Source organism: Bacteroides sp. Ga6A2 (genome assembly GCF_000702225.1).
Classification (GTDB): Bacteria; Bacteroidota; Bacteroidia; order Bacteroidales; family Bacteroidaceae; genus Ga6A1.
The window spans coordinates 878-58,548 of sequence record NZ_KL370876.1; the positions used below are offsets into that span (position 1 = coordinate 878).

A 57,671-nucleotide genomic window follows, 5' to 3' on the forward strand; every position below is an offset into this window, starting at 1 on the left:
TTCGGGGTGTAGCGCAGTCCGGTTAGCGCATCTGTTTTGGGAACAGAGGGTCCCAGGTTCGAATCCTGGTACCCCGACACAAAAGGAAGGTTAAAACATCATGTTTTAATCTTTTTTTGTTTTTGTACATATCCGTTCTTTCTACTCGATTTTAAAGCGAAATATTTCTTCAATTACAATTATTGAGTTATATTTGTGCCATTCAACTATAATCATAACCATTTAATGAAACAAACCAACTATCATTTGTTCGATTTTCTTGACTTCGACATAAATTTAAAGCAAGACGAATCGTTGTGGAAGGCTTATGCGCCTTCGGATATAAAAGAAAACAACGGAGATGTTTGGATAACAATTCCTTTTCAGAAACAGGTGCTTGCAAACGATATGCAGGCAGACGAATCGGCAGCACAGGAAAATTATGTGCTGAAAATAAGAGTGTACAGCAACAGCTCTGTGCGATTGTTCTCATCGTTCAACGACGAAGAGTGCAGCGACAACGACGATATGCTGTGCTGGCATCCGTCGGTTAAGAAGATTCCGCTTCGCGTAGAGAAAGACGGCGATGTGTTCAGCATTGTGGGCGAGGGCGGACGGTATGCACAGATTGATTGTCGCAAGCCCGTGCTCGAACACTGGAGCGATTTGCTTCCAGAGCCGCAGAGCACGGTAGACATCACTATATATCCCGAGGGCGACAGAACTCCGCAGGGCAAGAGCGTGAGACTGAGTGCCTACGACCATTTCTCTCCGCCGCGATACGATGCCCTTCCGCTGGCGTTGGTAAAGCGCGAGGGCAAGAACGATGCCGTAACGCTCTCGTTCGAGTGCCAGCCCGACGAGTGCTTCTGCGGAACAGGCGAGCGATTCACAAAGATGGATTTGAGCGGCCGCACCTTCCAGCTGAAGAATCAGGACGGACAGGGCGTGAACAACCGCCGTTGCTACAAGAATATTCCGTTCTATATCAGCAGCCGAATGTACGGCGTTTTCTATCACACTTGCGCCCATTGCAAGTTGTCGCTTGCCGACCATTCAACGCGTTCGGTCCAGTTCCTTAACGAATATCCGCAGATAGATGCCTTCATCATCGGCGGCGACAATCCCGAACGAATCTTGTACAATTACCGATGCATAACAGGCTTCCCGCCGATGCTTCCGCTGTGGAGCTTCGGCATCTGGATGAGCCGAATGACATATTTCAGCGCAGACGAGGTGAACAGCATCTGCAATCGTCTGCGCGCCGAGCATTATCCGTGCGACGTAATCCACCTCGATACAGGTTGGTTCAAGACCGACTGGCTTTGCGAGTGGAAGTTCAACGACGAGCGATTCCCAGACCCTAAGAAATTCATGGGCGACTTGAAGAAGCAAGGCTTCCGCGTATCGCTGTGGCAGCTTCCGTACGTTGCCGAGAATGCCGAGCAGATAGACGAGGCGAGGGAGAACAACTATATCGGTCCGCTCACCAAGAAGCAGGACAGCGAGGGCAGTAACTTCTCTGCGCTCGACTATGCCGGAACCATCGACTTTACTTACCCAAAGGCTGTTGAGTGGTACAAAGGTCTGCTGAAGAACCTGCTGGAGATGGGAGCGGCGTGCATAAAGACCGATTTTGGCGAGAACATACACATGGATGCCAAGTATCATGGCATGAAGCCCGAATTGCTGAATAATATCTACGCGCTGCTCTATCACAAGGCGGCTTACGAGATTACGAAAGATGTTACGGGCGACGGCATTGTGTGGGCGCGTAGTGCGTGGGCTGGATGCCAGAGATATCCGCTGCACTGGGGCGGCGACTCGGCTCATTCGTGGGACGGTATGGCAGGCTCGCTGAAGGGCGGTCTGCACTTTGGACTCAGCGGATTTGCCTTCTGGAGTCACGATGTGCCGGGCTTCCACAGTCTGCCAAACTTCATGAACTCGCCGCTCGACGAGCAGATTTACGTTCGCTGGACTCAGTTCGGCGTGTTCTCATCGCACATGCGCTATCACGGCACATGCAAGCGTGAGCCTTGGGAGTATCCTAACATCGCGCCAATCGTAAAGAAATGGTGGAAGTTGCGCTATCAGCTTATGCCTTACATCGTGGAGCAGGCTCGCAAGACAACCGAGACGGGATATCCTATGCTTCGCGCGCTCATCTTCAGCAACCCTGACGATTTTATTTGCTGGCATATCGACGACGAATATATGTTTGGCGACGACTTCCTTGTTGCTCCGGTGATGAACAGCGACAACCGTCGAGATATCTATCTGCCTGAGGGCGAATGGGTTGATTTCTTCAGTCGCGAGACCGTCAGCGGTGGACGATGGTTGAAAAATGTTGATGTTCCGCTCGATGAAATGCCGGTTTTCGTGCGTAAGGGCGCGCAGATTCCGATGTACATGGACGATGTTGAGTGTACCGACGAGATGGACTTGAGCAAGGCGGTAATAGAGCAATTCTGATGGTTTCATCGTAAAAATCCGAACTTATGACGACTTGGAAGGAAAATTTAGAAGAAACAAAGCAACATTATATTGACTGGTGGAATCACAAGGGCATCGTGCTGAACATGTGGGAGCATTTTCAGCAGGGCGTGAAGCCTCATGCCGACATTCCGATGCCGCACGAGCCTAAGGACTTGAATCAGAAGTGGTTCGATGCCGACTGGCGTGCCGATTATCTCGACTGGTACGTCTCGCATAGCTGCCTGAAAGCCGACATTCTGCCGGTGGCAAACACTCAGCTCGGCCCGGGCTCTATGGCGGCAATCCTTGGCGCGGTGTTCGAGGGCGGCGAAGATACAATCTGGATTCATCCCGACCCAAATTTCCGCGATGATTTCCAGTTTGACCCTAACCATCCTAATTTCTTGCTGCACAAAGAGTTGCTGAAGAAGGTAAAGGCCAAGGCAAAAGGCAACTATTACGTCGGAATGCCCGATTTGATGGAGGGACTCGACGTCTTGGCGGCGATGAAGGGAACGGACTCCGTACTTCTCGACACAATTACTCAGCCCGACATCCTTCTTGACCAGATTCAGCGCATAAACGACGCTTATTTCAAGGTTTTCGACGAACTTTACGACATAATCCGCGAGGGCGACGAAATGGCATTCTGCTACTTCTCGTCGTGGGCTCCGGGCAAGATGAGCAAACTTCAGAGCGACATCTCAACCATGCTCAGCGAGGAAGATTATCGCAAGTTTGTGCAGCCTTTCATCCGCGAACAATGTCAGAAAATAGACTATACGCTCTATCATCTCGACGGAGTGGGAGCGATGCGCCATGTTCCGGCGTTGCTCGAAATCGAGGAGCTGAACGCCATCCAATGGACTCCGGGCGTGGGCGAACCGCAGGGTGGCTCGCCAAAGTGGTACGACCTTTACAACACCATTCTGAAGGGTGGAAAGAGTATCTTGGCATGCTGGGTTACGCTTGACGAACTGAAGCCGTTGCTCGACAACGTGGGCACAGACGGCGTTCACATCGAGATGGATTTCCACAACGAAGACGAGGTTGAGCAGGCTCTGAAGATTGTGGAGGAGTATCGCGCAAAGCCTGTCGCAGCCAAGTGGAAGCGCGACACGATTCATGTAAAAGGCTGTACTTGTGAGGTTTGTGCAACCCAATTCAAGAGCATCGTTCCCGGATTGGACGATAGCCTAAGCATAGAAGAAAGTCTGAAACGATGTATAAACATTGGTGACAATTTCAAGATAAAGAAAGCCGGAAACATCGCGTCTGAAGCCGTACTTCCTGCGCCAGCGACGAAGGGCTTCAGAGACCTTTTCAAGGAGCGTATTCTGATTCTCGACGGCGGAATGGGCACGATGATTCAGCCTTACGGTCTTTCGGAAGAGGATTTCAGAGGCAAACTCTTTGCCGACAACAGCGGCAGTCTGAAGGGCTGCAACGACCTTCTCTGCATTACAAAACCCGATGTAATCGCCGATATTCACCGAAAATATCTGCTTGCCGGGGCTGACATCATCGAGACGAATACGTTTAGCGCGCAAGCCGTTTCGATGGGCGACTGGGGGCTTGCCGACTATGTGCGCGACATCAACCTTGCAGCATGTAGGATTGCCCGTCAATTGGCAGATGCCTTCACGCTTGCAAATCCGCAGAAGCCGAGGTTCGTGGCAGGTTCTGTCGGTCCGACAACCAAGACATGCTCAATAGATGGCGACATCAAGTACTATGCCCTTGTGGCGGCTTATCGCGAGCAAATAGATGCTCTTATCGACGGCGGAGTTGATGCTCTTCTCTTCGAGACAATCTTCGACCTTCAGAACTCGAAGGCGGCGATGGATGCCGCGGTTTCATCGATGAAGGAGAAGGGGGTGGACGTGCCTATCATGCTCAGTTTCACGCAAGTAAATGCCGATGGAAACAACCTTTTGGGACAGAATATCTATTCGTTCCTCGACGAGGTGAAGGATTATCCTATCTTCTCCGTTGGAATGAACTGCTCAACGGGTGCAGACCAGATGTATCCGCTTATCCGCGAGTTGTCAGAAAGGGTTGATTACTACATCACGGCTCACCCTAATGCCGGACTGCCCGATGAAAACGGACAATATTTGCAGTCGCCCGAGATAATGCAGAAGCAAATATGGCCATATATCGACGGTCATCTTGTAAACGTAATCGGTGGCTGTTGCGGAACGAACAACGAGCACATAGGCAAATATGCGCCGCTTGTCGAGCCTGCTCCGGGATGCTTTGTAACGCCCCATCAGCCGGGACAGAAAACCGTTGCGGCAAAGACAGAGAAGAAGCCGTTGAAATCGGCAGAAAAGACTGTTTCTCAAGAGAATACAGCCGAGAAAGGCGCGCTTTTCAACGCCATCATCGCCGGCAAGACCGAAGATGCAAAGAAAGCCACTCAGCAGCTTATTGACGAGGGCAAGAAGCCTCAGGAGATAATAAACGAGCAGATGATTGTGGCGATGAGCGAGATTGGTCAGCGATTCCAGAACGGAAAGGCTTTCGTGCCGCAGCTTCTGATGGCAGGAAGAGCGATGAAATCGGGACTTGAACTGTTAAAGCCTCTCATGGCGGGAAGTGCCTCAATCTCAGCCGGAAAGGTCGTGATAGGAACGGTCAAGGGCGATTTGCACGACATCGGCAAGAATCTTGTGGCGAGTATGCTCGAAGGCTGCGGCTTTGAGGTTATAAACGTGGGAATTGACGTGCCGAGCGAGAAATTCGTCGAGGCTCTGAAGGAGACGAATGCCGATATCTTGTGCATGAGTGCGCTTCTTACGACCACGATGACGTACATGAAGGACGTTATCGAGGCTATAAAGGCTGCCGGACTGCGCGACAAGGTTAAGATTATGGTTGGTGGCGCGCCTGTGAGCCAGAATTTCGCCGATGAAATCGGGGCAGATGGCTACAGCGATAATGCAAATTCGGCTGTTGCGCTTGCCAAGAGACTTATGCAACCATCTTAAAATGCTGATTCTGTTATGGGTAATTTATCTTTTGGAACTCTCGACTGGTTTATTCTTTTGACATATTTTGTGGTGCTTGTTGGCATTGGAATTTGGGCGAGTGCAAGACGCAAGGAGGGCGGAAAGGCCTTCCTTGCCGACCGCTCGCTCGACTGGTATCACATTGGCTTTTCGATGTGGGGAACGAATGTCGGTCCGTCTATGCTTATTGCGTCGGCAAGTGCCGGCTTCACCACCGGAATAGTATCGGGCAATTACGCTTGGTACGCCTTCGTCTTCATCGCGCTGCTTGCCTTTGTCTTTGCTCCGCGATATTTGGGCGAGCACATCACCACGCTGCCCGAGTTTATGGGCAAGCGATTCGGGCAGAGCACGCGTAATATGCTGGCGTGGTACACCATAGTAACGATTCTTATTTCGTGGCTCGCCCTCACGTTGTTTGCCGGCGGAACGCTTGTCCGTCAGGTGTTTGGCATTCCGATGTGGGTTTCAGCCTTGATTTTGCTGCTTGTGTCGGCATTCTTTACCGTCATGGGCGGACTGAAGGCGGTGGCTTATACTAATGTCTATCAGATGGTTCTGCTCATTCTTGTGAGTGCGACGCTTACGGTCATGGGCATCTATCGCCTTGGCGGAGACTCGTTCTTCGGAGGCATCAGCACGCTTGCCAATCCTGATGTCGTTCCGTCGAGCTACTGGAAACTCTTTCAGCCTATCGACGACCCTTCGTATCCGTGGCTGCCTATTCTGCTTGGCTATCCGGTGATGGGCGTGTGGTTCTGGTGTACCGACCAGAGCATGGTTCAGCCCGTTTTGGCGGCAAAGAATCTGAAGGAGGGGCAGAAGGGTGCGAATTTTACAGGCTGGCTCAAGATTCTCGACGTGGTGCTTTACATTCTGCCTGGCGTGATTTGTTTTGCCCTTGTCAAGACTGGTTTCTTCGGAACGATGCAGGTTGAACCCGACAACGCCTACATGACGCTTGTAGACAGCCTTTTCCCCGTCGGAATGGTGGGACTTGTGATGGCTGTCCTCACGGCATCGCTGGTGAGCACCATCGGCTCGGCGTTGAATGCCCTCAGCACGGTGTTCACGATGGATATTTACGTCAAGAGCGTTAATCCAGATGCGAGCGATGCCGAAATCACTCGCACGGGACACATCGTCACGGTCTTCGGCGCGCTTGTCTCAATCGTTCTGACCGTTGCCATAGACAATATAAAGGGCTTGGATTTGTTCAACGTGTTCCAGAGCGTTCTTGGCTTTATTGCGCCTCCAATGGCGGCTGTATTCCTTCTTGGCGTGTTCTGGAAGCGATGCACAACACTCGCTGCCAATCTCACGCTCACGTTCGGAACGTTCTTCAGTATTGGCATCGGTATTCTTTATCTGTGGACTAATCTTGGCATCGAATGGCCTCATTTCATGCTTCTGTCGTTCTATATCTTCGCGGCTCTGTGCCTTGGCATGGTGTGCATCAGTCTGTTCGACAAAACCGAGGAAGAACGCCATTCTATGCGCGTTATAGAAGAAAAGACGTCGCTCTCTGCCATTACCGCGTGGGTAGTGCTGGCGGCGGTCATGGTGTTCCTATACATCTACTTTAACTGATTTTATGTTGGTTTAAACTGAAAAGTTCACTTCAAAAAAGCGTGACTGCTTGTTTTGAAGTGAACTTTTTTCATTTTCCGTATTTCTTGCTGCATTTCGGACAAAGTCCCTTTATTACGTACTCCGATTCGTGAATCTCGTATCCTTCGGGTATTGGAACCGATGGAATCGGTACTTCCTCCATGCAGATGGTGTGATGGCACATTACGCACGTTATGTGAACGTGGCCGATACAATGCTCATGGTCGGCGCATCGGCAAAGACAGTATTTCTGCATTCCTGAGCCGTCGTCGATAGGGTGCAGAAGGTTCTTCTCGGCAAACAGCGTCAATGCCCTGAAAACGCTCGAATTGTCGGCGTTGTGAAGCACGTCTACAACGTCGTGAAGCGAGAATGCGCCTTTTATCTGCGTGTAGATGGCTTTCAGCACGAGCAAGCGGACGGCGGTCACTCTTATTCCGGCTTCTTCGAGGATGTGTTCAAAATCTATGTTTTCTTGTTGCTGCATATTTGTGTGTCGGTTTTGTTGATTTGCAAAGTTGCGCAAAGTTTTTCAAATATGCAAGTGAAAGGGGAGATATAATAAAAAAATGAAACCGACAATCAGAAATCGTCGGTTTCATCGAGGTGCCTGGCGGATTCGAACCGCCGTGGCTGGTTTTGCAGACCAGAGACTAAGCCACTCATCCAAGGCACCATTGTTTAGTGTCGCAACCAGTGTTTTGCTGAATTGCGATGCAAAGATACTGCTTTTTTGTAAACCTGCAAACTTTTCAGAGTAAAAAAACGTAAAAATGTAAAATTTTGGCTTTTTCTTGGATTTTACCTTATTTATATAATGTTTTTCGATTGGGATTATATTGCTTTATTTGAATGGTTTCCCTTTTATTACTGCTTGTTTCTTCGTTTTTATCTGAATTTTGCTTATATTTGCCATGTCTTTACGACTATCCGGGTAAGTTTCCCGCGAGGAGTACGGTATAAAAGCTAAGGCTCGGAAGGGGAGTTCGCTCCCCTTTTTTGTGTTCTGTTGAATATGGAATTTGTTCGGGTTTCGTTCGGGATGCCTTCGGGTTTTGACTTGGTTTGATGATACTGCCGATTTAGTCTTAGGTTCTGCCGAATTTCCGAATTTTGCAGCATCAACAAACGCGAGTTTGTAAATACTTCCGATTCTAAAAATCGGCATAATAATCAGATTTTCTTCTGCTTATTTCTTGCGAATGAGATAATTTTGTATCTTTGCGACATCTCATAGGTGGAGAAATCTGCTTTGGAGATGCCAGGGCTGCGAATTATCGCAGTCCTCTTTTTATTCCTTGATAACCAGCGAAGTGACTTTTTCGAGTCGTGCGCGTAGTTGCGGCATTATCTCCTTGCGGATGCGCAGAGTCATAACGCAATCCATGTCGAACTGCTGGCTTATGATTTCGGGCTCCAAATCCTTTATCACCTTCATCACATCGTTCATAAAAGGATATTCGAACGTAAATTCGATGTCGAGGTCTACGGTCTTGACTATGATGTTGGCTTTCTCTATGGCCGCAGCCGCAGCCGTGCGGTAGGCTACAATCAGACCGCTTGTGCCGAGTTTTACTCCGCCGAAGTAGCGAACCACGACGATTAGGATGTCGGTCAGTTCATTTGAGTTAATCTGTCCCAGAATCGGCTTTCCTGCCGTGCCCGAAGGCTCTCCGTTGTCATTCGCCCTAAAATCGCTGTATTCAGGCCCAAGCATGTACGAGTAGCAGACGTGCCGCGCATCGTAATACTTCTTCTGGAAAGCCTCGACGTGAGCCTTTATCTCGTCCTTTGTGCGCACGGGAATGGCAAAGGCGAGGAACTTGCTTCTCTTCTCGGTGTAGATAGCCTCTGTAGGGGCTTCGATGGTCTTATATTCGTCTTCTTTCATTTTCTTATTGTTTGTCCTTTAGCATGTCTTCAAGCCGTATCAGTTCGTCTCGGTATTGTGCGGCAACCATGAAGTCGAGTTTCTTTGCAGCCTCCTTCATCAGCTTGCGAGTGTTCTCGATGCTCTTTTCGAGTTGTGGCTTAGACATGTAGCCCACGATTGGGTCGGCGGCGTATGTGTGCTCCTCCTCAATGTAGACTTTCTTCTTTCTGATGTCTGCGCGCTGCTCGTCCACCTTCTCGCCGCTTCCGATGAGATCGGCCATTTTTCGCTCTTTCGTAATCTGCTTAGGCGTGATGCCATGCTCTTGATTGTAAGCAAGTTGCTTCTCGCGACGGCGGTTAGTCTCGTCAATGGTTTTCTGCATGCTTTCCGTAATGTTGTCGGCATACATTATCACCATTCCGTTTACGTTTCGTGCGGCGCGTCCGGCTGTCTGTGTTAGTGCACGATGCGAGCGCAGGAATCCTTCCTTGTCGGCGTCGAGGATTGCCACGAGCGATACCTCGGGAAGGTCGAGACCTTCTCTCAGCAGGTTTACGCCCACCAGAACGTCGTATGCTCCGGCGCGCAGGTCGTCCATTATCTTCACGCGGTCGAGCGTGTCAACATCGCTGTGGATGTAGTTTGTGCGTATGTCGTGGTTCAGCAGATATTCGGTCAGCTCTTCAGCCATTCGCTTGGTCAGGGTGGTTACGAGAACGCGCTCGTCTTTCTCCTTTCGGAGTTCGATTTCTTCCAGAAGATCGTCAATCTGGTTCATGCTCGGGCGGACTTCGATAATAGGGTCAAGGAGTCCGGTAGGGCGGATAAGCTGCTCAACCACAACGCCTTCGCTCTTCTGCAACTCGTAATCCGCCGGCGTTGCGCTGACGTATATCACTTGGTTTGTTATCGCCTCGAACTCCTCGAACTTCAGCGGACGGTTGTCGAGTGCCGCCGGCAGTCTGAATCCGTATTCAACCAGATTAGTCTTTCGGGCGCGGTCGCCGCCGTACATCGCCGATATTTGTGGAACGCTTACATGGCTCTCGTCAATCACCATCAGAAAATCCTTCGGGAAGAAGTCGAGCAGACAGTATGGTCGTTCGCCGGCTTTTCTTCCGTCGAAGTATCTCGAATAGTTCTCTATTCCGCTGCAATGCCCAAGTTCGCGAATCATCTCGATATCGTACGTTACGCGCTCGTGCAGACGCTTTGCCTCAAGCATCTTGCCCATGCCTTCGAGTTCCTGAACGCGCAGAGTCATGTCGTCCTCAATCATGCGGATGGCAGCCTGCGTGCTGTCCTGCGATGTCATGAAGAGGTTGGCTGGGTAGATTTTGTATGCGTCGTAAGACATCTGCTTGTGCCCTGTAATCGGGTCGATTTCATCGATTGAGTCGATTTCATCGTCCCAGAAGATGATGCGCAGAATGTTGTCGGCGTATGCCAGATAGATATCTACCGTGTCGCCCTTTACCCTGAAACATCCGCGTTTCAACTCGATGTCGTTTCTCACATAAAGACTGTCTACCAGTCGGCGTAGAAACACGTTGCGGTCTATAATCTTGCCCTTGTGAACCTCTATTACGTTGTTGTAGAAGTCGTTAGGATTTCCCATGCCGTAGATGCACGAAACCGAGCTGACCACTATCACGTCGTTTCGGCCCGAGAGCAGCGACGATGTGGCGGCAAGCCTCAAACGGTCGATTTCATCGTTTATGGCAAGGTCTTTCTCTATGTAAAGGTCGGTGGCAGGCAGATAAGCCTCCGGCTGATAATAGTCGTAGTACGATACATAGTACTCCACGGCGTTGTTCGGGAAGAAACTCTTCATCTCGCCATAAAGTTGGGCGGCAAGCGTCTTGTTGTGGCTCAGGATGAGCGTGGGCTTGTTGATGTTCTTTATTACGTTTGCAATAGTAAACGTCTTTCCCGAACCTGTAACGCCCAGCAGAGTCTGCGCCGGCATTCCGCTCAGAACGCCCTCTGTCAGCTGCCTTATGGCTTCGGGCTGGTCGCCTGTGGGCTGATAGTTTGAAACGATTTCAAAATCCATGCTGTACTATTTTGTAATATATGGGGTGCGAATATACAAAGAATCTTCTGTTGAAGCCGTAAATTTTGTTTAAAATGATGCAATAAATACTTATTTTGAAAGTTATATATTGGTTAATTCAATGTTTTTTATTAATTTTGCCCGCTGAAACGTATATAATTATTATAAACTTTCGGAGTGGACAACCGTTCCTTAACTGAATAATGAGAAAAGTTTTTTTGAATATCTGCGCAGTTGCACTCTTGTTCACCAGTTGTGGTGGCATGACAAAGCTTGCAAAATGCTCGGATTACGATTACAAGTACGAAGCTGCCAAGGCATACTATGCCGACGGAATGTATGGCAGCGCCGCAACCTTACTGGAAGAATCTATAGCCATCATGAAGGGTACAGACAAGGCGGAAGAATCGCTCTATCTGCTTGCAATGTGCAATATGAAGATGGGCGACTACGATTCGGCTGCCAAGTTCTTTACTACTTATTACAACTCTTACCCTAAAGGCAAATATACAGCCTTGGCAAGATTCAACTGCGGAAAGGCTCTATATAGCGATACGCCGAACCCACGTCTCGACCAGACATCTACGATTAAGGCTATCAGCGAGTTGCAGAACTTCATAGACTATTTCCCAGAGTCACATCTGAAGGACAGAGCCGAGAAGATGCAGTTCGAACTTCAGGATAAGCTTGTTGAGAAGGATTTCCTTGCTGCGAAGTTGTACTTCGACCTTGGCGGATACTTCGGCAACTGCACAAGCGGCGGAAACAACTATCAGGCGTGCATCATCACGGCACAGAACGCCCTGAAGGATTATCCTTACTCAGAGTACAGAGAAGATTTGTACTATCTTATTCTGAAGAGCAAGTACAACCTCGCCGCACAGAGTGTTGAGTCTAAGCAGGACGAGCGTTACCGCGATGCCATTGACGAGTATTACGGCTTCAAGAATGAGTTTCCTGAGAGCAAGTACACAAAGGAAGTAGACAAAATCTTCAAGGAGAGTAGCAAACGAGTTAAAAATTAAAAACATTATACAGGATTATGGATTACAAGAAGACCAATGCGCCTACCAATACCACTACGCGCAATCTTATGGATTTCTGTAAAGGTACAGACAACATCTACGAGAGTATCTCAATCATGGGCAAGAGAGCAAACCAGATTTCGGTAGACATCAAGAACGAGTTGTCAAAGAAACTTCAGGAGTTTGCATCTTACAACGACAGCCTTGACGAGGTGTTCGAGAACCGTGAGCAGATTGAGATTTCCCGTTTCTACGAGAAACTTCCAAAGCCAACCCTCATCGCTATTCAGGAGTTCGAGGAAGGCAAAATCTACTTCCGCAACCCTGCAAAGGAGAAGGAGAACCTTGATTAAGAACCACAAAACGCAGATATATGATTCAGCGAATACAAACGCTCTACATGCTTGCTGTTGAGATTCTGCTGATTGTATGTCTATGCAGCCCTATAGGACGGTTCGTCTCTGCCAACGGCGAGACTGTTGGCGTAATGAACAACCTTACGTTCCGCAACGGCAACGACGAGGTCTTGTCATATTCTCTGTGGGCACTTTGTACTATCATTTCGATAGTGCTTGTTACCACGGCTATGGCGATTCTCCTATACCGCAAAAGAATGCGCCAGATTAGATTCTTGGTGTTCAATACAATTCTTCTTGCCGGATACTGCATAGCTTACATTGCCTTTGTTTTCGTATTCAAGGGGCAGAGCGAGGGTGCATCGTTTACTCCAACATTGTACGTTGCATTTCCGGTAGTGAGCATTATACTTAATTGGTTGGCAATCCGTTCAATCGGCGCAGATGAGATGCTGGTTAGGGCTGTCGACAGAATAAGATAAAAAATAAAATAGGTTATAGACGATTCTTTCTTCTATAACCTATTATTTTTGTGCAAGATTTTGTTGCTGGATGATAATGCGAGTTGCAAACTCGCTTTTTTTGATGTTGCCTAATTCTTGCATCCCTTCGGTAGCAGGCGACCATAGGTCGAGCGCGGAAATTCGGCAGAACAAGGGTGCTTGTTGCTACTCTTTTACATCTTCGAAGATGTGCAATCTTTTTGCAAAATCGTAAGCAAAAATGCGGCTATTATTTTGATATTGGACATCAAATACCATCCAACCATCATTTGTTTGCTTTGAGGTAAAAATGTGGTGGGCAAAAACGACTTTTTTTGTTTTATAATTATAGATTAAGAAACCAGAAGCATTGTAATCCCTATCAGAATTATAAAGTTTAAAAGTAATGTAATCTTCTTTAAATTCAGATATTCCTTCAATAATATATACATTTTCTGAATTATCGGAATCTACTGCATAGAGTGTTTTTTCAAAGACTTCGAGAGTTTCCGCATCTATGAAATTCAAAAAAGCGTTGCCTTCTTTATCGCTCGTCACAACCAGAATGTGATTGCTTTCAAGATTTAAGTACGCATCGCCAATATCACCTATATCGCAATGTGGCAAATTTGTATCTTCTTCGGAATCAGAAAAAGCCTTTATCATCTCGCCCGTATTTACATCTATGGCAAGGAGAATCTCATGCCAGTCATGCTTCGATTTCACCCAAAGTTTGCCACCACAGACACCTTCAATGTCACCTAACTCAATTTTTACATTAAAATCAGATTGGTAGTCACGCTGCCACATTATATTACCGTCCCAATCGTAACGAATAATAGCATTTCCTCGACTCCAAAATACCATATTGTTGAAAACTTCGCGAGTGTCGCAATACTCCTTCTCGAAAATTTTATTGCCTGTTTCAATATCAACAAGATTGCCAAACCACACATTATTTTCATCAGAAAAGACAAATACATTTTGATAACGATAACATCCCTTGTCGTGTAAACAATATGTATTGTTCACCACATTAAGAAGTTCGCCGTCTCTGTTAAACAGCATGATGTCATAAAAGCCACTACCATCTTCTGAATCTGTTTGTACAACTACCTTGTCGTCATAACTTCTTACATAGCCAACTTCCCCTATAGGAATTTCCTTGCCATTGATATAGAGCATAGAATTATCATCCTTATCGGTAGTGGCATACGCTCCGTATCTGGCATCAAAACTATAAAAATGCCTTACGTCTTTTACAACTTTAGTTTCTTTCCACATAGTCTTTAATTAGTTAATTAGGCAAATGATTTAAGATAAAATCAAGTTAAATGCGTTAATTCGTATTTGAAAATCAGAATTCAGAAGACAAGGCTGGCAGAATAAAATTCTGTTAAAACTTTATTCTGCCAACAAGTTTTTCTATTTCTTTATCGGGATGAAGTAGGCTATTCGGGCATTTATCGTGGCGTTGTTTGATATGCTGTAATAGCCTTTCTTTGAGTTGTCGTAGATGTTGCCCAATCCGTAGTCGTATCTTACTTCGAGGTCGAAACGTCCTACGGTGGTGTTTATCTCCGTGCCAATGCCGGCAATTATACCGAAGTCGAAATCGTTATCGGTATCGTTTATGTGGTGATAGTTGGTAAGCAGAGACTCGTCGCCGTCGGCTGTCTTCTTCTTGCTAACCAGAAAGTTGGCATACGGACCGGCGTTGAAGAAGAACTGCGCGCCTTTCTCTTCCTTTCCCCAAGCCATGTGCGCCAGCAGCGGAACTTGTATGTAGTTCATCTTTCGGCTGAACGAGTATGTCTGCTCGTCGTTCTGCTCCTTGTAGCCAAGCGAGTTGTAGTTTACCTCGAGTTGTAGCGAGCACACGGCTTTGAAGTATTTCTCGCTGGTGTATCTTATCATCGCTCCAAATCCCGGACCAATCTGGTACGTCTGCTTTACGCGAGGGTTGAATCCCACCTTGTTAAGGTTCACTCCGCCGTTAAAGCCCACGTTCCATTTGTTACGGTATTCGCCAACTTGTGCCTTGGCACTCATCACAACCATTGCGAACAGCAAGGCAGGCAATGCTCTCTTTATTCTCATAATTCGGTTTAATATTCAATTTTTATTGGTCGGCGCTCGTCCTTAGAGTAGTGTACAAACCACACTCCGGTGTTTATGTATCCGCCGTGGCTGTTCATGCGTATGTACTTGAATCCGCTTTGGTAAGGGTTGAACTCGAGCGTGTTGCAGTTCTGCTCGAACTCGTTGCCATACTTGCTGAGGTTGGTAAGGAAGTAATATCCCGTGTCGAAGCCCAACATTCCGAATTTTGGATAACTTGGAATAAGCTCGCTGTTAAACCAATGGTAATAGTTGTGCATGAAGTCCTTTGTGCGAGTCTCGAACACGTTGTTGTAGAACTTGCTCCAGATGAATGTGTCGAAGTTATACAGATTGTCGAGGTGAGTGCCGTGGTACGTCTGCCACTCTGGATAGCCGAACAGCGTAATCTTGTACGACGGATTTTCTTGACAGAAGTCCTTCAGTTTGGCTGTAAGGAGATTGAGCGCGTTTATCGACGAAGAGTTCGGGATTATCACATTCTTCTTGCAGATGTTCGTCTGGCTCACGATAGCCGAATTGTCCGAATTCTTGTTGATGTTGAAGTACTTGATGTGTTTTTGGTCGAGATAATTCTTCAAACCGGCAACAAATTCGACTTCTTTTTTAGACTGCTCGTTTGTTTCGTAGAAAACAATCTGGCTGTCGCCGAAATTCTCAACAAAATGCTCGTATATTACATTGTTGAGATACAGCTGCGGCGGATTGACCATAAATACATACGGATTGTTGTATACCTCCATGCACTTGCTTGTAAACGGCACAATGAGCCTAATCTTGTGCTCCTCGGCATACTTGGCAAGTGGCGCAATCTGCGAACTGTACATCGGGCCCACAATGAGGTTCATGGATGCCAGCATCGGGTCTTTAAGAATGTTGTCGATACTTGCGTTCGACTTGTCGCCCGAGTCGTATGTGTAGATGTCAATCGACACGCCTTGATGCTTCAGGCTGTCGACGCTCATCAGAAAGCCTCGGTAATACTCAACCATCTTGCTGCGTTCTGCCGCGTTTATTGTCTCCGACATGAACGGAAGGATTACGGCAGCCTGAACCCTGTTGGGCACGGCGGTAGTGTGCTCCTCAACTCCGTTTATGTCGTTCTGTATTGCTTGAAGGGCAGGTGAGTTAGGAATGTTGATGTACATGCCGACAAAGTACTTGTCGGGCGATAGAGTTGGATTTACGCTTAGGATATCGTCAACCGATACATTGTAAGTCTTGGCGATATGATATAATGTCTCACCCTGCTGTACAACGTGGGTGGTTCTGATATTGGTGCCCTGTGCAAGGCATGTGGCAGAAGCCATCATCAAGCCGAGAAACAGAGCCAGTGATTTTGGCTGTAACATATTTGTATTCGAAAAAACCGGAGCAAAAATAATAAAAATAACTCGTTCTGTATACATATTTCAATTCTTATTTATTACATTTGCAACAAATTAACATGATTTAATGATGAGTAAATTCGGTTTTCTATGCTTGATGTGTTGTTTTATGTGCCTAAGGCTCAGCGCCCAGCAGATTGAACCGCACATTCGGATTATAGAAGCAAACGGCGAGGCTGTTGACAGAATACTTACCGCTGACAGCGCATTTGTAGGCTCTGCTCCGGTGGTTGCCAAGTTTGTTGCCAATCCGTCGGGAAACGAAGGCAGAACATCGCTCTACGAGTGGCGAATCGTGAAGAAGGACAGCTCAACGCCATCGGTTGTAAGATACGATGAAGATGTTGATTTCACCTTTACTGAGAGCGGAACATTCGAGGTTACCCTCTACGCCACATTCATCGACAACGCAACAAACGACACGATAGTAGACGACACGCAGAGACCGATAACCACAACCGTTTCCGAATCGTCTCTCTTCGTTCCAAACGCATTCTCGCCAAACGGCGACGGCATAAACGATATTTTCAAGGTCAAGGCAAAGAGCATCGTAGAGTTTCATGCCTACATCTTTAACCGATGGGGACAGCAGTTGTACGAGTGGGGCATAGACCAGATGAACGACGGCGGATGGGACGGAACATCGCACGGAAAGCCCGTTAAGGACGGCGTTTACTTCATCGTTGTTAAGGCAAAAGGTTCTGACGGAATAAAATACAATATCAGGCACGATATAAATATTTTGAGAGGATACGAAAGCACTTCTGCGGTATCAAACCAGTAAGGATAACAAAAAATTATGAGCGATAACAAGATAACAGTTTTAGGGGCAAGGGTACATAATCTGAAAAATGTTGATGTGGAGTTGCCGCGCAACAGTCTGACGGTCTTTACCGGACTAAGTGGCAGCGGAAAGAGTTCCTTGGCGTTCGATACAATCTATGCCGAGGGACAGAGGCGTTATATAGATACTTTCTCGGCATACGCACGCAATTTCCTCGGAAATATGGAGCGTCCGGACGTTGATTTGATTTCCGGACTCAGTCCTGTTATTTCTATCGAGCAGAAGACGACCAACAAGAATCCCCGCTCAACGGTTGGCACAACAACCGAGATTTACGATTATCTCAGACTTCTTTTTGCCCGTGCCGGCGAGGCTTACTCGTACATCAGCGGCGAGAAGATGGTAAAATATACCGAAGACCAGATTTACGACCTCATTCACTCTGAATATAACAATTCGAGAATCTATATTCTTGCGCCGCTCGTGCGTAGCCGAAAGGGGCATTACCGCGAACTTTTCGATACCGTGCGCCGCAAAGGCTATCTGACCGTAAGGGTTGATGGCGAGATTAAGGAGATTGTTCACGGAATGAAACTCGACCGATACAAGAATCATGATATCGAGGTAGTTATTGACAAACTGAAGGTAACGGACAACGATGACAGTAAGCGTCTGAAACAGAGCATTGCCACAGCCCTCCACATGGGCGACGGACTGCTTATGGTCTTCGATGCCGACAATGCAACGGTTAAGCACTTCAGCAAACAACTTATGTGTCCAACGTCGGGTATGAGTTACAGCGACCCTGCACCTCACAACTTCTCGTTCAACTCGCCAAACGGCGCGTGTCCGCGATGCAAGGGACTGGGAGTTGTCAATGTCATCGACCTCGACAAGGTGATTCCCGATCGCTCAGTCTCAATTCATGCCGGTGGAATCCTTCCACTCGGAAAATACAAGAATCAGATGATTTTCTGGCAGATAGAATCGCTGCTGGAGATGAACGAACTCTCTATAAAACAGCCTATTAGCGAGATTCCCGATTCGGTTCTCGACGAGATTCTGAACGGCTCGCAGGAAAGGGTTAAGATAAAGATGGAAAAAAGCCATGCTTCGTCCGACTATTTTGTTGAGTATGAAGGCATTGTAAAGTACATCAACATGATTAAGGAGAACGATGACTCGGCAAACGCCCAGAAATGGGCTGACCAGTTTGCCAAGGTCGATGTATGTCCCGAATGTCATGGACAGAGGCTGAACAAGGAGGCTCTGCACTTCAAAATTGGTGGAAAGAACATCTTCGAACTCTCGGAGATGGACGTTGCCGATTTGTACGAATGGACAAATACGATAGAAGAGCAACTGTCTGATAAACAGAAGAAAATCGCTTCGGAGATTCTGAAGGAAATCCGAAGCCGACTGAAGTTTCTTCTCGATGTCGGACTCGACTATCTGTCTTTGAACCGCCAGTCAATGTCGCTTTCGGGCGGCGAGAGCCAGCGAATAAGACTCGCAACGCAGATTGGCTCGCAACTTGTGAATGTGCTCTACATTCTCGACGAGCCGAGCATCGGTCTGCATCAGCGCGACAACATACGCCTTATCAACTCGCTCAAGGAGTTGCGCGACTTGGGCAATACCGTCATCGTTGTTGAGCATGATAAGGACATGATGCTCAATGCCGACTATATCGTTGATATGGGACCGAAGGCTGGACGGCTTGGCGGCGAGGTGGTTTTCCAAGGCACTCCGGCACAGATGCTGAAGAAAAATACGCTCACGAGCGGCTATCTTAATCGCACAAAAGAAATTAAAGTGCCAGATGAACGAAGGAAAGGCAACGGCTTGTCAATCAAATTGATAGGAGCGAAGGGCAACAACCTGAAGAACGTTACTGTTGAGTTCCCGCTGAACACTCTTATATGCGTCACAGGCGTTTCGGGAAGCGGAAAATCGACCTTGATAAACGACACGTTGCAGCCAATTCTGTCGCAGCATTTCTACCGTTCTCTGACCGATCCGCTTGCGTACGAAAAATTCGAAGGAATAGAGAACATTGACAAGGTTGTGAACGTTGACCAGAGTCCGATTGGACGCACTCCGCGTTCAAATCCTGCAACATATACGAATTTATTTAGCGATATTCGAGAATTATTTGTAAATTTGCCAGAAGCAAAGATTCGCGGCTATAAGCCGGGCAGATTCTCGTTCAACGTGTCGGGTGGAAGATGCGAGACCTGCCGCGGCAACGGTTACAAAACCATCGAGATGAACTTCCTGCCCGATGTGCTTATTCCGTGCGAGACTTGTCACGGAAAGCGATACAACCGCGAGACGCTCGAAGTCCGCTTCAAGGGCAAGAGCATTGCCGATGTGCTCGACATGACGATAAATCAGGCGTGCGAATTCTTCGAGAATGTACCGAATATCCTAAACAAAATCAAGACTTTGCAGGAAGTAGGATTGGGATACATCAAACTCGGACAGTCGTCAACAACCCTCTCGGGTGGCGAGAGTCAGCGCGTTAAACTGGCAACCGAACTTGCCAAGCGCGACACCGGAAAGACGCTCTACATACTCGACGAGCCAACGACGGGACTTCATTTCGAAGATATCAGAGTGCTGATGGATGTTCTGAACAAACTTGTAGACCGCGGCAACACGGTAATTATCATCGAGCACAACCTCGACGTGATAAAGATGGCTGACTACATCGTGGAGATGGGTCCCGAAGGCGGAAAGGGCGGCGGACAGCTTCTGTTTACCGGCACTCCCGAGGAGATGGTCGAGAAAGGCATCGGACATACGTCTAAATTTCTGAAAGAAGAACTCGGCGTGTAACTTTTGCAAAAGTTGCGCCGTCATACTAAATAAATTTTATTGATAAATAACGATAAACCAACTATCCAATGAGAAAAAATGTACTTCTCTCTATTGCGTTCTTGGCTATGGCAGCCATAGCTGAACCATCATTTGCCTTGTGTCCGGTAAATCCAGCCACTTTGCAGCCTGTGCTTAATCAGGCAAAAGCCGCAATGAAGGCTAACGATTTGGACAGGGCTGCTTCTATTTTGAGCCATTATCAGGAGCAGGGTAACGAACTTGATGCCGAGGGCAACACTCTCTTGGCTTCAATCTACGAAAAGCAGACATTCTACGAGGAGGCTGTGGCACAGCTCGAAAAACTCGATTTGTCGGCTATGTCAGATACCGAGAAGGGCAAGCACTATATCAAGATTTTGGGCGTTTTGTCAAAGATTCGTCCTTCTGATGCAGAGAGCGCACGCGAACTGTCTACCAAGCTTCGCGATGTATGCCAGAAGACTATCGCTTGCGGTGGCGAGGCTATGATTATTGCCGAGACTCGCTTGGGCGAGATGCAGCTTAATGCCGACATCGAGGCTGGTGTAAAGATGCTTCGCGAGACTGCAACAAAGCGTTTCGGACAGATTGGCAAGACAATAAACGATGTTAAGACCAACAGTGTTAAGGACGAACTTCTTGGCAACATCTTCAAGGCAATGGGCGATGCTTATGCCTTCAACTACGACGACAAGAACGCTAACAGCATGTACAGCCTTTCTGCCCGTTGCGGCAATGCCGAGGCTATTCAGCAGTGTCAGGACAAGACTATCGACTATACAACTCCAAACAGTCCGGTGATTGTATATTGATAGCTCATTTTCAAGATAAAATAAATCCGAGGCTCGTCCGAAAAAATGAGCCTCGGATTTTTATTTTTAGCGGATGCTGTCATTTGCATGATGCTTCTTGTCGTTTTCTTCCATTTCCTTTTCTGGATACTCTCTCAAAGATTCATACAACTCTTGCATTTTCGATTTTGTTATCTTCTCCGACTCGTTCAGTTGTTGCTTTGTGTTGAGATATTGGTTAAGACTTTCCCAGTCGGCAAGACTGATATTCTCGTTAAAGAAATCGGGATAGACTAAATCGGAAATGAAAAACCACCTGTCGCTACTTCCCGACAATGTTGAAATCCACTTCATCTTTACAACATTGCTTTTGGTGAACTTTTTACCTTGTACCTGTTCACCCTTCTTATCCAGAAGTATTACATCGCTATCCTTTTCGTAAAATTCCATTCTTTCATGGTTGACTTCTGCAAGAGTGTATTCGCCACCTTTGTCTGTATTTTCCATCAGATACATTTTGCCATTTTCCAATACAAAGAGAGGCAAATTGCCATATCTGTCACTACCATTATATTTTATCTTGTATTTTTTGCTATCAATGCTGAAATATCCTTGTGGGGATATCTTAATTGTATGATTATTAGATGTTTTGTAAATACCTTGATAGAAATTCTGAATCTGATTATGGTCCTCATTTGTATATCCTCGGTATTCATTATCAAAAAAATAATAATTCGTTGTTTCGGAATACTGATAAAGCATACATCTCTTGCCACCAATAAACTTGAATCTTATCCACAGATTATCTGGCGAACCGTCCACTAATGAATATGAGTCGTATTTATCGCCTTCAACCTTTTTTAAATAACTGATATAATCACCTTCATCTCCCCACGACCATTCGTAGTACAACGAATCATTCGACTTGGTAAGTTCTATATATCCTCTGTAACTATACCAGCCAGTCTTTTCGTTTTTATCGCATACAGATAAGGCACTGTCGTTTTCATCGGAAACTGTTTGTGTCACTTTGCCTTTCTTAGAACAAGAAAGGCATAAAGCTAAAAGCATTAGGACAAAGGTAATTCTTTTCATGGTTCTATTATTTGTTTCTTTTGATATGCAAAATACGTTTGCATCCGTCTGTAACTTTAAAGCGGTTGTCCGGACGCTCGTTTACCAGCCACACAATGTCGTTGCCGTGACAAAGCAGAATTTGATTTTCTTTCTTCGTGCGACTGAATTTGCGGTCGGTCATGTAATCGCTGACGAGTTTGCTGCCATTCATTCCGAGAGGGTAGAAACGGTCGCCGTTCTGCCATCGGCGCATTGCCAGTTCGCCGTCGATTAAGTCGCCGTTGATGTAAGCCTCGGTCTTCGGAATACTCTTGAAATCGGTAGGCATGGCATCAACTTGTTCTATAATCCAGTCGTCGAGCAGAGATTCTTCCGTCGTTTCCTTGACTGAGACGACCTCGATGCAACCGCGCTCAATCATAATTCGGTGAGTATCAGTGCGGAATTGCTTTCCGCTGTTCGCCGATTTCGCAGCCGAAAGAATGTTGTCGAGCTGCGTTTCGTTGATGTGCGCGTGCTTCAGACACTCGAACAGAATCGTCCGTGGCGAAACTGTTTGCAGGAGTTCTGCCGTGTCTATGCTCATGCCGTTTTCCGTGGTGTGGCAAAGTCGTTTTCGGTAGTTGTCGATGGCTTCCTTGTAGATACTGAAAGCCTCGGCAATGTGCTGCGACGTTGTGTTTATGGCATCCGTTACCGAAGGATTGAGCGTCTGCATCTCTGGCAAGAGGCGCAGGCGGATGAAGTTGCGGTGATAGATGTCTTCAAGATTGGTGCTGTCGGTCACAAAATTCTGTCCTATTTCTTGCAGAAAACCGAGTATTTCAGCCCGATGCACGCACAGAAGAGGGCGGACGATGAAGCCGTTTCGCGGACTCATGCCTTTCAATCCCTGAATACCTGTTCCGCGCGAGAGATTCAGCATGAAAGTTTCTGCATTGTCGTCCATGTGATGCGCCACGGCAATAGCCTTGGCATTGGTTTGTACGCGTAGTTTCTCGAACCAGTCGTAGCGTAGTTCGCGCGCCGCCATCTCGATGCTCTGCTTGTGTTGCTCGGCATATTCGGCGGTGCTGAAATCTACCTTGTGAAGCGTGATTCCGAGGCGTTGGCATAGGGTAGTGACGAACTCCTCGTCGCGCATGCTTTCGTTGCCACGAAGATGGAAGTTGCAGTGTGCGGCCTCACATTCGTAGCCCAGTCTTTGCAGAATGCTGATAAGACAGACAGAGTCAGCACCGCCACTCAGGGCGACGATGACTCTGTCGTTTTCGCTTAAAAGAGCATTTTTGTCGATAAAGTTCTTTATCTTGTTTGGAAATCTCTTCACTTTTACTTGCAGAATTTTTTTATCAGGCCATCGGCTTTGTCGTCGCCGAGACTCTTCGCCTTTTCAAGATTCTTCCTTGCATTAACCTTGTCGCCCTTCTGTGCCTGACTGAATCCCAAGATTCTGAAGGCGTCTGCGCTGTTGCCGTCGATGTTTGCGGCTCTCTGTGCAGCGGCGATAGCCTCATCTATCTTATTGACTCTCAGACAGACAGAAGCCAATTCGAGTTGGAAGGTAATCTCCTCGGGAGCAATCTCAGCAGCCTTGTTGATGTCCAAATAAGCCTGCTGCCACATCTTCAGCTTCAGTTCGGTCTGCTCGCGAAGGTAGAAGAATTCCGCGCCGATGTGGATGCCTTGTGCCTTCTGACATTCGTTGTAGTCTTCCCAAGCCTCCTTGTTCATGTCGAGTTCAGCCTTAAGTTGAGCACGCTCGTAGAGGAACGGAGCAGCCTGCGAAGTGTAAGGCTTTATAAATGTGTTCAATGCGCTGTCCATCAAGGCGATGCACTCTTTCTTGTCGCCGCCCATCATCTCTTTTGCTCTCGATGCCGCAAACCAATTTTCGGCAGTTGCTTTTGGCTGATGGCAGACATCAAGATAGGCATCGAACGCACCGTCGTACTTCTTCTGTGCGAAGAGAATATCGCCCATCAGTTGAGTGTAGAACGGCATCTTGTTAAGTGCGATGGCTGTCTGAATCTCGCGAAGCGCACGGTCGAGCGTCCAATCCTTGTAGACAGGCTCTGGGAAACTCAGGCACTTGCGGTATATTACGTTTGCAACGTTGTAGCACGCATCATCTTTCTTTTCGGTCTTCTCGACAAACAGTTTCAGATTCTCCTCAGCCTGTTCAAACTTCTGAGTATCAACGTAGAAATTGCATCGGCGAAGATAGCCGTCGGGACTGTTTGGGAACTTCTTCACAAAGTCGTCAACCATGCTGATGTACTGTTCGTCGGTCATGTTGCCGGCGTTCATCATCATGTAGACAAGAGCGTCGTTAACTTCGTCTGGAATATCCGATTTTATGTTGATTCTCTTCAAGTTAGGGTCGTTTCCCGACATGGCAGAAATCTGCATGTTCGAGCCGTAGAGAACGTCCATTCCGTAGACCTTGGCATCGTTGCCGGAACACTTCTGAACAAGGGCGATGCACTCGCCGTTGGTGTTGAGAACAGGCGTGCTGGTGTACTTCTCGTTGCCCTTGAAGCTGAATGTGTAGTAACTGTATTTCTGCGCTGCGAGCGATGCTTCTTCTACGATTCCCTGCTGGCAAGTCACGTTCTTCTGCGTTGAATATGGCAGAAGATACACCGTCTGACTCTTTTCAGCCTTTGTTGATGCGAGGTTCAGGAAGGTGATTTTGCTCTTTGCCGGAAGGTCTACCGTGAACTTCACGATGTCGTAGATGTTGTTTGCACCGATGATGTTCTTAACCTGATATTTGTTGCCGTCGGCATCGATGATTTCAGCCTTCGATGCGCCCTCGAATGAGCGATAGTCGGACAATGCAACACCTTTGTCGTTGATAAAGAAACCGTTAGTGTTGTTTATTATCTTTCCGTTGGCGTCGTATGTTACGACGCTGAAGACCGCTTTTTTCATTTTCGATGCCCACTTGGGCGTTTGTGCCATTGATGTAGATGCTACCAGACACAATGCGATAAGTATATTTTTCTTCATTTTCAATGATTATTATCAGTTGTTAGTCAGAAGGGCTCTTGCGTTGTTCAGAGCCGCCTCGGTAAGCGTTGCGCCGCTCACCATGTGCGCAATTTCCTCAACTCGCTGCTCGTGAGTTAGTTGGATGATGTGGCTCACCGTTCCGTTGTCTTTATCCTCTTTGTAAACCTTGTAATGGTTCTTTCCCTGTGCCGCAATCTGTGGCAGGTGAGTGATGCTGATAACCTGTCGGTTCTGCTGCCCCATGTTCTTCATCATCTCCGCCATCTTGTCGGCAATGCTGCCCGAAACGCCAGTGTCAATCTCGTCGAAAATAATTGTCGGAAGTTTTACTGCGCTGCTAATCAATGCTTTGAGCGACAGCATTACGCGCGCAATCTCACCGCCCGATGCCACGGCAGACACCTGCTGAAGCGTTCCGTTCTTGTTAGCCGAGAATAGGAAGTTCACCTTGTCGATGCCCGATGGCTCAGGCTTCGCACTCTTCTGCAAGTCGATGACAAACTGCACGTTAGGAATGCCGAGCGGTTTCAGAAGTTCAATCATCTGCTTTTCTACTTCTTTTGCCGCCTTTGTTCGCAGACTGCTGAGCTTATCTGCCTGTTGCTGAACCTTTTTCAGCATTTCGTTTCTCTTCTTCTCAAGCTCGGCGATGTGCTCTTCGGAGTTGTCTATGAGGTCGAGTTTCTCTTGCAGACCGTTGAAGACATCTATCAGCTCCTGAAGGCTGTTTACTCGATGCTTCTTCTCCTGTTCGTAAATCTCGTTAAGTCGGTCGTTTAGTTGCTGAAGTTGCTGAGGGTCGTACTCCAGACTGTCCTGAAGCGAGCTAATCTCGTTGCTGATGTCCTTCAGCTCGATGTACGCGCTTTCGGTGCGCTGATAAAGTTCGGCAACCGTCGGAGTCATCTTTTCGAGGTTTGCGAGGCTGTGCGAACATTCCTTTATCATGTCCAGAACGCCGTGTTCCTGCGTCATTATGCTGTCAACCTTGAAGAGTTCAGCCTTGATGTCCTCGGCATGACTGAGTGTTTCCACCTCGTCCTCTATTTCCTGCTGCTCGTTAGGGTCGCTTAGGTTGAGGGCTGCAAGTTGTTCAACCTGAAAGCGGAGGAATTCCTCTTCTGCCTTGTCTTTTTTCGACTCCTCGATAGCCTTTGCCAGAGCCGTTTCAACGGATTTGTATTCCTTGTAAGTCTGCTTGTATGTCTTCAGCTCGTCGTTGTCTTTCGCAATGATATCGAGCACGTTAAGCTGGAAATCTTCTTTGTTCAGAAGCAGATTCTGATGCTGCGAATGAACGTCGATAAGCTGTTCGCCAAGTTCCTTCAGAAGCGGAAGTTGTGCCGGTACGTCGTTGATGAATGCGCGGCTCTTTCCCGAAGCATGAAGCTCGCGTCGGATGATGCAGTCGGCCGGGTCGTAGTCTAGCTCGTTGCGCATAAAGAAATCCTCCATTCCGTAGGCTGTAAGGTCGAAATGCGCCTCGATGACGCACTTTGTCGCGCCGTTCTTGATAGCCTTCGTGTCGGCTCTCTGACCGAGCAGAAGTCCGATGGCTCCGAGGATTATTGATTTTCCCGCGCCAGTCTCGCCCGTGATTACCGAAAAGCCGTTTTCGAAATTGATGTCGAGTTTTTCAATAAGCGCGTAGTTCTGTATTATAAGGTTCTTTAGCATCTTATTTTTTCTTTATAATAGCGTCCCAGAAATCATTCTGCGAAGGGTTTAGGTTTGACAGAAGAGTGTAGACATCTTCCTTCTCCTTGTTGTTTCCCTTCGAATAAATGTTTACCAGTTCGTCTCTTTTGTAATCTGTAAAAATCTGTGGCAACAGAGCCATCGGCTTGCTGCTGTGAGCCTGCTTCAGGAGAGCGAGCGATTCAGTAATCTCGTTTCGTCCTCGTTCTGAGTTTGTTGCCATTATGTCGAGTCCCTTGCGATGATAGTTGTACTGCAAAGTGCGGTATGCCTCCATTGCTGGATCCATGTAGTCGTTGATTATAGCATGGCGGTTCTTGCTGTCGGAGTAAGCCTTCCAGCCGGCCTCGCTCATGTTTTGTGCGCTGTTCACAATGCTTTCAACCTTACGCAGGATTTCCGTTCCGCCCATCGGTGCCATTGTGTCCATGTCGAGTCCGATGATGAGGTAGGCATAGTATGCCATCATAGCTGTCAGATTGCTTTCCATCTGGTCTTCGCGATATTCCAGTTGGTCGTTCTCCTGATAGGTAAAGTTGAAGTTCTGGTCCTTGTTTCCGTATACCACCGTATTGATGTTTGTGTTGAAGATTGGGCGCGTGCTCTGCACCATCAGTTCGCACTTGAATGTGCCGTCGGCAGCTGAATATTCGTTTACTGTTATGTTGAATGTGCAGTTTATGCGCTCTATCTTGCTGTATTTCTGCGTTGTCCACTCGCGTGAGTTCATAAACTCCGTGAGGGCAGTCTCGAGGGTCGAGAAAACCGTCGTAGAACTCGAAATCTTAGAGTGGTTGATGCTAATCTTGCAGTTCAGTTCCTGCGCCCTCAAAGGTGCTGATATACAAAGAAGAATAGCTGCCACACAAAGTAGCAGCTTTCTTGAACGTGCTGTATTTCTTTTTTTTAGATTCATTCTTTGTTTTTCAAGACCTCTTCGAGATTGTTGATGATGTCGCACGCAACCTCGCTCTTGCTTTTCAGCGGATAGGGTGTTGAGCCTTGTGCCGAGATTATCGTAATCTTGTTGGTATCAACCCTGAAGCCTGCGCCCTTGTCTTGCAGCGAGTTCATCACGATGAAATCGAAGTTTTTTCGCTGAAGCTTGTCCTGAGCGTTTTGCATCTCGTCGTTTGTCTCGAGTGCGAAGCCAACCAAAACTTGATTCTGTCTTTTCTGCTTTCCGAGCGAAGCGGCGATGTCTTGCGTAGGTTTTAGCTGAAGCACGAGGTCGTCGCCATGACGCTTAATCTTCTGTTCGGCTCTCGTCGCCGGAGTGAAGTCGGCAACGGCGGCGCAGAGTATTCCGGCATCGCAGTCGGCAAAGCGACTGTTTGCAGCCTCGTACATTTCCTGAGCCGACTCAACATCTATTCTGTTGATGTTCGGGTGCTTGACGCCCAGCGTTACCGGACCGGCTATCAGTTCAACCTGCGCGCCTCTTGCGGCACATTCCTCGGCAAGGGCGAATCCCATCTTTCCCGAAGAGTAGTTGCCTATAAAACGCACGGGGTCTATCTTTTCGTATGTCGGACCGGCGGTTATCAGAATTTTCTTTCCGCTGAGGTTTGATTTTGCGGCGAAGAATTCTTCAAGTCGGGCGATGATATTCTCGGGCTCTTCCATTCTGCCTTTGCCAACAAGGTGGCTTGCCAGTTCGCCCGATGGAGGCTCAATTATTATGTTGCCGTAACTTTCGAGCGTCTTCAGGTTCTTCTGTGTTGACGGATGCGCGAACATGTCGAGATCCATTGCAGGTGCAACAAAGACAGGCGCTTTCATCGAAAGATATGTGGTTATGAGCATGTTGTCGGCAATGCCGTTTGCCATCTTGCCGATGGTAGATGCCGTTGCCGGTGCGATGAGCATTGCGTCAGCCCACAGACCAAGGTCAACGTGGCTGTTCCATGTTCCGTCGCGCTGCGAGAAGAACTCGCTGACTACAGGCTTGCTCGTGAGTGCCGACAGCGTGATTGGAGTGATGAACTCCTTTCCCGCTGGTGTGATAACAACCTGCACCTCGGCGCCTTTCTTTATCAGACCTCTGATGATGTAGCAAGCCTTGTAGGCGGCAATGCTGCCCGTTATGCCCAGTACAATCTTCTTTCCTTTAAGCATATTATTTTGTTTTTTGCGCCTCCTTGAACTCTAACAGCAGACGTGTGAGCACATGTTTTGTTTCCTGCGGAAAATCTCCGCGCTGCATCCAGTCGTAATACGCCGGGTCTTTTGCAAACACGTTGAATACGCTTTCGCCTTTGTATTTTCCGAAGTTGACCGTCGGAACCTTGTTTTCGTTGTAAACGAATCGACCAGCAAGGTCAACGTTGTCGTTCATCTTGCTGAAATCGGCAAGTTTCTCGATGTCGTTTTGCAGTTCGTCGGGATATTTGTCGAGTTGGGCCTTCAGAACCTCGTAGGTTGCGATTGTGTCGGCAAGTGCGCTGTGAGCCACAACCTTTTCGCCGTTTTCGAGCGTTACGCCGTCGTTTTCGAGGTCGCCTCCGCAGTAGAACTTGTAGGCGGCAACGAGAGTGCGTCGCTCCAACTTGTGGTAGATGTTCTGCACGTCTACGAAGTTGCGCTTGCTAAGGTCAATGTCGATGCCCACGCGGTAAAACTCCTCGGCAAGCATCGGGATGTCGAACTTGTTTGAGTTGAATCCTGCCAAGTCGCAGCCCTTTATGTAGTCTGCCAAGCCTTTTGCCAGTTGTCTGAAGGTAGGGCAGTCCTTTACGTCCTCGTCGGTGATGCCGTGAATGGCTGTCGAAGCCTCTGGAATATGCATTGTCCGCTCTGTCCGCTCTTGCATCATCTGTGTCTGGGAGTCGAAATATATCTCGGTTGGTCTTATTCGGCGCACTTTTCGCTCTTCGTCGCCGTTTGGCATAATCTTTATGCAGCTGATTTCTACGATGCGGTCCTTCATCAGGTTTACGCCTGTTGTCTCGAGGTCGAAAAATACGAGCGGACGTTTAAGATTCAGTTTCATTGTGCCTGCGTATTAGTCGTTAAGCATCATAGGCATTAGCAGCATCAAAACCTGCTCCTTCTCGTTCTGCTCGGCAGGAACGATGATGCCCGGACGCGATGGGTTGTTAAGCTGGAACAGGATGTCCTGACCGTCCATGTTGTCGAGAATCTCGCGAAGCAGAGTTCCCTTGAAGCCGATGCTCAGCGGATTGTCTGTATAGCTGCAAGGAAGCTTCTCCTCGGCAGATGTTGAGAAGTCGTAGTCCTGACCAGATATGTTGACGCTGTCGTTGCCGAACTCAAGTTTGATGAGCGATGATGTCTTCTCGCTGAAGATGAGCACGCGGCGGAGTGCGCAAATCATCTGCTGGCGGTCTATTGTTGCGCAGAACGGATTGTCTGTTGGGATAACTGCGTTGTAGTTAGGGAAATGACCCTCAATCAGACGGCACATGATAGAGTAGTTCTCGAGTAGGAACAGAGCGTTCTTGTCGTCGAACTGCACGCTAACGTCGCCGCTTTCCTTTCCGAGGATGTTCTTCAGCAAGTTAGCCGGCTTCTGCGGAAGGATGAAGGCTGATTTCTCGAAGCCCTTGTATTCAGGGTAGATGCATCTTACGAGCTTGTGTCCGTCTGATGCCACGAGTGTAATCTTTTCAGAGTCGATGTCGAAGTAGATACCGTTCATCACATGTCTCAGCTCGTCGTTAGCTGTGGCGAATATCGTCTTAGTGATGCCCGAGAGCAGATTGTCGGCAGCGATGTTGAACTTCACGATTGAAGGGCTGTTCATCTCCGCGCTCTTTGGATATTCGTCGGCATTCTGTGCCATGAACTTGTAAACGCCGTTCTGATAGCCTATCTCGAGGCTCAGGGTTGTTGTGTCAACCTTGAAAGAAATTGGCTGCTCTGGAATCTCCTTCATAGCGTCAAGAAGAGTCTTTGCCGTGATGGCGAACTTGCCTTTCTCGTCCAAATCTGTTACAGGAACTTTGGTTATGAGGGTTGTCTCGGTGTCTGAAGCTGTTACGGTAAGCGTATCGTTCTCGGCTTCGAACAGGAAACACTCAAGTATAGAGATTGAGCTTTTTGAGCCGATAACACGTCCTATTGCCTGCAAGTGCTCGTTTAGTACACTGCTTGAAACTATGAAATTCATACTTCGTTTTTGTTTTAAAGATTAAGTTAATGAGCGCAAAGTTAAGAATTAATTTTGAGAGAAAAGTTATTTTTCAAAAAAATGTTTGAGCGAATGCTTTCAACTAAAAAAAAGTGTTACTTTTGCAGACATTTCAAAAATGAAATAATAATATTATATATGGATTTCACAGGAAAAATTATAGCCGTGTTGCCAGAAAAGACAGGTGTGTCGGCTAAGGGAGAATGGAAGGTTCAGGAGTTTGTAATAGAGGACAGCGCATCGTCGCAGTATCCTCGCCGTATGTGCTTCAGCGTTTTCGGTGCAGACAAACTCGCTCAATTTAATATTCAGGTAGGACAGGATTTGACAGTTTCGTTCGATATTGACGCAAGAGAATATCAGGGCCGTTGGTTCAACAGTATCCGCGCATGGAGAGTAACTCCAGCGGTTCAGGCTGCGCCGGGTGTTATGCCTGCTGCCCCATACGGAGCAGAGGTTCCTCCGGTTGCTCCAGTTGCAAGTGCTCCAGCTGCGCCAGCCGCTGCTCCGCTTGCTTCAGACGAGTCGTCAGACCTTCCTTTCTGATTCGTTTTTATACAAGAAATTACAAGGACGGTATGCTTTCGAGCTGCCGTCCTTTCTGTTTTAGTTGAAATTCATAATTAGTAAGATGAAAATTCAGAACAGATTGATAATTAAAGAATTATAATGAACAGTTTCGCTAGAAATTGTTCGAACGTCGTAGGAACGTCCAAGGAAGGTAGAGGGAAGATATATGGGTATAGCTGGATTAGGGGAATGAAGTAAGTCGATAGCAAGAGGGTAGTAAGGGGATAGCAAGGGGATAGCAAGGGGGAAGGTTCGACGAAATCCACATTGTCCCGCCAATTCAGACGGTGAGGATTCATAATTCATAATGGTAGAAAAAGTGAAATATTTTGTCTTTTGGTATATACAAAATAGTGCCAAGGTATATGCAGGGTATATGCAAGATATATGTAGGCTATATGTAAGTTATATGTAAGCTATATGTAGAGTATATGTAAGCTATATGTTAGATATATGCAGAGTATACGTAGAATAGGTGATTCATAATTCAAAATTCATAAATCACACTTCCTCAAGAAGTAGGCAGAACTTAAGGAAAACCCGAACGCATCCAGAAGGATTAGCCCCACATTAAGCCAGATTTCCGCGCTCGGACTTCGCACCACAAGTTCTGTTGAATTTCCGAATTCGGCTGAGAAAAAGAAATGGGAATTTGTAATTCCCACCGCTGAAAAACGTTCGCTTGCTACCGAGGGGACGCAAGAATTTCCATCGCTGAAAAATACAATGTTTTGTGTTGCGCAAGAATAAAAAAAGTTGTTATTTTTGTGGCTGGGAATTAAGGGAGTTCTTGCGTCCCTTCGAACCATAGACCGAATGGCAAAATAGGCAGAACATGAGTATAAATTGAACATATATTGACTCAAAGAAAATGAAAAGAGAATTATTTAAGACAATTGTTTCAGATATAAAAACAGATAAATTCTTTTCTGATTATAAATTCATAAAATCTGAAAACCTCTTAATTCTTCGCAATGGAGATGGGTTTATTGCTGCTGATTTACAACATTGGAGAGATTATGAGGATGAATCATGTGTAATACGTCCTGTCTATGGAAGGCGTTTTGACATTCTCGCCAAATGGTTTGAAAAATATGATGTTATAATACCTCTTAAATTGCAAAGATTATCTCCACAAATAATGCGGTACAACAATGGTACAGAGGATGAACGAGAAATCACGTTCAAATACGATTTTTCCGATTACGAAGAAAAGTTTCCGCAACTATGCTCTACATTAAAAGAAAATCTATCTGACATGTGCGATGAATACGCAACTCTGAATGATTTTTACAGCAAGATTGTTGTACCACAGAAAAAAGGAGAGGAGGAATTGCCAGAAGCTGGGGCAGATTGGATTTTTGTTTATCTCACATTAGGATTTCTTGTTGATAAAGATAACTATCCCACACTTAAGAAAAAGGTACTTGAGCGTGCTGAATGGTTACTTCACCATCACGAGCTAAGTGTTGCGGAATATTATGACAGAATGGACGAGATAATTTCATATATGGAGAACAACGTGAGGTTATAAGAACGCTCTTGCGTCCCTTTGGTAGAAAGCGAACTGAATTCTAACGGCAACGTTCGGCAGAACGTTGAGATTTGTTAAATATAAACGAAACTAAATGAAAACACTTATTACAATAACGCTTTTACTTGTGAGCATCTTAGGATTTTCACAAAATAGCATATCGCTAAAGGCAAGGCTCGTGGCAAATCCACCATTGTTTACGACGGAAAGGATGTTGAGCTTCACAAAAAGAATTGCTTAAAAAATATGATGAAAATGCCTTTAATGAACTCACATGGGGGCTACCCAGTTCCGAGCGATTTGTTTATAGTCTGTATTATGCTAATAAATACAATTACAACTATGCCTCGTATGACATCTATGTCTTAGTTGATTCTTATTATACAAGACTGAATGAAATCGTAGATAACGCTGACACGCTCTATTATAAGCCAATAAGAATGAGCAAGGAGTGTTTTAATTTTATTTACGCTTATCTTGAACCTATGAAATCTAAGTATGATGAGGAGATGTGGAAGTTATACAAAGACGGCATTTATCTGCCGAAAGATACCATACTGAGCAAACAGATATATGCTCGCAAGTATAAATCGGTTGTTGACAAATTCGGGTATCGTCATTGGCGGAGAGGCAGCGGACAGTATGGTCAAAATAGACTGAAAGAGTTACACGAGAAATATGATAAAAACGGTCAGCAGGCACTTGAGGATATAATAAACCGTGGAAATACACAAGAGGTATTCATTAAACGAATAATAGCCTATGGCGACACGAGTTTTTATGAAAAGAACAAAACAAAATTCAGCATCGAGAATTTTATTTTCGCCTCGTTCATAATGGCATACAATTACCATTACAAACAGGCATACAAGGACTTTGCTGAATCGCTAAAATTATTTTTTGCGAAAAACAATCTGTCTGTTGACGATAAGACGGCAAGAATAATCAAGGATTGTTTAGAGCAATAGTACGTGGTGTCGGGATAAGATTCTCCTTTTTGTATTTAGAAAATGATTATTCGGAATGACGCTGAAAGCGTCACCTCTCAGTAACCGCAGTATCCGTAGGATCTGCGGGGCTGGAATGATACAAATATAATCGACCCTGAAAGCGGTCGCCCATTGCGATAGATGGGGCACTCTTTCAGAGTGCTTATTTTGATAGTTCTTATTCCGCAGGTCGTTCCGACCTACGGTTATTTAGCGGAGACGCTTTCAGCGTCTATAATACACAGATACTAAGTATTGTAACTTTTATAAAATCAACAAGAAGTAGGAGAAATATTGAATTTAATCCCGAACTCGTGTAATAGTAGATATTCATTCCGAACAGACATAAAAAAACGATGTCCCGAAATTGAAAGAGACATCGTTTTTTTATATAAGCAAAATTTATTTCTTCTTTGCCGGGTCGCAACTCAGACCAACGCCAAGTTTCTTGAAAATCTTGCGGTCAACCTCGCTGAGCATCACCGTGCAATGAACCTGACAGCCGCGCAACTCTGGAAGTTTCTCCAGAGCCTTTCGGCAATTCTCGTCGTGCTGGCTCAGAACAGACAGCGCAACGAGCACCTCGTCGGTGTGCAGACGTGGATTCTTGCTTCCCAAGTATTCGGTCTTGGTCTTCTGTATCGGCTCAATCATGTTCTGCGGAATGAGTTTAACCTCGTGGTTGATGCCTGCGAGATACTTCGTGCAGTTCAGAATGAGCGCGGCGCTCGGACCGAGAAGGTCGCTCTGCTCGGCTGTGATTATTGTGCCGTCGTTAAGCTCGATGGCAGCCGATGGCTTGCCGTTCTGCTCCTTGCGCTGACGTGCCGCAACGGTCGTCTTGCGATAGTCGGTGTTAATCTTTGCCTGATTGAACAGAAGTTTGATTTTCGACACCTCGTTGTCGTTGCATGCGCCGCTTGCCAGTTGGTTAAGGGCTGTGTAGTATCGGCGTATAATCTCGTCCTTTGCAGCCTCTTGGCAAGCGTCGTCGTCGCTGATGCAGAAGCCAACCATGTTTACGCCCATGTCGGTAGGGCTCTTGTAAGGATTCTCGCCGTAGATGCCTTCGAACAAGGCGTTCAGTACCGGGAAGATTTCGATGTCGCGGTTGTAGTTGATGGCAATCTTGTTGTATGCCTCAAGATGGAACGGGTCAATCATGTTGATGTCGTTCAAGTCGGCCGTTGCAGCCTCGTAAGCAATGTTTACGGGGTGGTTCAGCGGAAGACTCCATACAGGGAAGGTCTCGAACTTGGCATATCCAGCCTCGATGTTGCGCTTGTGCTCGTTGTAGAGCTGGCTAAGGCAGACAGCCATCTTGCCCGAACCCGGACCGGGAGCTGTGACAATGACAAGCGGACGAGTAGTCTCGACATAGTCGTTCTTTCCGAATCCCTCGTCGGAGTCGATGAGAGCCACGTTGTGAGGATAGCCCTCGATGGTGTAGTGGAAGTAAGCCTTTATGCCCATGCGCTCAAGACGTGCGCGGTAGGCATCGGCGCTGCTCTGTCCGTTGTAGTGTGTTATTACTACCGAGCTTACGAGAAAGCCGCGGTTCTGGAACTCGCTTCTGAGTCGTAGAACATCCTCGTCGTAAGTAATGCCGAGGTCGCCGCGCATCTTGTTCTTCTCGATATCCACAGCACTGATGACGATTACAATCTCTGCCGTGTCGCTAAGCTGGCTCAGCATTCGCAGCTTGCTGTCGGGCTGGAAACCCGGCAGCACTCTGCTTGCATGATGATCGTCGAAGAGCTTTCCGCCGAGTTCGAGATACAACTTGTTGCCGAACTTGGCGATGCGCTCTTTTATGTGCTCCGACTGTATCTTCAGATACTTGTCGTTGTCAAATCCTATTCTGTTCATTTGTTATTGGTTGATTGTTTTTTTCTTTTGATTCAGTATTATTCGATACCCTTCATCATCTTCTTAAGCAATGGGCAGAGGGCGAACAGCAATACTGATGCAACACCTGCCATCACGGCAAAGAGTGTGAAGAAGTCGGTAAGGTTTGCAATCTGGATTCCGCAGAAACTCTTGGCTGGCTCGCCTGCTACAGGCAGAAGAGTTGCCAACTTGCCGGCAAGGATGTTACTTGCTGCGTTGCTCATAAACCAAACACCCATCAGCAATGATGCAAGGCGCGCTGGAGACAACTTGTTAACCATTGAGAGTCCGATAGGAGAGAGTGAAAGTTCGCCCAGTGTGTGAATGAAGTAGAGGGCAAACAGCCACCACATTGATGTCTTTGCGCCGTCAGAAACGCCAGATGTGGCGTATGCGATTACGACATATCCCAAAGCCAGAAGTCCCAAGCCGATAGCCTGCTTAACAGGTGATGCTGGCTCGAGCTTGTGCTTTGCAAGAGTCTCCCACAATGTTGCCATTACAGGAGCGAAGCAGACAACAACGATAGGGTTGATGCTCTGGAACCATGTTGTAGGCATCTCCCAGCTGCCGATGTGGCGGTCGCACTGCTTGTCGGCAAAGATTGTGAGCGATGAGCCTGCCTGCTCAAACGCGCTCCAGAAGAAGATTACGAACACGGCGATGATGTATATAACGCCGATGCGGCATTTCTCAACGGTTGTAAGACCTCGGTCGGTGATGATGAAAACAGGCAGAGCGACAGAGATAGCGTAGATTGCAGCCGAAATATAGTCGTTGAAGTTCTCGACGTTAAGCGAGAAGAGAACGAACAATGCCACAGCACCTGCGATGCAGCCCCAAAGACGGATAGGAGAGTTCTTCGCATCCTCGTCAACGTGCATCTCGGCAGCCTTCTCTGCTGCCTCTGCGTCCTTCTGGTGGCGAAGTTCGCTCTTTGAAGGAGCAAGACCGATAGCCAAGCCCTCAGGAGTGTTAAGATACTTGTCCTTACCGATAACGAACACAACGATTGACACAATCATGGCAACGCCAGCGCAGAAGAATCCCCACTTGAACGCACCCGGATTGAACCAGTTACCGTCGCTTGCCAACGAACCGCAGATAAGCGGAGCGATGAGCGCACCAGTATTGATACCCATGTAGAATATAGTGAAGGCAGAGTCCTTGCGATGGTCTGTTGGCTCGTAAAGGTCGCCCACCATTGTGCTGATATTTGGCTTGAAGAAGCCGTTACCGATGATGAGGGCAGCCAGACCGGCAAACATCAGCCACAGAGAGAAACTGTTGTCGATAGATGGGTCGATTGCGCCGCCATCTGTTGTGATGCTCTGCTTTACGAAGCATGCTGATGCAAACATCAGGAACTGACCGAGAGCCATCACCATTCCGCCGAAGATGATACTTCTGCGGTTACCCCAATAGCGGTCGGCAATGTATCCGCCAAGCAGCGGAGTAAGGTAAACAAGTCCGGTGTACGAACCGTAAATCTGACTTGCGTCTGCGCTGTTAAAGAAGGCAGCCACAAGGTAAAGTACAAATAGGGCGCGCATTCCGTAGTAAGAGAAGCGCTCGGCCATCTCTGTTACAAACAACAGGTACAGGCCTTTTGGATGTCCATTTTTTGCCATATAATCTAATCTTTCTATTTTATTATAATCATGTTGTGTTTTATTTCTTCAGCCATTTGTCGAGCCAACCGAAGAATGTGCGCTGCCAAAGAACGCCGTTCTGTGGTTTCAGAACCCAGTGGTTCTCGTCGGGGAAGAGCAGAAGCTGAGCCGGAATGCCGCGCAGCTTAGCCGCGTTGAAGGCAGCCATGCCCTGCGATGCAAGGATGCGGTAATCCTTCTCGCCGTGGATGCAGAGGATAGGAGTGTCCCACTTGTCAACGAAGAGGTGAGGCGACTGAGCGTAGCTTCTCTTTACAGCCTCGCTGTCCTTACGCCAGAATGCGCCACCCAAATCCCAGTTTGTAAACCAGAGTTCCTCTGTCTCAAGATATTGCTGCTCCATGTTGAAGAAGCCGTCGTGTGCAATAAACGCCTTGAATCGCTTGTTGTGATGACCAGCCAGCCAGTAAGCCGAGAATCCGCCGAAGCTTGCGCCAACGCAGCCCAGACGGTCTTTGTCAACATACGATTCCTTGCAAAGGTCGTCGATGGCTGTAAGATAGTCGTTCATGCAGTTGCCGCCGTAGTTTGTGCTGATTTCCTCGAGCCACTCCATTCCGAAGCCCGGCAGACCGCGGCGGTTTGGCGCGATTACGATGTAGCCGTTTGCCGCCATTATCTGGAAGTTCCAACGGTAGCTCCAGAACTGGCTTACAGGACTTTGCGGACCGCCCTCGCAGAACAGCAGAGTAGGATATTTCTTTGTGCTGTCGAAGTCGGCAGGGTAGATAACCCAGCTGTGAAGCTGCTTGCCGTCTACTGTCTCGACCCATCTTGGCTTTACATCGCCAATCTTGAGTTGCGACATAATATGGTCGTTCTCGCGCGAAACCTGAGTCATCTTGCCCTTGGCATCAATCCAGAACAGTTCGGTAGGGTTCTTCATGCTCTGCTGCTTGCACAAGTAGCGTTTGCCCACGCTCTTTACCGAGTTAAGGTCGAACTGGCCGTCGGTAATCTTCTTTACATTTCCCTTCAAGTCGGTAGTGTAAAGCATTGTGCATCCGTGCCATACGCCTGTAAAGCACAGGCTCTTGTTGCCCGGCAGCCACGCAAAATTATCAACTCCGCTCTCGAATTTCTCAGTAACGTAGCTCTTCTTGCCTGTTGCTATCTCGTAGACACACAGTCTGTTGCGGTCGCTCTCATAACCGTTGCGAGCCATGCTGAGCCATGCAACGTATTTGCCGTCGGCACTAAACTGCGGATTTGTGTCGTAGCCCATGTTAAGGTCGCCCTGAGCATTTACTTTCTGCTCCTTCATAGAGATTGTAGGGTCAATCTCCGGCTCTTTGTAATCGGCAGGCTTGCATAGGTTTGTAATCTGTCCCTTTGCCGTGTCGTACAGATAGATGTCAGAATCGGTAGAGATGCTGTATGCCAAGCCTGTCTTCTTGCGGCAAGTATAGGCTATCTTTCTCGAATCAGGACTCCAAGCCAGCTGCTCAATTCCGCCGAAAGGCTTCATCGGACATTCAAACTGCTCGTTTTCAAGAATGTCGCTGGCATCGTGAATCTTGCCGTCTGTTACGTCGGCTATGAATGGGTGAGGGATTGACGTTACTGTCTCGTCCCAATGGCGGTACATTAGGTCGTCTATCACCATACCGCTTGCCTTTTCAAGGTCTGGGTAGATGTCGGTGGTAGATTTTCCGTATTTAACTTCCTTTATCAGAATGATTTTTGTCTCGTCTGGCGAGAAGATGAAGCCCTCAACGTCGTCTGGCTCGTTAGACATCTGCTGCTTGTTGCTTCCGTCGGTATTCATAGACCAGACCTGAAGTTTTCGGTTTGTTCCGACAGAAAGGAAGGCGATGCGCGTGCCGTTCTGAATGAAGACAGGGTCGCTCTCGCTCATAGCCGATTTTGTCAGTTGCTTAACGTCCGAGCCGTCGAGTCTCATTGTCTTGATAACGTGCTGGCTCTTGTTCCTCTCAACGCTGTAGTAAGCTACGTCCTCGACAATGAGCCCAGCCTTTTCCGACACGTCGTAAGAACCGATGCGTCCCATAGCCCAAAGCACCTCGGGAGTCATCAGACCGTCGGCAACCTTGATGTCCTTTGCTTTCATTGCTGTCAATAATGGCTGTCTTTTCTTCGCGCCGTCGTGCTGTGCCATGGCACCAATTACAAGGCCGCCAAGAAGGACTGTTAGAGTTAATTTTTTATACATATTTATACGTTATAGTACCAAAAATACACACAACCTTAATAGATTGGCTCTACAAGGTTGTGTGTAACGTGTATTATTTACTTTCTGTTGTTCTGCTGCTGCATTCTCTGCTGCTCTTGCAGTTGTTCCTGCATAGCCTGAAGGCGTGCCATCATGCCACTCTGCTTCTTTGGGTTGTTTTGGTTCTCCTTGTAGTATTTCTCAAGTTTTGCCAAAAGTTTCTCGTCGTTTGTTGTCTTGCGCAGAACCCAAGTGATGAGTACGCTGAACAGCAATGAGATGAAGTAGTAGTAGCTAAGACCGGCAGAGTAGTCGTTGAACCAGAAGAAGAACATCACAGGCATGATGTACATCATCCACTTCATCATCTTCATCTGCTCGTTCTGTCCCGGCATGTTCGACTGCATCTTCATCTGTACCGATGTGTAGATGAGGTTAGTTGCGCTGAACAGTATGCAGAAGAGGCTCAGGTGGTCGCCGATACCGATGATATGGAAGCCCCAGTTTACAACGTCGTCGTATGTAGAGAGGTCGTCAGCCCACAAGAAACTCTCGCCGCGCAACTGGATGGCGTTAGGAACGAAGTTGAACATCGCAATCCAGATAGGCATCTGAATGAGCATTGGCAGACAGCCGCCCATTGGGCTAACGCCGTACTTTGAGTACAGAGCCATCATCTCCTGCTGCTTCATCATTGCGTTGTCGTTGTCCTTGTACTTCTCGTTTATCTCGTCCATCTTAGGCTTCAGAACTCGCATCTTTGCAGATGACATATAGCTCTTCTTAACCAGCGGATAGGTGATAGCCTTTAGCAGAAGGGTGATGAGCAACAATACGATACCCATGTTTATGCCCCAGCTTGTAAGCCAGTCGAACACATACAGAGTGAAGAATCTGTTAATCCAACGGATAAGAGGCCAGCCCAGATATACAAGTTCCTCAAGGTCAAGGTCTTTCTTGCCGTTTGAAAGGTCGTTGTGTGCCTGAAGCGTCTTGAAGTCGTTAGGACCGATGTAGAACTGCAACTTTGTTGCCTCCTTGCCGGTTGCGTCGAACTTCGTCTCCATGTTAGCCTTGTACTGCTTCAAGTAGCCGCTGTTCTGGTTCTGCAACTTGCTTTCGAGCTTAACGTTGTCGAGGTCCTGCTGACCAATCATAACGTAAGAGAAGAACTGGTTCTTGAAGGCAATCCAGTCGAGCGATTCCTCAGGATTCTCAGCATCGTCCTTAGTTTCTGACAGATAGTCTGAACTGTTGTCCTTCTCCTTGTAGGTGAGCGACGAACGCTGGTTCTCGAAAGTGAAGCCTTTCTCCTGCTGGCGTGCCATCTCCATCCACTCAAGACTTACCGACTTTGTTGAAGGAGCGAAGAAACCGTCCATTCCAACAGCTTGAATATCAAGGCTAACCATGTATTCGTTCAACGTATAGTTGAAGTCGATATGACCTTTGGCTGTCTCGATTCGGAGTGTAGCGGTGCTGTCCGAAGTGTTTACTGGAGTAAAGAACAACTCGTTTGTGCGGATATTCTCGTCCTTGCCTGTGAAGGCGAAGTTGAGCGTTGTCTCGCCCTTCTGTGCGTCGAACAAGGTAAGGTCGGCATTTCCCTGCTGGTCCTTGTAGTTCTTCAGAACCGCTTTCTTGAACACGCCGCCCTTTGTAGAAAGGGTAAGTTCAACCTTGCTGTTTTTTAGCACTACGTCCTGTTCCTTGCCGTTTCGTGCGGCAAACAGAACAGAGTTGGTGTCGGCAGCGGCAGCGGCGGCAAGTGCTTTCTGCTGCTGTGCAGCCTTCAGATTTGCGTCAGCCTCATGCTGCTTTGCTAATTCAATTGAGTCTTGCTGTCTCTTGTATCTTTCTTGCTCTTCCTTGCTTGGCTGACCCCAGTAGGTGAAGCCGATGAAGACAAGTACTATCAGAACAAGTCCGATGGCAGTATTTTTATCCATATTTTAAATTAAATAATTACTTCTTGCTCTCTTTTGCTGCTGCCACGAACGACAGGAACAAAGGATGCGGATTGAGCACCGTGCTGCTGTACTCTGGGTGGAATTGTGTTCCGATGTACCACTTGAGCGATGGAATCTCTACGATTTCCACGAGGTCGCTCTCCGGGTTTATGCCCACGCACTTCATTCCGGCGCGCTCATATTCCTTTTTGTATGTATTGTTGAACTCGTAGCGGTGGCGGTGACGCTCCTGAATGTGAGTCTGCTTGTAAGCCTCGAAAGTCTTGCTGCCTTCTTTCAGGATACACTCGTATGCTCCGAGTCGCATTGTGCCGCCCATGTGCGTGATGTTCTTCTGCTCCTCCATGATGTCGATGACGTTGTGCGGAGTCTTTCCGTCCATCTCGCTGCTGTTGGCGTCGGCATAGCCAAGCACGTTGCGCGCAAACTCGATACAAATCATCTGCATACCGAGGCAGATGCCGAATGTAGGGATGTTACGCTCGCGCAGATACTTGCACGCTACTATTTTTCCTTCTATGCCTCGCTGTCCGAATCCCGGGCAGATAACTGCTCCGTCCATTCCTTCGAGCATCTCGGCTATGTTGTCTGAAGTCACCTTCTCGCTGTTCACGAAGTGTGTCTTCACCTTTACGTCGTTGTATGTTCCAGCCTGCGACAAGGCTTCGAGGATTGACTTGTAGGCATCCTGAAGGTCGTACTTGCCAACGAGGGCGATGTGAACCTCTTCTGTTGCCTTGTGTCTGCGTTCAAGGAACTCTCTCCAAGGTCCGAGTTGTGGGGTAGGACCTGCCGGCACGTTCATTTTTCTCAGGATGGCTGTGTCGAGTCCTTCAGCCTGCATCTGCACAGGAACTTCGTAGATTGTAGGAAGGTCGTTGTTTGGAATTACGCAATCCTCGTCTACATTGCAGAAGTTGGCAATCTTGCGGCGGATGTCGCTGCTCAGTTCGTGCTCGGCGCGCAGAATCAGAATGTCTGGCTGTATGCCTACTCCCTGAAGCTGCTTTACCGATGTCTGCGTTGGCTTTGACTTCAGTTCGCCTGCCGCTGCCAGATACGGAACGTATGTAAGATGTATGTTCAGCGCGTCCTTGCCAAGTTCCCATTTCAGCTGTCTGATGGCTTCGAGGAACGGCAGCGACTCAATGTCGCCAACGGTTCCGCCAATCTCGGTAATAACGAAGTCGAAGTTGTTCTTCGTGCCCAGAAGACGGATGTTGCGCTTGATTTCGTCTGTAATGTGAGGAACTACCTGAATAGTCTTTCCAAGATAGTCGCCCCGTCTTTCTTTCTCAATCACGCTCTTGTATATGCGGCCGGTGGTGATGTTGTTTGCCTTGGTTGTCTGTATGCCGGTAAAGCGTTCGTAGTGACCAAGGTCGAGGTCTGTCTCCTGTCCGTCCACCGTTACGTAGCATTCGCCGTGCTCGTAGGGGTTGAGTGTTCCTGGGTCGATGTTGATGTAAGGGTCGAATTTCTGGATTGTAATCTTGTACCCTCTAGCCTGTAAAAGCTTTCCAATTGAAGCGGAGATGATGCCCTTTCCTAAGGATGATGCCACACCTCCTGTGACGAAAATGTACTTAGTGGTTGCCACGATTTTATATTTTTATTTTTGTGTTGTTTTTTTCAGAAACATTCAAATTGCAAAAGTAAAGCAAAAATTGCAGAACAGCGAATTTTTATCCAAAAAAAATAACATAATCGTGCTTATTTCTCTTCCAGAAGGTCGGGACGCAGACGTTTTGTTCTTTCGAGTGCCTGCTCAAACTCCCAGTTTCTGATGTTTGCCTCGTGTCCCGACAGCAGAACCTCAGGAACTTTCCAGCCCTTGTATTCTGCCGGGCGAGTGTATACCGGCGGCGCAAGCAGATTGTCCTGAAAACTGTCTGACAGCGCGCTCTCAACATCGCTTATCACTCCCGGAACGATGCGCACTATGCTGTCGGCAATAACCGCCGCAGCCAGCTCGCCGCCTGTAAGAACGTAGTCGCCTATGCTTATCTCCTTGGTTATGAAATGCTCGCGAATGCGGTAGTCAATGCCCTTGAAATGTCCGCACAGAATGATGATGTTCTTTGCCATGCTAAGGCTGTTAGCCATAGGCTGGTCCCATTGTTTGCCGTCGGGCGTTACGAAGATAACCTCGTCGTAGTCGCGCTCTGCTTTTAGCGCAGAGATGCAGCGGTCTATAGGCTCAATCTGCATAACCATTCCGGCGCATCCGCCGTAAGGATAGTCGTCCACGCGCTTGTGCTTGTCGAGAGTCCAGTCGCGCAGGTTGTGCAGATGAATCTCAGCCAGTCCCTTCTTCTGTGCCCTTGCCATGATTGAGCAGTTGAAGAAGCCCTCAATCATCTCGGGGAATATTGTTATAATGTCGATACGCATCATAAATGTGTAGTGAAATAATATAAAAACGGCTGCAAATTTACTAAATAAACCTGAATTATGAGCGAGTTTTTGAAAAGATTGTAATGCTTTTCAGAAACGCCTTGTGGCGTTTTTCTTGTTTCTGACAATTATTTTACCTATATTTGCGTCTGGTATTCTAATTTTACGAAAAGACAGAATTATGAAAATATCTAATTTAGCATTTGCAGCCCTTGTGTCCTTGATGATGCGTGTGCCGGTGGCTGCGCAGACTACTACCGTGGTAACAAAAACCGTGATAAAGGACGGAAAGGTTCTGCTCGACTTTGGACACGGCAAGAAATTCCTCGTCAAGAATGTCATTCTCTTCGACGAACTGGAATATTATCTCAACTATTACCTCACCAGTGTCAGCAACGAGCAGGAAGTGACGTTTGCCGTAGCCAACATGCCGCGATGGAATCATAAAAACAGTTGGATGCCTCTCAACAGATTCTCCCGAGACACGAAGAAGCGTGTCAATCTTATCCTGATAGGCGGACCGCAGCTCACGGCTTTGGGCGGCAACTGCTTCGAGGACTGTACGGCTATCCGCAGCATCTATATTCCCGAAACGGTTCAAAGGATAACCGGAAAGGTATTTAAGGGTTGCAGTTTCAGCAGCATAACAATCCCGAAGAGTGTCATCAGCATCGGACCCTATTGTTTTGCCGGTAACAACGCGCTCGAAGAGGTGGTTTTCGAAGGAAATCCGCGGATTGCAGACGATACGGTTTTCAAGAATTGCAGCCCGAGTCTGAAAATCTATGTAAAAAAGAAGTATCTGAAGGATTACCGCCAGAAATATCCGTATCTTGATTTCTTGGTTCGAAAATGAGGAGAATTGAAATTTGAAACTTGAAAAAGCTTATGCCAATTCCACGATGTTTCTTGAAAGTCGAAAGCGTCAAGGTCTATTCGAATATTGAACGTAGGGATAGTAAGGGGATTGCAAGAGGATAGCAAGAGGGTAGCAAGGGGGTAGCTTCGAGGAAGGTTCGGCGAAGCGTATATTGCAATTCACAATTTGCAGTTGACTATTTTTGAACTTGAAAATTGAAAGTTCTGAATTTGTGATAAATTGTGTGGAAAATATTCTTTTGGTAAATACAAAATAGTGGGTAGGAAGAAGGTAGCAAGAAGGTAGGAAGAAGGTAGCAAGAAGGAAGATAGATTCAAGCAAGCCGGAAGGTACGATGAAGTAACGTTCAAGCAAGCCGAAAGGTATGTTCAAGGTATAGGATGGGTAGGTTGAAAGTTCAGAATCCCTCTTCCCAAAAAAACTGCCGTTGTTTGCGAAATCCCGAAGGCATCCCGAAGGCATCCCGAAGGATAGGGTATCAAATGGCTGGCCTTGAAATAAATTAAGGCTATTTGTCCCTGATTTTTGATGGGGGCTCTACATTTATTACGATTATTTTTAGTACCTTTGCTTTCAAATAGGGGAGAACTGTCACGGCAAAAGTTTAATCGTTTAGGAGTCGTTTTGGCCGAACACGATGAACAGTAAATGATTGTCTGACTAGCTCGGCGTGGATCTTCCGCCGCCCAAGGTAAATGACACGATAAATATCCAAGTATATAATGCAGAACTTACTTGGTAGTGAATTGAGTATTGAAAAACTCCGCCATTTTGGTGGAGAAAAGAAAAATAAAAATGGCAAAGAAAGCAAGTAAAAAAGAAGAAACACTGAACCTTGATAACATCTTGTTCAAGTGCAGAGATATATTGAGACAGGCAAAGAACTCAGGCTCGTTCTTTGAAAAACGCGACATGATGCTTACACTCGTGTTTCTTCGCTTTATGGGCGAGAAATACGAGGATGGAGTGGCATCGCTTCGAAAGCGACTCATTGAGGAAGGGTTAGACCCAGACGATGAGGAGATTATCAAGGCATTCTTCGATGATGCCACTTTTGCCGATGGTACTTTCGACTTGCCAGTAGAGGCTCGTTGGTCAACCATCATCAATACGGCTGCGCCTCAACTGAATGTGGCTCTTGATACGGCTTTGCGCAGTATCGGCGAAACGAATCCCACGCTGAAGGGCTGTTTCGTTGAGGGTACATTCACCCAGCGCAATCTTGGAGCCAATGACATGAAGAAGATTGTGGACGAGGTCAACAAGATCAGCCACAAGACGTTTGGTGAAGAGAAAGACCTGATTGGTCGTGTATATGAATACTTTCTGAAAGAGTTTGCCGTTAATGCCACGAAAGAGGAGGGCGAGTTCTATACACCTCATGATGTAGTTCAGCTGATTGCTACCGTCATAGAGCCTTTCGACGGCACTCTTTATGATCCTTGTTGTGGCTCTGGTGGTATGTTCATTCAGAGTACAGACCTCGTGAAAGCCAAGCAAGGCGACATCAGTCGTATCAATGTCTATGGACAAGAGAAGGAGGCTGCCACCTATCGTTTGGCAAAGATGAACCTCGCTCTGCGTGGCATCAGTCATAATCTGGGTTCGGAAAGCGATTCCACTTTCACCAACGACCTGCATAAGGGATTGTATTTCGACTATATCATGGCCAATTCTCCTTTCAACTTGAAAGGTTGGTATAATGATAACTTGAAGAATGACTCTCGTTGGACAGACTATGCCACTCCGCCGGAGAGTAATGCCAACTATGCTTGGATTCTGCACATGCTTTCACACCTGAAGCCTCTTTCCGGTGTGGCTGGTTTCTTATTGGCCAATGGTGCATTGGGCGATACTGATGCTCTTGAAATCCGAAAGAAACTGATAGAAAACGATAAGGTTGAAGCAATCATAATCTTGCCAAGAGAACTGTTCATCACAACAGATATCAGCGTTACCTTCTGGATTCTCAATCAGAACAAGAAGGGCGGCATGTATCATGGTCGTCAACTTCGCAACAGAGAGCACGAAATCCTCTTTATGGACTTGCGCCAATGGACCGAGAACCCTGTCAAGGGCGAGCAGAAGAAGAAGGTGCAACTTGTTACAGAGCAGATTCAGCGTGTGGCAGATATCTATCATAAGTGGCAGTCGGAGGGAACAGACAGCAACAACTTTGCTGTACCAGAGCTATATCGTAGCGTGAGCATTGACGAGATTGAGCAGAACAATTGGACGTTGGTGCCAAGCAAGTACATCGAGTTCATCGACCACGATCTGGATATAGATTACCCCAAAGAAATGGCGCGCATACAACAGGAAATGCGCAAGTTGATGCAGCGCGAGAAGGACTCGCAAAAGATGCTCGAAGAAGCATTTAAGGGTATTGGATATGTTATTAACGAGCAAAAATAACTATGGCAAACAGTGTTTTTTTCGATTATGTGATATTTGGAAAGTTAATTCAGCAGGCATTGTCTACTGAATTCGTTCCTCTTCGTTTCCAAAATAATGAAGAAGATGAAAAATAAGGCTACTGGATTGAAGAAATATAAATTGGGAAAATTGATTGAATTGGTTGAAGAGACTAATTCTGATGAACTATTTGGTCCTGATGATGTACGGGGAATAAGCAATCTGAAAGAAATGATGACTACAAAGGCGGATTTGAATGGCCGTGACTTGTCAAAGTTTCAGATTGTAAGACCTGGTACTTTTGTATTTAATCATCGAACTTCCCGTAATGGCAGTAAATTCAGTATTACTTACAATTATGATTCCAGACCACATATTTTTACGGAGGATTATGTTGCATTTCGTGTCAAGGAAGATTGTGATAATCTTCTTATGAAAGAATGGTTATATATGTATTTCTGTAGAGCAGAGTTTGATCGATTTGTTATCACTAACTCATGGGGCAGTTCTACAGAATTCTACAACTGGGAAGATCTTTGTGACATAGACATCACTCTTCCCTCTATCGAACAGCAGCGCAAATACGTTGATGTATATTTGGCACTCCAAAACAATCTTGCTGCCTATCAAAGCAAAGTAGAAGAATTGAAACTTGTCTGCGATGGGTATATAGAAGAGTTGAGGAGAAAGATGAAATGCGAAAAAATTGGAAATTATATTGAACGATATTCGGAAAAAAATATTGATAAGGCGATAGATGACGTAGTCGGATTAAGTACTGAAAAAAGATTCCGTGTAGCGCAAAGTCGTGTGAATCGAAATGAGTTAGGTGGCTACAAAATAGTACATCCTTTAGATATTGCATATGTTCCCACGACAGACACGTGGAAGGTTCTTGCATTTGCTGTAAATCACTTTGGAAAAGATGTTGTTATTTCTCCTATTTACGAAGTTTTTAAAACAACAGGAAAATTAGAATCTGATTATCTCGCAATATGGTTAAAACGAGATGAATTTGATCGCTACGCAAGATACAATTCTTGGGGCTCAGCAAGGGAGAACTTCACTTTTGATGAAATGAAAGAAGTAAAAATCCCGATCCCAGACATCTCTGTTCAACGTGAGATAGTCAACATCCATAAGTGTTATATCGAGCGCCAACGCATAGCAGAAGCGCTCAAAGAACAGCTAAAAAATATATGCCCTGTGTTGATACGAGGAAGTTTATCAGAATGAAAGCTCTCGCAGATAACGCAGATTTCACAGATTTTTTCATCTGCGTAATCAGCGAAATCAGCGAGAAATAAATAACGAAACCCGCGAGAAAAAAGTAAATAAGAAATGAATGAGAACGATATAACATATAAAATCAGAGGAGCCATTTTCAAAGTGTACAACGAACTTGGTCCAGGCCTTTTGGAATCTGTCTATGAAGCCGCGCTGCTTTATCAACTGCGCGAAGATGGGTTACAAGTGGAGAGTCAGAAAAAACTGGATGTATATTACGATGGTCATTTGCTTCCTGTAGACTTCAGACTTGATATTTTGGTAGAAGATAAAGTGATAATAGAACTGAAATCAGTCGAGATGTTGAAAGACGTGCATAAGAAACAACTGCTCACTTATCTGAAAATATCTGGTAAGAAAGTCGGGTTGCTTGTAAACTTCAACACAAGCGATTTGACCAAAGACATAGTGCGAATAGTGAACGGATTTTAGGAACTCTCGCAGTAACTCTCGCAGATAACGCAGATTCCACAGATTTTTATCATCCGCGTAATCCGCGTAATCCGCGAGAAATAAATAACGAAACCCGCGAGAAAAAACGATAATTATGGCAAAATTAAAGAATATCAACGGCCATTTCGTGGAGTACGATTACGGAAATACTCATATTGCTTATCCCGAAAAAAACGAAAAAAGATGAGTGAAGACAAGAACATTATACAGAAAAGAACAAGTCAGTTTGCCGAGGTTGTGTCATTGATAAAGCAAACAAAGGCAAACGTGATTAGCATAGCCAATACAGCCTTGATAAACCTTTATTGGCAGGTTGGCAAATATATATCCGAGAAAATTTCCATCTCTGAATGGGGTGACGGCGTGGTGGAACAGCTGGCTTCATATATAGAAAAACAGTCCTGACACAAAGGGATTCTCTGATAAAAACTTGTGGCGCATGAAGCAGTTCTACGAGATTTATCGCAATGCTGATGAAAAACTCTCAACACTGGTGAGACAAATTAGTTGGTCAAATAATCTTACGATTATGAGCCGAGCAAAAACGGAGAATGAACGAGTGTTCTACCTTACGTTGTGCAAGAATGAAAGACTCTCTGTCAGAGAATTGAACAGGCAGATTGATGCGGCTTTGTATGAGCGGACAAAAGTGTCAGAGCCAAAACTCTCAACAGTGTTGAGACAAATCGCCCCGCAATCCGAACGAGTGTTTCGCAATCAGTATGTGTTGGAGTTTCTTGGTGGCAAAGACTACGAAAACGAAAATTCGATGAAGAGTGCTTTGCTTGGACAGATGAAAAGGTTTATATTGGAACTTGGAAAGGACTTTCTGTTTGTAGATGAGGAGTACCGTCTGCAAGTAGGCAATAGCGATTTCCGCATAGACTTATTGTTCTATCATAGGGAACTGCAATGTTTGGTGGCATTTGAACTCAAGATGGGAAAGTTCAAGCCAGAACATTTGGGGCAATTGAATTTCTATCTCGAAGCCCTCGACAGAGATGTGAAAAAGCCTCATGAAAATCCAAGTATCGGTGTTCTGCTCTGTAAAGACAAGGATGATGAAGTGGTGGAATACGCTCTCAGCCGAAGTCTTTCTCCCACTATGGTGGCTGAATATCAGCTACATTTACCAGATAAGGATTTGTTGCAACAGAAGCTGCGTGACATTTACGAATCTCAGGAATAAAAATAAATTGGGATTATGGCAAAATTAACGAACATCAACGGCCACTTTGTGGAGAGCGATTATGAGAATGCTCTCATCGCTTTCCTTGAAAGAGAAGGATGGCAATACCTCTATGGTGACTCTATAACAAGAGCCAACCGATGGAGCAGCGAGAGCCATCCGAGCTTGCTCGAAGATGGCCGAGTCGCGACAGAGGAAGACGCAGTCAACAGAAAAGAAGTGCTCAATATGGTGGACTTGCTTCAGTTCTTAAAGGATAACAACAAGAACGTGAAGGACGAGGAACTGCAACGGATAGCAGATAACGTCAGATTGGTAGGTGCCGATTCTGATTTTGCCACATTGCATAAAGTTTATAAGTGGATGGTGAATGGTGTGCCTGCCGTTGATAAAGACGGAAGGCCAACGACAGTCAACTTGATAGATTTTGCGTGCTTAGATAATCCGCAGAAAGAGAACACAAATATCTTCCGCGTTGTCAACCAGTTTACAGTGGAATACATCAATAACGGTGCAGTAAAGAACCGCCGTCCTGATGTGCTGTTATACGTAAACGGAATACCCGCCTGCGTGATAGAACTGAAGAATCCTGCCGATGCCAATGCCACGATTGAAGATGCTTGGGAACAAATCAACATCCGCTATTGGCGAGATATTCCAGGACTGCTTCATTACTGTCCTTTGGCTTGTATCAGCGATGGAGTAAAGACACGATTAGGAACTGTCCGCACGCCTTACGAACATTTCTATGCTTGGAGACGTGTAGAGAATGGCGACAAGGTAAGCACCATGCCTTTCGATGAATTGGAGACAATGGTGAGAGGTGTTTATCGTCCGGAAAGATTTTTGGAGATATTCAGAGACTATGTGTATTTCCAAGATGAGAACTTTGACAGCGATGAAAAGGAAATAGTATGCCGTTATCCGCAGTTCTTTGCCACACGACTTCTCAAAGAGAGCGTCATCAAATCGGTGAAAACAAAAAGCGGTAAAGGTGGAACTTACTTTGGAGCCACTGGATGCGGTAAGACCTATACGATGGCATTCCTTGCCCGTCAGCTATCGTTGCGTTGCGCAGCAGAGATAGGTTCACCTACGATACTGATGATTGTTGACCGCGAAGACCTTCAGAAGCAAGGCGCAAAACTCTTTACCAAGAGTACTGAGTTTCTGGGGTTGGGCGAGGTTTCTGTTGTGCCAAGTCGTAAAAAGCTCCGTGAAGAACTTAGTCTGAGAGATAGTGGAGGTTTCTTTATCTGCACTATCCAAAAGTTCTGCGACAGGAAGGATGACCCGATTGGACTTGTCAACGACCGAAGCAATATTATTTGTTTTAGCGATGAAGCACATCGTACACAGATTGAAGGCTCAAAGCGTATTCAGTTCAGCGAGGATGCCGACGAGAATATGCGTGCCATGATATCAAAACCATACGCCAAAGTGCTGCGAGAAGCCTTGCCAAATGCAACATTCGTAGGCTTTACAGGAACACCTATTGCAGAAACCTATCAGACTTTCGGTGACGAGATAGACCGCTACACGATGGATCAGGCTGTGGCAGATAAGATAACAGTGCCTATCAAGTATCATCCTCGCATAGCCAAAGTGTTGCTAAATCAGGAGAAGGCCAAAGAGATTGAGGCATATTATGCCAAATGCGCAGACGAAGGTTCGACCAAAGAAGATATTGCAAAGAGTAAGAAAGCCATGAGTTCGTTAGAGATGATTCTTGGCGAACCCGACCGTCTGGAAAAACTTGCCGTTGATATTCATGACCATTACGTATCTTCCGTAGCCAACGACCCAGACAGAGTACAGAAAGCAATGATAGTCTGCTCAAACAGAAAGATTGCTTACGACTTGTTGCTGAAGTTCAAGTCTCATTACCCTGAATGGTTTGATGAAAAGAAGACTCCAGAAGGTGTCAAAGTATCGCCAGAAGAGCTGAAAGAACTGAAGGAAATGCCGACTATCGCCATGGTAGCCAGCGTGGGAAGCAATGACAAGGCAGAAATGTACAATTATCTTGGTGGAGTAAAGAACGACCAACGTTCGGAAGACTTGGATGCTGCCTTCAAACAGGTACATTCCAATTTCCGAATCGTGATTGTTGTGGATATGTGGATAACGGGATTCGATGTGGAATGTCTTACCTACATGTATAACGATAAGCCGTTGCAGAAACATTCGTTGATACAAACCATCAGCCGTGCCAACCGAAAATTCCCCGGCAAGGAGTATGGTTTGATCGTTGACTATATCGGCATTCGCGACCAGATGATGGAAGCCAGAAAGATGTATGGTGGAGACAATTCCGTTGCATTAACCGAAGATGATATAGAACAGGCTACTCTCATCTTCCGTGAGTACATGGAGATTTTGAAGGCATTGTTCAAAAATCATGACCTGACTCCATTCCTGAATCCTGATACCGATCCTGCAACCAGATACAAACTATTGGCAAAGGCTGCGGAGTTTGTATTCTCGTCAAACGAGAACTTCAACTCTGTCAGCAAGGATGGAAAGAAAACAAAGAAAGTTACTTTCAAAACCTATTTTCTGCAAAATGTGAAGAGGATGCGAAAAGCTTACGACCTTTGTCAACCTTCGGGAGAACTTGGTGAGGAGGAGTCGGCATTGGCACAATGCTTCATGGCTATTGCCGGTATGGTATATAAGATGAATGGTACTGACGCACCTGATACCGACACCATGAATAGACGGGTGGCAAAGATGGTGGAGGAAGCCTTGAAGTATAATAATGTGGAGAGCATTCTTGAAGAGGGTGAGGAAATGGATATTTTCGGACCTGAGTTCACGGAAAGGCTTGAAGACATCAAGATGCCAGCCTCAAAACTGGAAACGCTGATAAAACTTCTTCGTAAGCAAATCACAGAATATGGCAAGACCAATCAGGTAGCATCGAAGAAATTTCAAGAAATGCTGGAAGCCACCATTCAGGAGTATCACGACAGACGTAAATTCCTATCAGAGCAAGAGGCTGGTGCAACACAGGAAGCCACTGCGGAAAGTATTATCAAGAATGCCACCGAGCAGGCTTTGAACATACTTAAAGGAATGCAAGCAGACCGCGAAAGTTTCCGTAAGTTAGGACTTACTTTTGAAGAAAAGGCTTTTTATGACATTTTGATTCATCTAAGGGACAAGAATAGTTTTGAATACGGAGAAGACAAAGAGGTGAATGGTATTGTTGTCAACGATAAGTGTAAGAGTCTTGCTTGCAAGATTCGAGATATCATTGATGCAAAATCGTCCTTTGCCGATTGGCTCAATAACCAGCGAGTTCGTGACCAGTTGAAACAAGACATCAAGATTTGCCTTGTCAAGAATGGATATCCTCCTCAGTACACTCCAGAAGTGTTCCGCGAGGTAATGGAGCAGGTGGAGAATTTCAAGGAGAACGAAGAAGTGGAAGATAATGATGTAAAGACTACTTCTGCACCAACGATTTATATGTATCCTCCAATTGAAGAGGAAGGCGAGATGATGGTTGCAGCAGAAGATATCTTTATTTATGGTAGCATTCCCGTTGACCTGCCCAATACGAAACGAGAAGAGTTGACCAATGGCAAATTGGACTTAGTCCTGATGTACGCTATCGGTAGTGGTGCTCGTCAGAAGACAGAAACTGCTGGTAAAATCGCATTGGGCATAAAAGAAGGTATGCTGAAGGATGAGCAGATGATAGCATATAAGAGCATCAAATACATGATGTTCCATTATTGGAGTAATCCGAAGGCTTATCTGTTGACCAAAGAACCTGCATTGGTCAATAGGGATAATGTTCCATCAGAGTACTTGATTCGCCTGGAGAAGGATGCCGTTAAGTATCTGTTATTGGATTACAATCCATGTCAATCGGTTGATTTGGATAATCTTAACATCCTGAAGACACAGCGTAGAGGTGAAATCAGATATCTCCCATTTGTAACCACAATAGAAAGTATTGTAGATGAATAGCGTTCTTCTTGAACTTTGATGGTATAAAAAAAGCAAGCACGAGTCGGCAAAAACTGTCGGACTCGTGCTCTTTTTTCTAAACTTATTATCGCATTATTCTGAAAGCCTCAACTTCAGAGCAAACTCGTCTAAAAGGCTGCTATGAACTTGCGTATGCTTGTTGAATTGAAATGGTTGAATATCAGAATATTTGCTACGGCATTGTATTTACTTCGTAAAAATCTTTGTTAGTTCAAGTAAATGTCTTATTTTTGCCATCATAAATATCAGTATGTTGATAGTAAGTGCGGATATTAGTATATAAATATCACTTTAATGATAGTTAAGATATATGGAAGATCTGTATGAGTATTCTACGCCCGAACTTGTTCGTTTGCTTGGCTCTCGTTTCAAGGAGTACCGTATGCGTTGTAACCTCACACAGAAGGAGGTTGCTGATTTGTCGGGCATTGGTCTGACAACAATTCATAAGTTTGAAAACGGCTCTGCTGGCAATGTGTCTTTGTCAACGTTTATTCTTTTGCTGAAAGTTGTCGGTCAGATAAATGCCTTGGACGAGCTGCTGCCAGAGCTGCCAGAGTCGCCTTACCTCATGCGTAAGGATGAGAAGAAGGCGCAACGTATTCGTCACTCGAAATAACCAACAAGAATGATAAAGTCATTAAAAGTAATTCTATGGGGTGAAGAAATCGGGAGGTTGGCTTGGGACGAACGTCGCAGACTATCGTACTTCACCTACAATCCAGAGTTTGTCAAGAAGGGACTGAACGTGTCTCCTCTTGTTGCGCCTGTAAGTGGAGTAAGGGCACTTGCTCCAGTTTGGGGTGAGGATGCTAAGATTTATCAGAGACTTCCTTCCTTTCTTGCTGATTCTCTGCCTGATGCATGGGGAAATCAACTCTTCGAACTTTGGCGTCAGCAAAATCACCTTGCAGGTTCCGAAATCACTCCACTTGATAAACTGTCATTTATCGGTAAACGAGGAATGGGAGCTTTAGAGTTTATGCCTGAGACCAGCCATGAGCGTAGGGCTGAGAAGATAAATATGAAATCGCTGGCAGATTTGGCAGAACGTGTCTTTGCAGAACGAGAGAATGCACGTATTTTGCCTGAAGAATCTATCACCATGCAATCGTTGCTAACTGTTGGAACTTCAGCCGGTGGTCGTCAGCCAAAGGCAATTCTTGCCATAAACAAAAATACTGGCGAGATTCGTAGCGGTCAGATTCCGGGATTGGAAGGGTTCGACTACTATATCTTGAAGTTTGGTAATTCTGATTACAGTTCCGCCGAACTTGAGATGGCATATTATGAACTGGCTACGCTTGCTGGCATCACTATGATGCCGTCCGAATTGTTTTCGGTAGGAGATAGCAAGCATTTCATTACCAAAAGATTTGATCGCGATGGGGAGAGAAAGGTTCACACACAGACTCTCGCTGCAATCTGTCCTGATGCCGACAGCTACGAACAACTTGTTGCTGTATGTCGTAAATTGCATTTGCCTGCCTCCGACTGTCAGGAGGTATTCCGCAGAATGGTGTTTAATATTCTGTCGAACAATACAGATGACCATAATAAGAATTTTTCTTTCATCATGGACGAGAATGGCTCGTGGAGGTTGTCTCCAGCCTATGATGTTACATATATTTTTGATAGGGGAGGTTTCCTGCCAAACGAAGAGCATTGTATGTTTGTCCGTGCAAAACTTCGTGATATCAGCCGTAGTGATGTGGTAGAATTTGCTCGTGACAATGGTATACGCAGACCAGACGAAACAATTCGTTGTGTTGTAAATTCTTTGAAGCGGTTTCGACCTGTTGCCGTAAAGCATGGTGTGGCTGATGAGTGGATAGGTAGGGTTGAGAAAACTCTTATCGATAATCTGAAATCGTGGGGCGAATGGGACGATAAATCTCAGTTTTCAACAGCCGAAATAAACGGTCATGTAGTAGAGAATATGCGTATTGAGGAGACATATAAGGGCAATTATCATCTGTACGCAAATATTGACGGAAAAGAACGTAAGTTTGTCGTTAGTAAGAACAAGGATGAATTTTCTTTAATAAAAGAGACTGGTTTGGCAAATCTAACTAATGACCAGCTCAAAGCAATGGTTATAAAATATTTTAAGATATAGATACACCAAAGAAAACTTCTTGGAGATTCTGAAAGAACTTTGATGGTATAAAAAAGCAAGCACGAGTCGCAAAAGTTGTCGGACTCGTGCTTTTTTTCTAAACTTATTATCGCATAATTCTGAAAGCCTCAACTTCAGAGGCAAACTCGTCTAAAAGGCTGCTATGATAGACTTTCGGGCGCGTTGAGGTGCGAACCTTTTTCCACAGAACGGAGGCTGCCTTCAGTTCGTTGGCGAACTGCGCGCTCTTCTCGTCGGCGCAGAAATCCTTCAGGAACTTGTTCCATTGGCACGACGAGTTGTCGTATTTAGCGTACGTTTTTGTGCCGTGGTAGATACCGAGCATATCGCGGAGAGTGAACTCCGCGTCGTTGTCCTCCTTCACCTTTTTGGCGGTCGCCACCATGTCGGCGTTGAACTTAAAGTTCTTCGTGCCAGTCTGCTGTGCAAAGAAGTCCCTGAATTTCTGACTGAAACGGAAGTCACATTCAAGTAGTTTTGTATCTAAAGTAAGAACCGTAGCAGTTGCTTTTGGACTTTTCTTAATCTCTTTGCTTCGAACGATATTGCCCTTGAAATACTCTGCAATGTTTCGGTTGAGTTCGGCTTTCGTTCCGGATGACGATATGCCGAGTTGCTTGCAAATCTGCTGCAACTCTTCTCTGTACCAGTAGAATTTTGAAAAATCCTCGAACGATTTTATTTCGTTGAAAGGTGGTCGGACTGTCATTTCCTGTGCGCCGTTATAATTGTGTAACTGTTTGCATTTACGGTAATTACGATGTCGCCGATTTCGCAGTACCAGTTTTTGCCGTCTCGTGAAATCTTACATTCTCCTGATGCGATTTTCTGTTTGCAGAAATCAACGGCGTCGATGCCGGCGAGCTTCAGATTACGGCAGATACGGTCGGCTCCAAGCGGAGTGGTGTGGATTTTTTCGAGGTTCTTCAGTAGAATTTCGGGATTCGACAAGTCATTGTTTTTCAAGAACTCCTTCATCTCCATTTTGATGAATCCTGCAATCATCTCGCGATAGATTCTTTCCACCATATCGGGATTTGCGCCGTATGCTTCAGCCTTGGCGCGAACCTTCTGAATAACCTTCTCTACGCGCGAGTTGTCCCTCACGCCTTCCTCGTTCTTCTTGAACCTCGAAGCCTGCGACACGAACGTGCCTCGCTCGGCAATCAGTCTGATTATGCTGTCGTCTATGCGGTCGATGTTTGAGCGAACCTCGTCGAGGCTGTTATATTCTTCTTTCTTTAAGTCCATAATGTTATAGCTGTTATCTTACGATATTTTCTTGCAATGCTGCTTAATCTTTTTTATTGCCCAGTCGTAGTGGCTCGATGTTGAACTTA

The 57,671-nt window shown here is 46.3% G+C and carries 43 protein-coding genes, 2 tRNA genes and 1 pseudogene (1 of these 46 cut by a window edge); 22 read left to right on the forward strand and 24 right to left on the reverse strand.

Translation table 11 applies throughout. The annotated features are described in order from the left end of the window. Nucleotides 1-2 precede the first annotated feature (2 nt). The 4 genes from T538_RS0116555 (at nt 3) to T538_RS0116575 (ending at nt 7,061) form a co-directional block, all read left to right on the forward strand. Nucleotides 3-77 (forward strand) — tRNA-Pro (locus T538_RS0116555). A 148-nt stretch (nt 78-225) separates the two neighbouring features. Beyond that, nucleotides 226-2,454 carry a glycoside hydrolase family 31 protein gene (locus tag T538_RS0116560; protein WP_031533110.1) on the forward strand — a complete coding sequence of 743 codons (2,229 nt, stop codon included), beginning with the start codon at nt 226-228 and terminating at the stop codon, nt 2,452-2,454. A gap of 26 nt (nt 2,455-2,480) precedes the next feature. Continuing rightward, entirely contained in the window at nt 2,481-5,450 is a 2,970-nt protein-coding gene (locus T538_RS18705) for a homocysteine S-methyltransferase family protein (protein ID WP_081834903.1), read from the forward strand. A gap of 15 nt (nt 5,451-5,465) precedes the next feature. Then, entirely contained in the window at nt 5,466-7,061 is a 1,596-nt protein-coding gene (locus T538_RS0116575; protein ID WP_031533111.1) for a sodium:solute symporter family transporter, read from the forward strand. A gap of 70 nt (nt 7,062-7,131) precedes the next feature. Here the strand turns inward: T538_RS0116575 and T538_RS0116580 are convergent, their stop codons facing one another. The 4 genes from T538_RS0116580 to uvrB all read right to left on the reverse strand — a co-directional run bounded on the left by T538_RS0116580 (nt 7,132) and on the right by uvrB (nt 11,014). Continuing rightward, entirely contained in the window at nt 7,132-7,569 is a 438-nt protein-coding gene (locus T538_RS0116580; RefSeq protein WP_031533112.1) for a Fur family transcriptional regulator, read from the reverse strand. A gap of 117 nt (nt 7,570-7,686) precedes the next feature. Continuing rightward, nucleotides 7,687-7,758, reverse strand: a tRNA-Cys gene (locus T538_RS0116585). 615 nt (nt 7,759-8,373) lie between these two features. Further along, a complete protein-coding gene (locus tag T538_RS0116595; RefSeq protein ID WP_031533115.1) occupies nt 8,374-8,973 on the reverse strand; it encodes an IMPACT family protein in 600 nt (199 codons plus the stop codon). Between the two features lie 4 nt (nt 8,974-8,977). Then, complete coding sequence (uvrB, locus tag T538_RS0116600; RefSeq protein ID WP_031533116.1) at nt 8,978-11,014, reverse strand: excinuclease ABC subunit UvrB; 2,037 nt, start codon at nt 11,012-11,014, stop codon at nt 8,978-8,980. Between the two features lie 203 nt (nt 11,015-11,217). On the opposite strand from uvrB, the gene T538_RS0116605 reads away from it, so the two are divergent. From T538_RS0116605 to T538_RS0116615, 3 genes are read left to right on the forward strand one after another with little or no spacing between them, the layout of a single operon-like run. Continuing rightward, a complete protein-coding gene (locus T538_RS0116605) occupies nt 11,218-12,039 on the forward strand; it encodes an outer membrane protein assembly factor BamD (RefSeq protein WP_031533118.1) in 822 nt (273 codons plus the stop codon). Nucleotides 12,040-12,056: 17 nt separating this feature from the next. Beyond that, nucleotides 12,057-12,392 carry a DNA-directed RNA polymerase subunit omega gene (locus tag T538_RS0116610; protein WP_031533119.1) on the forward strand — a complete coding sequence of 112 codons (336 nt, stop codon included), beginning with the start codon at nt 12,057-12,059 and terminating at the stop codon, nt 12,390-12,392. A 20-nt stretch (nt 12,393-12,412) separates the two neighbouring features. Continuing rightward, on the forward strand, nt 12,413-12,877 hold the full coding sequence (locus T538_RS0116615; RefSeq protein ID WP_031533120.1) for a DUF4293 domain-containing protein: 465 nt from the start codon (nt 12,413-12,415) through the stop codon (nt 12,875-12,877). 186 nt (nt 12,878-13,063) lie between these two features. On the opposite strand, the gene T538_RS0116620 is transcribed toward T538_RS0116615, so the two are convergent. The 3 genes from T538_RS0116620 to T538_RS0116630 form a co-directional block, all read right to left on the reverse strand. Then, entirely contained in the window at nt 13,064-14,161 is a 1,098-nt protein-coding gene (locus tag T538_RS0116620; RefSeq protein ID WP_031533122.1) for a hypothetical protein, read from the reverse strand. 141 nt (nt 14,162-14,302) lie between these two features. After that, a complete protein-coding gene (locus T538_RS0116625; protein ID WP_031533124.1) occupies nt 14,303-14,977 on the reverse strand; it encodes a porin family protein in 675 nt (224 codons plus the stop codon). Nucleotides 14,978-14,985: 8 nt separating this feature from the next. Next, entirely contained in the window at nt 14,986-16,350 is a 1,365-nt protein-coding gene (locus T538_RS0116630; RefSeq protein ID WP_031541560.1) for an amino acid ABC transporter substrate-binding protein, read from the reverse strand. Nucleotides 16,351-16,453: 103 nt separating this feature from the next. On the opposite strand from T538_RS0116630, the gene T538_RS0116635 reads away from it, so the two are divergent. The 3 genes from T538_RS0116635 (at nt 16,454) to T538_RS0116645 (ending at nt 20,844) form a co-directional block, all read left to right on the forward strand. Next, nucleotides 16,454-17,170 (forward strand): gliding motility-associated C-terminal domain-containing protein, encoded by a 717-nt coding sequence (locus T538_RS0116635; RefSeq protein WP_031533127.1) that lies wholly within the window; start codon nt 16,454-16,456, stop codon nt 17,168-17,170. A 15-nt stretch (nt 17,171-17,185) separates the two neighbouring features. Next, nucleotides 17,186-20,011: an excinuclease ABC subunit UvrA gene (gene uvrA, locus T538_RS0116640; RefSeq protein ID WP_031533129.1), complete on the forward strand. Its 2,826-nt coding sequence runs from the start codon at nt 17,186-17,188 to the stop codon at nt 20,009-20,011. 68 nt (nt 20,012-20,079) lie between these two features. Continuing rightward, nucleotides 20,080-20,844 carry a tetratricopeptide repeat protein gene (locus T538_RS0116645; protein ID WP_031541561.1) on the forward strand — a complete coding sequence of 255 codons (765 nt, stop codon included), beginning with the start codon at nt 20,080-20,082 and terminating at the stop codon, nt 20,842-20,844. A gap of 66 nt (nt 20,845-20,910) precedes the next feature. Here the strand turns inward: T538_RS0116645 and T538_RS17445 are convergent, their stop codons facing one another. Genes T538_RS17445 through dnaN form a run of 8 tightly spaced genes read right to left on the reverse strand, consistent with a single transcriptional unit; the run spans nt 20,911 to nt 30,748 of the window. After that, nucleotides 20,911-21,918, reverse strand: coding sequence for a hypothetical protein (locus T538_RS17445; RefSeq protein WP_034539461.1), 1,008 nt, complete (start codon nt 21,916-21,918; stop codon nt 20,911-20,913). Nucleotides 21,919-21,925: 7 nt separating this feature from the next. After that, entirely contained in the window at nt 21,926-23,230 is a 1,305-nt protein-coding gene (gene tilS / locus T538_RS0116655; protein WP_031533133.1) for a tRNA lysidine(34) synthetase TilS, read from the reverse strand. A 2-nt stretch (nt 23,231-23,232) separates the two neighbouring features. Continuing rightward, nucleotides 23,233-24,915, reverse strand: coding sequence for a tetratricopeptide repeat protein (locus T538_RS0116660; protein WP_031533135.1), 1,683 nt, complete (start codon nt 24,913-24,915; stop codon nt 23,233-23,235). A gap of 15 nt (nt 24,916-24,930) precedes the next feature. Then, entirely contained in the window at nt 24,931-26,595 is a 1,665-nt protein-coding gene (recN, locus tag T538_RS0116665; RefSeq protein WP_031533136.1) for a DNA repair protein RecN, read from the reverse strand. Between the two features lies 1 nt (nt 26,596). Then, nucleotides 26,597-27,481, reverse strand: coding sequence for a type IX secretion system protein PorD (locus T538_RS0116670; RefSeq protein ID WP_034539463.1), 885 nt, complete (start codon nt 27,479-27,481; stop codon nt 26,597-26,599). 47 nt (nt 27,482-27,528) lie between these two features. After that, complete coding sequence (gene coaBC, locus T538_RS0116675) at nt 27,529-28,734, reverse strand: bifunctional phosphopantothenoylcysteine decarboxylase/phosphopantothenate--cysteine ligase CoaBC (protein ID WP_031533139.1); 1,206 nt, start codon at nt 28,732-28,734, stop codon at nt 27,529-27,531. A 1-nt stretch (nt 28,735) separates the two neighbouring features. After that, nucleotides 28,736-29,608: a 3'-5' exonuclease gene (locus T538_RS0116680; protein WP_031533141.1), complete on the reverse strand. Its 873-nt coding sequence runs from the start codon at nt 29,606-29,608 to the stop codon at nt 28,736-28,738. A 12-nt stretch (nt 29,609-29,620) separates the two neighbouring features. Next, a complete protein-coding gene (gene dnaN / locus T538_RS0116685) occupies nt 29,621-30,748 on the reverse strand; it encodes a DNA polymerase III subunit beta (protein ID WP_031533142.1) in 1,128 nt (375 codons plus the stop codon). Between the two features lie 159 nt (nt 30,749-30,907). Between dnaN and T538_RS0116690 the strand changes: the two genes are divergently transcribed. The 3 genes from T538_RS0116690 (at nt 30,908) to T538_RS0116700 (ending at nt 33,841) form a co-directional block, all read left to right on the forward strand. Further along, the gene (locus T538_RS0116690) at nt 30,908-31,315 is read left to right on the forward strand and encodes a DUF3127 domain-containing protein (protein WP_031533144.1); all 408 of its coding nucleotides are present in this window, start codon (nt 30,908-30,910) and stop codon (nt 31,313-31,315) included. A gap of 895 nt (nt 31,316-32,210) precedes the next feature. Further along, entirely contained in the window at nt 32,211-32,873 is a 663-nt protein-coding gene (locus tag T538_RS0116695; RefSeq protein WP_031533146.1) for a hypothetical protein, read from the forward strand. Between the two features lie 485 nt (nt 32,874-33,358). Next, on the forward strand, nt 33,359-33,841 hold the full coding sequence (locus T538_RS0116700; protein WP_155993338.1) for a hypothetical protein: 483 nt from the start codon (nt 33,359-33,361) through the stop codon (nt 33,839-33,841). A gap of 423 nt (nt 33,842-34,264) precedes the next feature. Here the strand turns inward: T538_RS0116700 and T538_RS0116705 are convergent, their stop codons facing one another. The 6 genes from T538_RS0116705 to trmD form a co-directional block, all read right to left on the reverse strand. Next, nucleotides 34,265-35,731 carry a DUF1846 domain-containing protein gene (locus tag T538_RS0116705; RefSeq protein WP_031533149.1) on the reverse strand — a complete coding sequence of 489 codons (1,467 nt, stop codon included), beginning with the start codon at nt 35,729-35,731 and terminating at the stop codon, nt 34,265-34,267. A gap of 38 nt (nt 35,732-35,769) precedes the next feature. Next, nucleotides 35,770-37,383, reverse strand: a complete 1,614-nt coding sequence (locus tag T538_RS0116710) for a peptide MFS transporter (RefSeq protein ID WP_031533150.1) — start codon at nt 37,381-37,383, stop codon at nt 35,770-35,772. Between the two features lie 40 nt (nt 37,384-37,423). Beyond that, complete coding sequence (locus T538_RS0116715; protein ID WP_369795022.1) at nt 37,424-39,544, reverse strand: dipeptidyl-peptidase Dpp5; 2,121 nt, start codon at nt 39,542-39,544, stop codon at nt 37,424-37,426. Between the two features lie 131 nt (nt 39,545-39,675). Then, entirely contained in the window at nt 39,676-41,547 is a 1,872-nt protein-coding gene (yidC, locus tag T538_RS0116720; protein ID WP_031533152.1) for a membrane protein insertase YidC, read from the reverse strand. Between the two features lie 16 nt (nt 41,548-41,563). Next, nucleotides 41,564-43,168, reverse strand: coding sequence for a CTP synthase (locus tag T538_RS0116725; RefSeq protein ID WP_031533155.1), 1,605 nt, complete (start codon nt 43,166-43,168; stop codon nt 41,564-41,566). 113 nt (nt 43,169-43,281) lie between these two features. Further along, nucleotides 43,282-43,962, reverse strand: coding sequence for a tRNA (guanosine(37)-N1)-methyltransferase TrmD (gene trmD, locus T538_RS0116730; RefSeq protein ID WP_031533157.1), 681 nt, complete (start codon nt 43,960-43,962; stop codon nt 43,282-43,284). A 184-nt stretch (nt 43,963-44,146) separates the two neighbouring features. Here trmD and T538_RS0116735 point away from each other — a divergent pair, with 184 nt between their 5' ends. From T538_RS0116735 to T538_RS0116770, 9 genes and pseudogenes are all read left to right on the forward strand, one after another. Further along, nucleotides 44,147-44,821 carry a leucine-rich repeat domain-containing protein gene (locus tag T538_RS0116735; protein ID WP_081834904.1) on the forward strand — a complete coding sequence of 225 codons (675 nt, stop codon included), beginning with the start codon at nt 44,147-44,149 and terminating at the stop codon, nt 44,819-44,821. Nucleotides 44,822-45,640: 819 nt separating this feature from the next. Beyond that, on the forward strand, nt 45,641-47,260 hold the full coding sequence (locus T538_RS0116740) for an N-6 DNA methylase (protein WP_031533160.1): 1,620 nt from the start codon (nt 45,641-45,643) through the stop codon (nt 47,258-47,260). 96 nt (nt 47,261-47,356) lie between these two features. Then, nucleotides 47,357-48,496, forward strand: a complete 1,140-nt coding sequence (locus tag T538_RS0116745; protein WP_197025765.1) for a restriction endonuclease subunit S — start codon at nt 47,357-47,359, stop codon at nt 48,494-48,496. Nucleotides 48,497-48,601: 105 nt separating this feature from the next. Further along, on the forward strand, nt 48,602-48,979 hold the full coding sequence (locus T538_RS0116750) for a GxxExxY protein (protein WP_031533162.1): 378 nt from the start codon (nt 48,602-48,604) through the stop codon (nt 48,977-48,979). A 204-nt stretch (nt 48,980-49,183) separates the two neighbouring features. Continuing rightward, a pseudogene (locus T538_RS19175) lies at nt 49,184-49,583 on the forward strand (DUF1016 N-terminal domain-containing protein); the annotation flags it as partial. A gap of 141 nt (nt 49,584-49,724) precedes the next feature. After that, the gene (locus tag T538_RS19180; RefSeq protein ID WP_231497142.1) at nt 49,725-50,189 is read left to right on the forward strand and encodes a PDDEXK nuclease domain-containing protein; all 465 of its coding nucleotides are present in this window, start codon (nt 49,725-49,727) and stop codon (nt 50,187-50,189) included. Between the two features lie 15 nt (nt 50,190-50,204). After that, complete coding sequence (locus T538_RS0116760) at nt 50,205-54,170, forward strand: type I restriction endonuclease subunit R (RefSeq protein WP_081834905.1); 3,966 nt, start codon at nt 50,205-50,207, stop codon at nt 54,168-54,170. Nucleotides 54,171-54,501: 331 nt separating this feature from the next. Beyond that, nucleotides 54,502-54,810, forward strand: coding sequence for a helix-turn-helix domain-containing protein (locus T538_RS0116765; RefSeq protein WP_031533166.1), 309 nt, complete (start codon nt 54,502-54,504; stop codon nt 54,808-54,810). Between the two features lie 9 nt (nt 54,811-54,819). Beyond that, nucleotides 54,820-56,310, forward strand: a complete 1,491-nt coding sequence (locus T538_RS0116770; RefSeq protein WP_031533167.1) for a type II toxin-antitoxin system HipA family toxin — start codon at nt 54,820-54,822, stop codon at nt 56,308-56,310. 106 nt (nt 56,311-56,416) lie between these two features. Here T538_RS0116770 and T538_RS0116775 read toward each other — a convergent pair whose 3' ends face one another. The 3 genes in view from T538_RS0116775 to T538_RS0116790 are tightly spaced (at most 18 nt apart) and all read right to left on the reverse strand, a layout consistent with a single transcriptional unit that may run on beyond the window. Further along, on the reverse strand, nt 56,417-57,040 hold the full coding sequence (locus tag T538_RS0116775) for an SAP domain-containing protein (RefSeq protein ID WP_031533169.1): 624 nt from the start codon (nt 57,038-57,040) through the stop codon (nt 56,417-56,419). Continuing rightward, the gene (locus T538_RS19100; protein ID WP_081834906.1) at nt 57,037-57,582 is read right to left on the reverse strand and encodes a DUF3781 domain-containing protein; all 546 of its coding nucleotides are present in this window, start codon (nt 57,580-57,582) and stop codon (nt 57,037-57,039) included. The genes T538_RS0116775 and T538_RS19100 overlap by 4 nt, the downstream gene beginning before the upstream one ends. Before the next feature lie 18 nt (nt 57,583-57,600). Continuing rightward, nucleotides 57,601-57,671, reverse strand: partial view of a ClbS/DfsB family four-helix bundle protein gene (locus tag T538_RS0116790; protein WP_031533172.1) — the end only. It continues 475 nt past the right edge of the window; the window shows 71 of its 546 coding nt (coding positions 476-546); the start codon falls outside the window, past its right edge — the gene reads right to left on this strand; the stop codon is at nt 57,601-57,603.

Bases quoted from the DNA above. Each gene is read 5' to 3' on its own strand.
- T538_RS0116750 (WP_031533162.1), top strand. From the start codon at position 48,602: ATGAATGAGAACGATATAACATATAAAATCAGAGGAGCCATTTTCAAA.
- T538_RS0116700 (WP_155993338.1), top strand. From the start codon at position 33,359: ATGAAATCTAAGTATGATGAGGAGATGTGGAAGTTATACAAAGACGGC.
- T538_RS0116740 (WP_031533160.1), top strand. From the start codon at position 45,641: ATGGCAAAGAAAGCAAGTAAAAAAGAAGAAACACTGAACCTTGATAAC.
- T538_RS18705 (WP_081834903.1), top strand. From the start codon at position 2,481: ATGACGACTTGGAAGGAAAATTTAGAAGAAACAAAGCAACATTATATT.
- T538_RS0116605 (WP_031533118.1), top strand. From the start codon at position 11,218: ATGAGAAAAGTTTTTTTGAATATCTGCGCAGTTGCACTCTTGTTCACC.
- T538_RS0116580 (WP_031533112.1), bottom strand. From the start codon at position 7,569: ATGCAGCAACAAGAAAACATAGATTTTGAACACATCCTCGAAGAAGCC.
- T538_RS17445 (WP_034539461.1), bottom strand. From the start codon at position 21,918: ATGAAAAGAATTACCTTTGTCCTAATGCTTTTAGCTTTATGCCTTTCT.
- T538_RS0116645 (WP_031541561.1), top strand. From the start codon at position 20,080: ATGAGAAAAAATGTACTTCTCTCTATTGCGTTCTTGGCTATGGCAGCC.
- T538_RS0116620 (WP_031533122.1), bottom strand. From the start codon at position 14,161: ATGTGGAAAGAAACTAAAGTTGTAAAAGACGTAAGGCATTTTTATAGT.
- T538_RS0116695 (WP_031533146.1), top strand. From the start codon at position 32,211: ATGAAAAGAGAATTATTTAAGACAATTGTTTCAGATATAAAAACAGAT.
- T538_RS0116745 (WP_197025765.1), top strand. From the start codon at position 47,357: ATGAAGAAGATGAAAAATAAGGCTACTGGATTGAAGAAATATAAATTG.
- T538_RS0116735 (WP_081834904.1), top strand. From the start codon at position 44,147: ATGAAAATATCTAATTTAGCATTTGCAGCCCTTGTGTCCTTGATGATG.
- uvrB (WP_031533116.1), bottom strand. From the start codon at position 11,014: ATGGATTTTGAAATCGTTTCAAACTATCAGCCCACAGGCGACCAGCCC.
- T538_RS0116660 (WP_031533135.1), bottom strand. From the start codon at position 24,915: ATGAAGAAAAATATACTTATCGCATTGTGTCTGGTAGCATCTACATCA.
- T538_RS0116615 (WP_031533120.1), top strand. From the start codon at position 12,413: ATGATTCAGCGAATACAAACGCTCTACATGCTTGCTGTTGAGATTCTG.
- dnaN (WP_031533142.1), bottom strand. From the start codon at position 30,748: ATGAATTTCATAGTTTCAAGCAGTGTACTAAACGAGCACTTGCAGGCA.
- T538_RS0116760 (WP_081834905.1), top strand. From the start codon at position 50,205: ATGGCAAAATTAACGAACATCAACGGCCACTTTGTGGAGAGCGATTAT.
- trmD (WP_031533157.1), bottom strand. From the start codon at position 43,962: ATGCGTATCGACATTATAACAATATTCCCCGAGATGATTGAGGGCTTC.
- recN (WP_031533136.1), bottom strand. From the start codon at position 26,595: ATGCTAAAGAACCTTATAATACAGAACTACGCGCTTATTGAAAAACTC.
- coaBC (WP_031533139.1), bottom strand. From the start codon at position 28,734: ATGCTTAAAGGAAAGAAGATTGTACTGGGCATAACGGGCAGCATTGCC.
- T538_RS0116575 (WP_031533111.1), top strand. From the start codon at position 5,466: ATGGGTAATTTATCTTTTGGAACTCTCGACTGGTTTATTCTTTTGACA.
- T538_RS0116765 (WP_031533166.1), top strand. From the start codon at position 54,502: ATGGAAGATCTGTATGAGTATTCTACGCCCGAACTTGTTCGTTTGCTT.
- T538_RS0116625 (WP_031533124.1), bottom strand. From the start codon at position 14,977: ATGAGAATAAAGAGAGCATTGCCTGCCTTGCTGTTCGCAATGGTTGTG.
- T538_RS0116690 (WP_031533144.1), top strand. From the start codon at position 30,908: ATGGATTTCACAGGAAAAATTATAGCCGTGTTGCCAGAAAAGACAGGT.
- T538_RS0116770 (WP_031533167.1), top strand. From the start codon at position 54,820: ATGATAAAGTCATTAAAAGTAATTCTATGGGGTGAAGAAATCGGGAGG.
- T538_RS0116560 (WP_031533110.1), top strand. From the start codon at position 226: ATGAAACAAACCAACTATCATTTGTTCGATTTTCTTGACTTCGACATA.
- T538_RS0116705 (WP_031533149.1), bottom strand. From the start codon at position 35,731: ATGAACAGAATAGGATTTGACAACGACAAGTATCTGAAGATACAGTCG.
- yidC (WP_031533152.1), bottom strand. From the start codon at position 41,547: ATGGATAAAAATACTGCCATCGGACTTGTTCTGATAGTACTTGTCTTC.
- T538_RS0116595 (WP_031533115.1), bottom strand. From the start codon at position 8,973: ATGAAAGAAGACGAATATAAGACCATCGAAGCCCCTACAGAGGCTATC.
- T538_RS0116775 (WP_031533169.1), bottom strand. From the start codon at position 57,040: ATGACAGTCCGACCACCTTTCAACGAAATAAAATCGTTCGAGGATTTT.
- T538_RS0116710 (WP_031533150.1), bottom strand. From the start codon at position 37,383: ATGGCAAAAAATGGACATCCAAAAGGCCTGTACCTGTTGTTTGTAACA.
- T538_RS19100 (WP_081834906.1), bottom strand. From the start codon at position 57,582: ATGGACTTAAAGAAAGAAGAATATAACAGCCTCGACGAGGTTCGCTCA.
- uvrA (WP_031533129.1), top strand. From the start codon at position 17,186: ATGAGCGATAACAAGATAACAGTTTTAGGGGCAAGGGTACATAATCTG.
- T538_RS0116610 (WP_031533119.1), top strand. From the start codon at position 12,057: ATGGATTACAAGAAGACCAATGCGCCTACCAATACCACTACGCGCAAT.
- T538_RS0116680 (WP_031533141.1), bottom strand. From the start codon at position 29,608: ATGAAACTGAATCTTAAACGTCCGCTCGTATTTTTCGACCTCGAGACA.
- T538_RS0116715 (WP_369795022.1), bottom strand. From the start codon at position 39,544: ATGGCACAGCACGACGGCGCGAAGAAAAGACAGCCATTATTGACAGCA.
- T538_RS0116630 (WP_031541560.1), bottom strand. From the start codon at position 16,350: ATGTTACAGCCAAAATCACTGGCTCTGTTTCTCGGCTTGATGATGGCT.
- T538_RS0116635 (WP_031533127.1), top strand. From the start codon at position 16,454: ATGATGAGTAAATTCGGTTTTCTATGCTTGATGTGTTGTTTTATGTGC.